The organism is Zoogloea sp., from assembly GCF_023150065.1.
Lineage (GTDB): Bacteria > Pseudomonadota > Gammaproteobacteria > Burkholderiales > Rhodocyclaceae > Zoogloea.
The window spans coordinates 168767-226320 of sequence record NZ_JAKLLN010000006.1 but is presented as its reverse complement, the minus strand read 5'-3'; the positions used below and the strand labels follow the sequence as shown (position 1 = coordinate 226320).

Here is a 57554-nt window from a genome sequence, read left to right as displayed (position 1 = left end):
GCGGTGATCACGTCGAGCAGGGTCAGCTCGGTGCCCTCCAGGCGCTTGCCCAGCACGAAGGCCAGCTCCACCTCCACCATGGGGGCGATGAAGCGCCCGGCGGGGATGTCGGCGCCGTCATGGAAGAACATGTCATCCAGCAGGGTGCCGTAGTCGGGCTCGTCGATCTGGGACGACTGCTGCATGGCGCGGGAGGTGAGGCCGATCTTGTGGCCCTTGATGACCCGGCCCTCGGCGAGCTTGAGGCCCACCCAGGTCTTCTGGACGGCGTAGGCGTCCTCGATGGTGATGTCCGGGTGCTGCAGGGACGGGGCGAGGATCTGCTCGCGGGCCTTTTCGGCGGCGTGCAGCTGGCGCGCCAGGTCGAGATGGATGTCGGTGCTCAGCATGTCGGGTTCTCCTTGTGACGCTCAGCTTTTCTTGAAGCGGGCGTGGATGTTGTTGTGCTTCCAGGTCCCGGCTTCCGAGAACTCGACGATCTCCATCGAGAGGGCCAGGCCGCGGCGGGCAAAGATGTCGGCAAAGTGGGCCTTGAGCATGGCGAAGAGTTCGTCGCCCACCTTCTGCTTCTCTTCCGCCGTGCGCCCCGCCCCCATCTTGAAGGTGAGGTGCACGAAGGCGTCGTCGGCCGAGCCATCGGCCACGCAGTAGTCGGCAAGGCAGATGGCCCGGGAGCGGATGCCGCCTTTGGGGAACACGCCGCCCTGGTCCAGGACGACCTGGTTGGTCTTTCTGAGCAGGCCGGGGATGTCGCCCTCGGCCTTCAGGTTGTCGGTGTATTCGTAGATCAGATGCGGCATCGCGCGGCTCCTGGATGGGCTCAGACCGGGAAGATCGCGTTGATCTGGCCGGTGCCGGAGCTGGGGAAGAAGGGGGTCACGACCTCGACCTTGCCCTGGTAGGCATCCCAGCCGAGGGCGCCCAGCAGCATGGCGGTGTCGTGCATGTTGCCCTCGCCGTGGCACTTGTCGGCGTACTCGGGGAGCATGGCGCAGAAGGTCTTCCAGTCGCCGTTCTTCCACATCTCCACCACGGCGTGGTCGACGGTCTCGAGGAAGGGGCTCCACATCTTGTGCAGGAACTGCTCGGACACGCCGTTCTGGGCAAAGCGGTGCGACAGGGAGCCGGAGGCCAGGAAGGCCACCTTGCCGTCGTACTGCTCCTTGACGGCCTTGGCCATGGCGGCGCCGAGCTTCACCGAATCTTCGAGGTTGTGCACCGTGCACAGGGCCGACACCGATACCACCTTGAAGTGGCGGTCGGCGTTCATGTAGCGCATGGGTACCAGGGTGCCGTACTCGGGGGCCAGGCTGGTGTCGGAGTGGGCACGGGTGCGCACACCGGCGGCGGTGGCGGCGTCGGCCAGCAGGTGGCCCAGCGCCTCGTTGCCGTCGTAGGCAAAGGGCAGGTTGCGGATGAAGTGAGGCAGCTCGTTGCTGGTGTAGATGCCCTCGAACTTCGGCGCGCAATTGACGTGGTAGCCCGAGTTGACCAGCCAGTGGGTGTCGAACACCACGATGGTGTCCACGCCCAGCTCGCGGCAGCGGCGGCCGATCTCGATGTGACCGTCGATGGCCGCCTGGCGGCAGCCCTTGTGTTCGCCTTCCATCTCCGACAGGTACATGGACGGCACGTGGGTGATCTTGGCGGCGAGGGCGAGTGTGCCCATGGTGTTCTCCTTCAAATTCCGGTGGTGTGGGTGAGTCCGCTAAAGCTAGGGGACGGCTCTCTGCCGGAGACGGGGGCCGGGCGGGTTCTCATGCGCTCGCCCTTGCCCCCTGGGTTTCGGTCAGATGCCCCAGCGGGGAATGTGGTGATCCCCGTAGGACACGGCGATGTTCTTGGCCTCGCAGAACACCTCGTAGCTGTAGTGGTTGCCCTCGCGGCCGGTGCCGGAGGCCTTGCTGCCGCCGAAGGGCTGGCGCAGGTCGCGCACGTTCTGGCTATTGACGAAGGTCATGCCCGACTCGATGGCCTTGGCCAGGCGGATGGCGCGGCCGGTGTTGTTGGTCCACAGGTAGGACGACAGGCCGTAGATGGTGTCGTTGGCGATGGCCACGGCCTCTTCCTCGGTCTTGAAGCGGATGATGCAGGGCACCGGGCCGAAGATTTCTTCCTGGGCGATGCGCATCTTGTTGTCCACGTTGGCGAAGACGGTGGGCTGCACCCAGAAGCCGTTCCTGAAGCGCTCGTCCACCACCGGGGTGCCGCCGCCGAAGACCACCTCGGCGCCCTCCTGCTTGCCCAGCTCGATGTAGTAATTGACCTTTTCCTGGTGGCCCTTGGAGATCATCGGGCCGATCACGGTGTTCGGGTCCATCGGGTCACCCACGGTGAGGCGGGCGGCGCGGGCGGCAAAGTCGGCGACGAATCTGTCGTAGATGCCGGCCTGCACGATGATCCGCGAGCCGGCGGTGCAGCGTTCGCCGTTGTTCGAGAAGATCATGAAGATGGCGGCGTCGAGGGCGCGCTCGTAGTCGGCGTCATCGAAGATGATGAAGGGCGACTTGCCGCCCAGCTCCATCGAGAACTTCTTGAGGCCGGCGGCCTTGACGATGCGGTTGCCGGTAGCGGTGGAGCCGGTGAAGGAGATCGAGCGCACGTCCGGGTGGCTGACCAGCGGCTCGCCGGCGGTATCACCAAAGCCCTGCACCACGTTGAAGACGCCCGGCGGGATGCCGGCTTCGAGGGCCAGCTCGCCCAGGCGGTGAGCGGTGAGGGGCGACAACTCGGACATCTTCATCACCGCCGTATTGCCGAAGGCCAGGCAGGGCGCGGTCTTCCAGGTGGCGGTCATGAAGGGCACGTTCCACGGGGAGATCAGCGCGCACACGCCCACCGGCTGCCACAGGGTGTAGTTGAGGTGGCCGGTGTCGGAGTCGTAGGTTTCGCCGTGCATGTGCTGGATCAGCTCGGCGAAGTAGTAGAAGTTGTCCGAGGCGCGGGGGATCAGCACGCGCTTGGTCTGGTTGGTGACCTGGCCGCAGTCGGCGGTCTCCAGGTCGGCGATCTCGGCCACGTTGGCGGCGATCAGGTCGCCGAGCTTTCTCACCAGGCGGGCGCGCTCCTTGACCGGGGTCGCGGCCCAGCCCGGAAAGGCGGCCTTGGCGGCGGCCACGGCGGCATCCACTTCGGCCTGGCCGCCGCTGGCCACCTCGGCGATCACTTCGCCGGTGGCCGGGTTGATGGTCTGGAAGGTCTTGCTGCTCTCGACCTTCTGGCCGTTGATGATGTGCTGAATCATGCTGTTCTCGCTTTCCTTATGCGTTGGCGAACCAGGTCTGGTCATCGACGATGGTGTTGATGAGGCAGCCCACGCCCTCGATCTCGGTTTCGACCACGTCGCCGGCCTTCACATCGGCCAGGCCTTCGGGGGTACCGGTCAGGATCACGTCGCCCGGGTTGAGGGTCATGAAGGACGACAGGTAGGCAATCAGCGTCGGGATGTCGAAGATCATGTCGGCGGTGGTGCCCTGCTGGGTGGTCTTGCCATTCACCCGGGTGGTCAGGGCCAGCTTCATCGGGTCGGCGATCTCGTCCCGGGTCACCAGCCAGGGGCCCAGCGGCGTGCAGGCGTCGCGGTTCTTCACCCGCAGGTTGGGCCGGTAGTAGTTTTCCAGGTAGTCGCGGATGGCGTAGTCGTTGGCCACGCTGTAGCCGGCCACGTGCTCCATGGCGTCTTCCTTGGCGATCCGGTAGCCGGTCTTGCCGATCACCACCGCCAGCTCGCACTCGTAGTGCATGTAGGTCGCATCAGCCGGGCGGCGGCTGAAGGCCTTGTGGCCGGTGATGGCGTTGGCCCCCTTGAGGAAGACCAGGGGCGTCTCGGGGGCCTTGAAGGCCAGCTCCCTGGCGTGGTCGGCGTAGTTGAGGCCGAGGGCGAAGACGGTGCCCACCTCCACCGGCGGCAGCCAGGTGAAGCGCCCTTCGGCGATCTCGCGGCCGTCGGCCAGCCGGACACGGCCGTCCGCGCCCGGGGTCACTTCGTGAATGGCGCCCTGCCAGGCGATGCGTCCGAACCTCATGCTGCGCCCTCCCCGGCTGCGATTTCAAATTCCACGGAACCCACACGATCGGCCTCGACCCGCACGCGGGAGCCGGCACGGGCCTGGGCCGCCTGCCAGATGACCCCCACCAGCAGGGTGTCGCCGCGCCGCAGGGTCATGAACTCGGACACGTCGGCGACCAGGGTCGGCACATCGCGCAGCAGGTCGGCGAGGCTGCGGGTCTGCACCAGGCTGCCATCCACATAGGTGCGCAGGCTGACCGCAGCCAGGTCGCCCACCTCGGCGGCCGGCACGACCCGGCTGCCCACCGGGCAGGCACCGTCGAAGCACTTTTCGCGGATCGCCGGGCGGTAATAGCTGGCATGGGGCAGGCTCAGGTCGGCCACCACCACGTAGCCGGCGATGGCGGCGGGCACCGCCTCCGGGGCCAGCCGGGCGGCACCCTGGCCGAACACGATACCGACCGTGGCCCCCACCTCGACGGCGGACTCGCCGGCCGGCAGGCGCACCACGGTGCCGCGGCCCACCAGGGTGCCGGCCGGCTTGATGTACAGCACGGGCGCCTTGGGTGCGCCCTTGTAAGGCGCATCGGCCAGGGCCGCCCCCATCCGTTCGAGGCTGTCCCGGTCGTTCAGGATCACGCCATATACCGCTCCGCTGATTGCGGGCTCGTGAGCTTCCACCACTCTCTCCTAGGCTGTTCGGCGCCGTCTGGGCGACGGCAGCCGATGCGGGAAAACAGTTCTGCAGTTCCGAGCGCCCTTGGCGCTTGAAGAACCGAACCAATTCACTAACATAGTAGTAATTTGATCACTACGATATTAGCAAGTCAATAGCCGGAAATGGCGAATCCATGCGTGCCCCCTGCCCAGCACGCGCCTCGGGCACCGGATCACGCAGGATGGCGATAGATCTGGAAGCGCGCCCCCCTGAAATCGACCTCGTCTTCCAGGGTCGCCCCCACCGCGAGCGCAACCCGCACCGAAGCCCGGTTGCCCTGATGGATGAAGCTGATCGGCGGACGACCGGGAAAGGCCTCGGCGGCCATCCGCTGGACGGCGCGCGCCGCCTCGCTGGCGTAGCCTCGCCCCCAATAGGCGGGATCGATGGCCCACTTGATCTCCCGCTCCGGGAAATCCGCCGGATACCAGAGCCCGGCCGTGCCTACCAGCACACCACTCGCCCTGTCCTCGAGCGCATACGGCCCGTAGCCTCGCAACAGCCAGTGCCCCGCCAGTGTGGCCGTCATGCGCCAGCTCTCACCTTCCGACAGGACCCGGCCGAGGGTGTAGCGCGTGGCGTCCGCACAGGCATAGAGCGCATGCATGGCGCGCCAGTCCTCCTCGCGGAACATTCGCAGGGACAGCCTTTCGGACGCCAGGCGGGTTGGAATGAGAAATCCGGTCATGCTCACCTCGCAATCGGCAGGCCGGCGGCCGGAAGCATCGCGGGGGTCTGCCCGCAGACACCGCCGGCCATCGGCAACGGCTTACTGGACCAGGTTCCAGTCACCCTTTCTGATCTCCAGCAGGCGGAAGGCGCTCAGGTCCAGCCCCAGGTGATCCGCGGCCGTCATGTTCACCAGACCACCGGTGCCGACGTAGCCCTTGGTGGCTTCGAGGGCATCGCGCACCTTTGCCTTGTCGGTGGTGTTGGCCTTCTTGATGGCATTGGTCACCAGCATCAGGGCATCGTAGGCATGCCCCCCGAAGGTGGACACATCGGTCTTCCACCTTTCGTTGAAGGCCTTGGTGTAGGCCATGACCACCGGCTTCTGGGGATCGCTGGCGGGCAGCTTGTCGGCCACCAGCAGGGCCGAGGCCGGCAGGCGGATGCCTTCGGCGGCCGCGCCGGCGAGCTTGATGAACTCTTCGGAGGCGACGCCGTGGGAGTGGTAGATCGGCAGCGTGATGCTCAGCTGCTTGCAGTTCTTGGTGGCGATCGCCGGCCCCTGACCAAGGCCGAAGATATACACGGCCTGCACCCCCGGGGTGTTTTTGATCTTGGTGAGTTGCGGGCTCATGTCGGTGTCCTTGGGCCCGAAGGTCTCGTTGGCAACCAGGGTGATGCCGTATTTCGCCGCCATGGCCTCGGACTCCTTGCGGCCCGATTGACCGAAACCCGAGGTCTCGGAAAACAGCGCGACCTTGGTGATGCCGCGCCGCTTCATGTCCTCGTAGATTTTCTCGGCAGCCATCCGGTCGTTGTGGGACACCTTGAAAGTGAACTTCTTGACCGGCTCGACGATCACCACGGCACCGCCCAGGGAGATGAAGGGCACGCCAGCCCGCTCGATGAGAGGCACCATCGACATGGTGGCACCGGTCGTGGTGCCGCCGATGATCGCGTCCACCTTGTCATCTTCGATCAGGCGCTTGGCAAAGCCGTTGGCCTTGTTGGCATCGCTGCCGTCGTCATAGTGGACCAGTTGCAGTGGACGGCCGATGACGCCGCCGTTCTTGTTGATGTCGTCCACGTACATCTGCAGCGTCTGCAGTTCGGGCTCGCCGAGGAAGGCCGCCGGCCCGGTCACCGACAAGACGGAGCCGATCTTGATCGGATCGGCGGCGAATGCGCCAAAGGCCCCAAGCATGAGGGCGGTTCCGGCAACGAGTTTCTTGATGCTTTTTTTCATGGATGATCTCCTCCAGGGTTTTTAGTGTGCAAACCGAGAACCTGTGATGGCTTTGGCCAGGTCCGAGCCATTGAAAACCACGGCGCTCACATGCCCAGATAGGCGGCGCGCACCTGTTCGTTGCTGATGAGTTCCTGCCCCGAGCCGGAAAGGGTGACGGAGCCGGTCTCCAGCACATAGCCGCGATCGGCGATGGCCAGGGCGGCAAAGGCGTTCTGCTCGGCCAGGATGATCGTCATGCCCTGCTCCTTCAGGGCCCTCACCACGTTGAACACCTCCTGCACCAGCAGAGGGGCCAAACCCATCGACGGCTCGTCCAGCAGCAGCAGCTTGGGCCGGCCCATCAGGGCGCGGCCGATGGCCAGCATCTGCTGCTGGCCGCCAGACAACGTGCCCGCCGGCAAGCGACGCTTTTCCTTGAGGATCGGGAACATCGCGAAGATCTTCTCCATGTCCTCCTCGACATGCCCCTTGGGCTGGGTGTAGGCGCCCAGGCGCAGGTTGTCCTCGATGGACAAGGGGCCGAACACCTGGCGCCCCTCCGGTGATTGGCAGATGCCCCGGCGCATGCGCATGTCGGAACGCAGGCGGGAGATATCCTCGCCGGCGAAATGCAGGCTGCCGGCACTCATCGGCTGCACCCCCGACAGGGTGCGCAGGAAGGTGGTCTTGCCGGCGCCGTTGGAACCCACCAGGGCCACCGTCTCACCACGGCGCACTTCCAGGTCGATGCCCTTCAGGGCCTTGATACGGCCATAGCAGCTCTCCATGCCCGCCACCTTCAGCAACACCTCGCCAACCGGCTGGCTGCCGGGCCGCAACTCGCCGGCACTGTGTGCCCCCAGGCCGACCGATTCGGGCGCCAGCGCGGCGATGCGATGGAACAGCTCGCGAAACTCCGCCTTGGCCCTGCCCCCGAACACGGGATCGTCGTTGTCGAGAAAAGCGCGGTCGATGCCGGCCCAGTCATCCGCGCTGAGGACCTGCCGGGCGAGGGGCATGACGTCCTTCTCCTCGCAGCGGATATGCGCCTTGAGGCCCTGGGTGTAGGCCCGCAGCGCGGCGGCGAAGTCACGGTTGCCCGACGCGCCCGTCGCCGAGGCGGCCAGGGCCTGGCGCAGCGCCTCGAGGTGCCCGGGCCCGCTCCGGTGCTCGGCCTGCAGGCGATCCAGGATCTCCGCCGCCGCAGCAGAGCGTTGGCGCAGCACGCGGAACAGGAAGTCGTCTTCCTTCGGGTGATGAACCCGGTCTACAAACTGCTCGATATAGTCGAACACCGAGTTGAAGAAGGCCGGATCCACCTTGCCACCGGCCTCCAGTTCATCGGCCACGAGATCCACGGTGATGGCGATGCGCCACAGGTTCTGGTGTTCTTCGGTGATGATGCGCAGAGTTTCCATGTTCTCTCCCTGTCAGGCGTGGGCGCCCAGGTAGGCGGCGATCACGTCCGGGTTGCGGCGCACTTCCTCGCCGGTGCCCTCGGTCAGCTTCTTGCCGTAGTCGAGCACCAGGATGCGGTCGGACAGGTTCATGACCATCTTCATGTCGTGCTCCACCAGCACCACGGTGATGCCCGAATCCGCCACCTTGCGGACGAGGTGGTCCACCTCGATGGTTTCCTTGGGGTTGAGGCCGGCGGCCGGCTCGTCCAGAAAGATGACCCGCGGCTTCATGGCCAGGGCCCGGGCGATCTCCAGGCGCTTGAGGGCGCCGTAGGGCATGGCGTCGGCGCGGGCATCGGCGAACTTGTCGAGCCCGACGAAGCGCATCAGCTCCAGCGCCTCTTCGCGCAGCTCGGCGTCGCGCCGCCGCAGGCCCGGAAAGCGCAGGGCGGCCTTGATCAGGTTGCGGTCGAGCCGCAGGTGGGCGCCCACCATCACGTTCTCGATGGCGCTCATGTTCATGCAGATCTGCAGGTTCTGGAAGGTGCGGGCCACCCCGCGGCGGGCCAGCTCGTCCGGGGACTTGCCGCCGATGGATTCGCCGTCGAGGCGGATCTCGCCGTGGGTGGGCTTGTAGACCCCGGTGATCAGGTTGAACAGCGTGGTCTTGCCGGCGCCGTTGGGGCCGATCACCGAATACACGATGCCGGCGTCGATGCTGAAGCTCACATCCTGCACGGCCTTCACGCCGCCGAAGTGGATGGAGAGGTCTTTGACTTCGAGCAGGCTCATGCTTGATCCCCTTTGCCCAGCTTCGCTGCCAGCGTGGGCACGAGGCCTTTGGGCAGGAAGATCATGCAGAACATCAGGATGGCGCCGAAGGCCACCGTCTCCCAGCCCTCGAAGGCGACCAGAATCTGGGGGAGCGCAGTGAGCAGCACGGCGCCGACCAGGGATCCATACACCGAGGCCATGCCACCGATCACCACCATGGTCACCAGCTCGATGGAGTGGAAGAAATCAGCCAGGTTGGGGGTCACGAAGCCCACGTAATGGGCGGTGACGCTGCCCATCAGGCTGGCAAAGACCGCTGACAGCACGAAGATGGCGACCTTGTAGCGGACCACGTTCACCCCAACCACCTGGGACGCCACCTCGGAACCATGCAGGGCCCGCAGCGCCCGTCCGAAGGGCGAATCGATGAGGTTGAGGGAGGCCCACACGCTGATCGAGAGCAGCAGCGCAATGGCCCAGTACCACTGCCTGTCGTTCGCCAGCTCGAAGCCGAACAACCCCAGCGGCAGCACCGGCATGCCGTCCGGCCCCCCGGTCCATTGCGCCTCGTTGCGGATGGCAATGCTCAGGATGATGCCCAGGCCCAGGGTGGCCATGGCCAGGTAGTGCCCCTTGAGCTTGAAGATCGGCCGCGCCACCAGGGCGGCCAACAGGCCGGCAGCGGCAGCCCCCGCCCCCATGGCCAGCAGCGGATGCCAGCCGAAGTGGGTAGGCAGCACCGCCGAGGCGTAGGCGCCGATGCCCAGAAAGCCGGCATGGCCCAGGCTGATCTGGCCGGCGAAGCCGATCAGCAGGTTGAGACCGAGGACGATCACCGCATTGATGGCCATGCGGATGGCCAGGTCGAGATAGAAGCTGTTGGGCAGCACGAAGGGCAGCACCACGAGGATGGCCATGACGATGAGCAGGCCGGCGTAGGCGTTCTTGTTCATCATCACACCCGGTCCGTCGATTTGCCGCCGAAGAGGCCGCGCGGCATGAAGAAGAGAATGAAGAGGATCAGCACGAAGGGGATCGCGTCCTTGTAGTTGGACGAGATGTAACCCGCGCCCATCGCCTCCAGCACGCCCACCAGCAGGCCGCCCACCACCGCCCCCAGGCCGTTGCCGAGGCCGCCCACCACCGCGGCCACGAAGCCCTTGAGGCCGAGCATGATGCCGACGTCGTAGGAGGTCAGCGTGATGGGCGTGACCAGGATGCCGCCCAGCGCCCCCAGGGCCGCCGACATCGCGAAGCTCATGAAGAGCACCCCGTTGGTGTTGATCCCCACCAGCTCGGCCGCCACCCGGTTGTAGGAGGTGGCGAGCATGGCCTTGCCCTGCAGCGTGCGGTTGAAGAAGTACCACAGGGCAAGCACCACCACGGCGGTGACACCGAGCACCCACAGGCTCTGGGGCAGCAGCGTGGCGCCGAGGATCTGGATCGGCTCGTCGCCCGAGAAAGCCGGCAGGCTGAAGGTGCCCTTGCCGAGCCAGACCTGAATCAGACCGCGGATGACCAGCGAGGCGCCGATGGTGATGATGATCAGGGTCACCGTCTCGGCGCCCTTGACCGGCTCGATGGCCAGCTTCTCGACCAGCACCCCGACCAGCGCCGGGACGATGATGGCGAGCAGCAGAGCCGCCGGAAGCGGCAGGCCGGCCTTCAAGAAGAACACCGCCAGCATGCCGCCCAGCATGATGAATTCGCCCTGGGCGAAATTGATCACGTTGCTGGCGTTGTAGATCAGGGTGAAGCCCAGCGCGGCCAGTGCGTAGGTCGCACCGACGGTCACCCCCGAGAGCAGGAACTGCACGAGCTGCGAGAACATCAGCCGCCTCCCTGCCTTGCGCCACGCACACGATGCGTGGTCAAAAACATGCCGGTCATCTTGCCTCCTTTGGCTTTTCGGTCCCATTCGTCCAGCGGATGCATGGCGCACGGGTCTTATTTACTAACATCGAAGCAAATTAAATCACTACGATGTTAGTGAGTCAACGGAGGCAACACTTATATTTTCTGACCGGCTCGGGAAGGCGCTTGCCGCATGGGGCGGCCCAAGCAAGAAAACCGGCCATCCATCAATGGCCGGGCGGCAGCCCGGCACAGGGAGAGACGATCCGGTGGGTGCAGGGCTCAGCCCTTCATGATCTTCACGGTCTGGATGGTCGTGTACTCCTCCAGCCCGTAACGCCCGAACTCCACGCCGATGCCCGACTGCTTGACCCCGCCGAAGGGTGCGTCGGGCTGGATGGCGCCGTGCTCGTTGATCCACACCGACCCGCACTCCAGGCGCAGCGCCAGCGCGGCCGCCCCGGCCGGATCGGAGGACCACAGGGAACCGCCGAGGCCGTTGGGGTTGTCGTTGGCCCGGGCGATCACCTCGTCGATGTCGCTGTAGCGGATCACCGGCAGCACCGGGCCGAACTGCTCCTCGTCCACCACGCGCATGCCGTCGCGCACGTCGGCCAGCACGGTGGGCGGATAGAAGTAGCCGGCGCCTTCCGGCAGCTGGCCGCCCGACAGCACGCGGGCGCCCTGGGCCCGGGCGTCCTCCACCAGGGCATGCACGTAGTCACGCTGGCGGGCGTTCTGCACCGGGCCGAGCTGGGTATCGGCCTGCAGGCCGTCGCCCACCACCGCGTCCCGGGCCAGGCGGGCCAGGGCCTGGCACAGGGGCTCGTAAAGGCTGTCGTGCACGTAAAGGCGCTTGAGGCAGGCGCAGGTCTGGCCATTGTTGTGAAAGCCCACGCCAAACAGCCGGGCCGCCAGGGCCTCGGGGTCGGCCCCGGGGGCAGCATCGGGGAGCACGATGCCGGCGTCGTTGCCGCCGAGCTCCAGGGTCAGGCGCTTGAGATTGCCGGCGGCGGCGGCCATGATGCGGCGGCCGGTGGGCGTTGAGCCGGTGAATACGATCTTGTCGATGCCGGGGTGGGTGGCCATGGCCTCACCGACACCGGCCTCGCGCTCGGCCGAGATGACGTTGAGCACGCCCGGCGGCAGCACTCCGCCGGCCAGCTCGACAAAGCGCAGGGTGGCCACCGGAGTCAGCTCGGAGGGCTTGAGCACCACCGTGTTGCCCGCCCGCAGGGCCGGCATGACGTGCCAGATGGCGATCATCAGCGGCCAGTTCCAGGGGGTGATGGAGCCCACCACGCCCAGGGGCTTGCGATGCACCTCGATGCGCGCCTGCTCGTTGTCCTGGATCACCTCGACGGGCAGCGACAGATCGGCGGTCACATGGGTCCAGGCGATCGCTCCGCCCACTTCCATACCGGCGCCGACGCCGTTGAGCCCCCCCAGGGGCTTGCCGGTCTCCCGGGTCACCAGGTCCATCAGCTCGGGCATGTGGCGCTCAAGCACGCCGGCCAGGGCATGCACGGCGGCCTGGCGGTCGGCATCGGGCGTCCGGCTCCAGGCCGGAAAGGCCGCCCGCGCAGCGGCCACGGCGCTGTCCAGGTGTGCCGTGTTGCCCGCCGGAACCCGGGCAAACACCTCGCCTGTCGCCGGGTTGACGACCCCGAAAGTGCGCTCGGCCTGCACCGGCTGACCGCCGATGCTCATCATGTAGGTCTCCATCTCTGCTCCTCTGGTCTGGTTTGATGCGTGATCAGTTATGGGTCGGGCCAGGCTGGACAACACCGCGCTTCGAGAAACGCACCAGCCCATCGGCCCCGGCAGCCACCGCCGCCGTCATGGACAGGCGGTCGTCGCGCTGGGTCCAGCTGAAGCTGGCGCCGCTGTCGGTACTCTCGATCTGGACGCCATCCAGCCCGACACCGACCACCCGGCCACCCACGGCGACCAGGTCGGTCAGGGAGCTCTTGCTCCCGGTGGCCACGGGGGCCCAGCTACGGCCGTCGTCGGTGCTGCGGTACAGGGTCCCGCGCAGCCCCGCCACCAGCAGACTGCCGTTGGCGAGGGCCGTTCCCGACCAGAAGGAGCCTTTGTAGCCCGTGTTGAGGTAACGCCAGGTGTCCCCGTGGTCGTCGCTGCGCAGGACCATTCCCCGCTCGGCAGCCACAAACAGGCTGCCCCGGGCGGAGGCAAAGAGCTTGAAGAGATTGCGGTCCGCCTTGCCGCCCTCGGGGGGCGCAGGCAGCTCGACGGGGGTCCAGGTATTGCCCCCATCCCGGGTCTTCAGGACCAGGGACCACAGGCCCACGGCGACCCCCTCCCGGGCGTCGAAGAAGTGCACAGAGAACAGCGGCCGGTCTTCCGCCGTGTCGGTGCGCTGCACCGACCAGGTCTCGCCGCCATCGGCGGTGTGCAGGATGGCGCCCCAGTGGCCGACCGCCCAGCCCTGGCGCTCATCCGCAAAGCTGACCGCAGTCAGGGTCGACGAGACGGGGACGCTGCCCGCCTGACGGAAGTGCTGGCCGTCGTCATCCGAGAGCAGGATGGTGCCGTAGTCCCCCACGGCAACGATGCGCTTGCCGGCCCGGGCGGCACCCAGCATGGGCGCCTGGGTGGCCGCCGACGAGCGCACGGCGGGCGACGGCGTCAGGGCTGTGCCCCCTCCCCCGGGCGCCTGGGCCAGGACAAGGGCCGGGCCGGCCAGGAGGCCCAGCGCCAGGGTCAGCAGCAAGGATGGCCGCGTGCGGGAGAAACGTGAAAGAGGAGTCATGATGCGCACCTTCAGTGGGCCAGGATGCCGGGCGCCCGCACCGGGCCCCGCCGGGGAAAGAGCTTCTCGAGCCACACGGCGAAGGCCGGCAGCGCGGTCATGGCCATGACCATGTTGACCATGAACATGAAAGCCAGCAGCTTGCCCATGTCGGCCTGGAACTTGAGGTCGGAGAAGGCCCAGGTAGCCACGCCCACGGCCAGGGTGATGGCGGTGAAGATGGTGGCGGTGCCCACCTCCAGGATGGAGTGCTCCAGCGCCTTGACGATGTCCTCGCCCTGGGCCATGTGGATCTGCAGGCGGTTGTAGATGTAGAAGGCGTAATCCACGCCGATGCCCACCGCCAGCACCATCACCGGCAGGGTCGCCACCGTGAGGCCGATCTCCAGCTCCTTCATGAACCAGTAGCCGATGAAGGTGCCCACCGTGAGGGGCAGGCAGCACGCGATCACGGCCCGGAAGTCGCGGTACACCAGGGCCACCAGGATGATGATGGCGCCATAGACGTAGAGCATCATGGGCATCTCGCTGTGCTCCACCTCGTCGTTCACCGCGGCCAGCACGCCGGCGTTGCCGGAGGCCAGGCGGATGCTCACCCCCTCCATGGGGTGGGCGGCCCGGAAGGCCTTGACCTTGTCGATGACGCGGCTGATGGTGGTGGCCTTGTGGTCGGTGAGGAAAAGATGCACCGCCGTCATGCTGCAGTCCTTGCGCATGAAGCCGCGCATCCGGCCGATCTCGGTGGCCAGGGCGGCGTAGTTGCCCGGGTCGATGGGGATGGCCGACATCTTCGGGTTGCCCTCGTTGTAGCCCTCGTTGTAGGTGCGCAGCTGCCCCGAGAAGGAGATCGCCGACAGCACGCCCTCGGTGTTCTGCAGGTCCCACACGAAGCGGTCCTGGTAGGCACCCAGGGCCACGTTCTCGCAGGCCCCGGCGGGCGCCTCGAAGACCACGGTGAGCCAGTCGAGGCCGGTGTCGTAGTTTTCCGAGATGGCCACCGCGTCGCGGTTGAAGCGGGCCTCGGGGCGCAGCTCGGGGGCGCCGGGCTGCAGGGTGCCGATCACCCGGTCGCTGCTCTGCCACACCGATACGCCGAACACGGCGGTGGTGATGACGATCACCACCAGGGCGTTGCGCGGCTCGGCCACCCGGGCCAGGGTGCGCAGCCAGCGGGCGCGCCGGTCTCGCTTGACCATGGCTTCCTGGGCGTAGGCCTTGGTGAAGTGGAAGTACGAGGCCGCGATGGGCAGCATGGCCAGATTGGTGGTGATCTTGAAGAACACCCCCAGGGACGCGGTGATCGCCAGCTCCCGCACCATGGGGATGGGGATCATGATCAGGGTGATGAAGGACACGAAGGCCGTCACCAGCGCCAGCACGCCCGGGATGAGCAGCCCCGAGAAGCTGGCGCGGGCCGCCTCTTCGGTGGTCTTGCCGTGGGACAGCTCGCGGACGATGAAGTTGATCTGCTGCACCCCGTGGGACACCCCGATGGCGAACACCAGGAAGGGCACCAGCACGGCCAGCGGATCAAGGCCAAAGCCCAGCAGGCGCAGGGCACCGAACTGCCACACCAGCGAGGTGAAGGAGCACACGATGGGCAGCAGGGTGAAGCGCAGGGAGTGGCAATACCAGTACACCGCCAGGGCAGTGAGCACCAGGGCCACGGCGCAGAACTCCAGCACCGAGGCGGCGCCGTCGGCGATGTCGCCGATCTGCTTGGCGAAGCCGATGATCTGGATCTCGAAGTCGGCGTCCTCGAACTTGGCGCGCAGGGCTTCGAGCTGCTGGTTGTAGGCCACGTAGTCGATCTGCTTGCCGTCCTTGTCCACCTCGGCCAGCTCGGCCACGATCATGGCGCTGGTCTGGTCGCGGGACACCAGGGTGCCGACAAAGCCGCCCTGCCCCGCCGAACGCTGGATGCCGGCGATGATCTCCGGGTTGAGCTGCGCCGGCATCACCGTGCCGGGGATCAGCGGATCGGCCCGGAAGCCCTCCTCGGTGATCTCGTTGACGAAGCTGTTGGGGGTCCACAGGGACTGCACGCCCAGGCGGTCGACGCTGGGCAGGTAGATCACGGCCTGGGTCACCTCGTACAGGCGGGTCAGGCCGGCCTGGGTCCAGATGGTGTCCTTGCGGGCCTTGACGACGATGTTGAGGCGGTTGGCCCCGAGCACGTCGTTGCGGTATTCCTTGAAGGTCTCGATGTACTCGTGGCCGGTGGGCATCTGCTTCTCGAAGCCCGCCTCCATACGCAGCTGCAGGGCAAAGTAGCCCATCACGGCGGTAAACACCGCCAGCCAGATCAGGAAGGGCGTCCGGTACCGGAAGCAGAAATCCTCCAGACCCTTGAGCGTGCGGGTCAGCAGGTGGTCCACGTCATCGACGCTGAATAGGTTGATCATGCTCTGTCATCCACTGGGGTTCGTGTTCGCGCGGGCGCCGGCTGGCCGGGAGGCTGGGTGCCCCCCGGCGGCGGTCTTCAGAAGTTGCGCGACACGTAGGCGCCGACGAAGTCGCGGTCTGCGTAGGGCTGGTCAAACACCCGCGAGCCGCTCCAGAACTTGGCGTAGTTGAGCCCGAACTGCCAGTTGGCCGGGTTCTGCATGAAGGTGACGATGAAGTTGGCCGACTTCGCCCCTTCCATGAACAGGCCCGACGAGTTGGGGGTGCGACCCGTGACGGCGTGGAAGAAATACACCTCGGGGATCACCTGCCAGCCCGGGATCAGGCTGCCGTCGTACACCCAGCTGAAGTCCAGGTTGTAGCCCGCCGAAAGCTTGTCGCCCACGGCCTGGGCGGTGCCGCCCAGATCGAACTCCTGGCCCCAGCCCCACACCCCGGCGCCGATGGGCTCGCCCTTGTAGTGCTTGCGCAGGCCCGGATACCAGGTGGCGACGCCCTCGACCATCAGGGTGGCGGTGGAGGCGTTGCCGAGCAGGCCGAGGATGCCGCCGTAGTCGCCCGGGGTCATGCTCAGGATGCCGGTGAGATGCCACTGGTACTTCTTCTCGTCCACCCAGCAGCGCCCGTTGTTGGCGGCGCAGCCATCGAGGTTGGGGTTGAGGGACACCGCGTCCTTCGGGCGGTAGGACAGCTCGGTGCCCACGGCCCAGTCGCCGACGGGCATGTTGGCGGACACGCCATACACCCGGCGGTCCTGGGCATACACCCACTCGGGCCCCTTCTCGAAGCTCAGCTGGGGCGCCTTGTCGTGGTAGGCCATGGCGTAGAAGCCCAGGTTCATCTGGGTGCCTTCGGGCTGCCAGCGCACGGCGGCGCCGTACTGGCCCGAGTCCTTGGCCTTGCGCCGGGGCAGGCCGTAGGTGCCGTCACCCCGACCCAGACCGTTCACCATCGACCAGTAGCTGCCGGTGGGCGGAAAGTAGTTGTCGTTCCACTTGGTCTGGTAATAGGCCTCGACGTTGACACCCTTGCCCAGGCCGGTGGCGAAACTGACGATGGGCGCCGGCAGGAAGACCTCCTTCAGCTGGGTGCCCGGCTGGGACAGGCGCATGATGTCCAGCGCATTGGTCTGGTTGATGCCGCCGGGCAGAAAGAGGCTCTCACCCCAGCTGATCACCTGGTTGCCAACGCGGACCCGGGCCCGCTGCTCGCCGACGGAGAACTCCTTGCTCACCCAGAAATCCAGCAGGCGGGCCTTGAAGCGCAGATCCTTCTCGGCCTCGTCCGACAGGGAGGCGGTGTAGCCGTTGGGGCCGGTGGCGGCGCTGACCGCCCCGGTCGTGTGGGTGGCGGAGAAATCCCGCAGCCAGCTCACGCGGCCCATGAACTTCCAGTCGTCGGGCATCTTGAGCAGCAGCTCGTGGGTGCCCTTGAGATAGGTGGTGAAGGCGTCGCCCTTGGCGTAGTTGATGTTGCCCTGGTCACCGACACCAGCAACGGTGGTGCAGCCGGCGGGGGCGTTCTTGCCGCTGGCCCCGGCCGCCACCAGGTTGCAGGACGGGTCCTGGGTGCGCACACCCAGGCCGAAGCTGATGGTGGAATCGAAGCTGCCCGATACACTCTCGGTCTCGAAGGTCACGGCAGCAGCAGAGCCGGCGGCACCGGCCAGGACAGCCGCGGCTGTCATCCTGAATACCTTGCGCATGGAAGGGTTCTCCTTGGGGGGTCAGGTATCCGGATCAGCGCTCGCTGATGGCCCGCAGGTTGTCGGAGGTGTAGAAGCCCTCCTTGAGCTTGGGATCGTTGGCCTCGACGAACCAGCGCATGTCCTTGCCACCGCCCAGGGGGCCCTGGTCCAGCAGGTAGCGGTTGTCGATCAGGTTGTACTGGACGAAGGACGGGTTGTCGCAGCTGCCGGTCTCATACACCGGGATGACGAAGCCTTCACGGAGCTTCCACAGCTTGCCCTGGGCGTCGTAGTCGTCGGCCACCACGATGGCCCAGCTATCCTCGTCCACATAGAAGGTGCGCTTGGGGGCGACGTGACGGACGCCCGGCTTGACGGTGGCCTCGACCACCCACACCCGGTGCTGCTCGTAGCGGCGGTTGGCGCTGTTCACGCCGGTGTCCTTGGCCACGTCGTTGAACTTGACGCTCGGGTCATACATGCCGAAGGCGTTGTAGCCGACGATCAGCTCCTTCTTGCCCACCAGCTTCCAGTCGAAGCGCTCGATGGTGCCGTTGAACATGCGCGGCTCATCCATCGTGTACTGGTTTTCAAAGCCGATCTGCGGCGCGTCGTAGGCATAGGTGGGCATGCGGCGCACGCGGCGCTGGCCCGGGAAGTAGTAGTAAACCTCGTTGGTCTTGTCGAGGTAGTTGGTGATGGCCAGGGACTGCCCCGCCAGCGCCGTGGGCGACTTGTAGGAGAAGTAGGTGAAGTACTCCACCGGCGGCAGGGACGACAGGGCCGTCGAGCCCTTCTTGCCCCAGGGGAAGTAATAGGTCTGGGTGGAGGTGGCGGCGATCCACTCGCTGGCCCCCTGGCGCGGCGACAGGGCGGTGTACAGGGTAGGCAGCTCGAAGCCCGCGCCCGCGTACTTCATCTTCACGTTCCACATCACCTCCGTACCGCTCTTGGGGAGCGGGAAGGGGATGCCCGGCACCGTGGCCTCCTTGAGGCTCCAGCCATCGGGGCCGAGCTTGGCGGTGGTGACGTTCTTCTTCGTGTTCTCGGTCACGAAATCGGGGTTGGTACAGGTACGGCGAGACGGATAGACATCCATCTTGTAGCCCTTGGCCTGCTTGATCTGCTGGATCTGGCCCGGCGACAGCTTGTCGGCGTATTTATCCACGTTGGTGGCGTCGATGCTGTAGAGGGGCTTGTCACCCTGATACTTGAAGTGGGCGGCCCGGCTCTTGCCATAGGCCCAGCCCGGCGTGGCCGCGTCGCCACCCTGCCAGGCGGGGATCGACCCATCCTTGTTGGCGCCCTTCTCGGCGCCCACGGGGGTGAGTTCCTTGCCCAGTTTTGCCGCATCGGCCTCGGTGGCCGCCTGAACACTGCCGGTGAGGGCTGACAGGGCGGCCAGCACGGCGCCCACCTTTCGCATCTTGAACATGTGAACCTCCTGTGGGGTGAGGGAGGCGGCATCCCGCCGGGCCCGGACTGCTTGATTGGTGGAATCGAGTGTAGAAATCGGGGGGTGCCGCTCGTTATCAAAAATCGGCAACTTTTCTCCCCGACGGCGGTCACTTAGCGCCGATCAAGGACATGTCGGCCCGGATCTGCCATGGCAGTTGGGGCACTGGCCGCCCTGGCCGTCAACGGCCCCTCTCCTGGCGCTCCAGGTAATCCATCAACCGGGCGCGCAGCCCCGGAACATCCTCGGGGACGGAGGCGCGGTAGCGGGCCACCTCGTCGGCGCTGTAGGGGGTGAAATCGGCGGGCAGGCTGCCGCGACCGATGTTGACCAGCACCCAGTTGAGCAGGGCCGCCGTGTCCTTGTCTCCCAGGGGCGTGTTGAGGGTGCCGGGCACCTGGGACAGGTAGGCGCGCCCCCCGGGCGCCCGCAAGAAGTGCCCCACCTGGTCGCGCATGGCCGGGATGCCATTGACCGGCGAGCCGGCCCCGTCCAGCTGGTGGCAGCCCATGCAGTACAGGCGGTAGTTCTTCTTCTCCACCTCAGTGGCCCCCAGGGTGCTGCAGGCGGCCAGGGCCAGCAGGCCACCCGCCAGACGTTGACGCAGGGACATGGAGCGCCCTCCTCAGTCGGATTCGGCCCGCCAGGCCCGCAGGGCCTTGGCGGTGGGCTTGCTGTCGCGCAGCGCCGAGAAGGTCGCTGCCGTGAAGGGCTGGTGATCGGCCGGAAGGCTGGCCCCATTGAAAGCGGCAAGCACATGATTGGCCACTGCCGCCAGTTCGTCGTCGGAGAGCTGCTGCCACGAGGGCATCACCCCGGTGTACACCACCCCCTTCGACTCCATCCTGCCGGCGAGGCCCGACATGAGGATGCCCGGCAAATACTGACGGCCGGCACCAGCGGACATGCGCTTGCCCAGCGTGCCGGCCAGGGGCGGCGCCAGCCCCAGGGCGCCGGCCCCGTCCGGCTGGTGGCAGGCCGCGCAGTGGGCGTCATAGACCGCCTTGCCATCGGCCGCGCCGGCCGACGCCGCTGCCGCAACCAGCAGGGCCAGGGCAAACCGGTGGGCGGCGCCCTGACCGGGGGCGCTCATGACTGCCCCTCCTCGAGCCCGACGATGATGGACACCGTGCAGTGATAGAGGCTGCTCTGGTTGGCCATGCACCAGTTGATGTCGTTGTGCACGCCCATGCGGTAGCCCGGCCGCTCGCGGATGTTGGTGTTGCAGCCGCAGCGGCCACAGGTGGTCCGCCCGCAGCAGTCGTTGTAGCTGACCAGGTAGTCGCGGCCGTCGGCGGGGTTGTGACAGGTGCCCACCCAGGACACGGCCGACGGCGTGGTACCCGGCGGGCAGGTGGTCATGCTGCCGCCGCAGCACGAACACAGAAAACCATCGACGCTGCAGTAACGCCAGTAATCGCAGTCGGTGTCGGTGGGCTCGGCCTTCTTGCGGCCGGCATTGCCGGCGGCCTGCACGGTGCGGTCGAAGGGCAGCACCGGCAGGGCAAAGGCCCCGGCCACCAGCATCTTGCTGACGCCCACCAGAAAGCCGCGCCGCGCCGAGCGCTGGGCCACGCCCCGGGTGCTGCGCTCGGCCAGGCTGTCAAAGAGTTTGAGGAAGTTCATGGCTCACCCCCGCTCCGGCACGGCGTCGATGACGCGGCGGTCGATGTGCTCCTGCACCGAGGCCACCCCGTGCTCGTAGGCGCTGAGCAGGCTCTCCACCTGCTCGCGGGAGTTGACCAGCCCCTTGGCGCGCACGGTGCCGCCGGCATCCAGCAGCACGCAGTAGGGCAGCTTGGCAATGCGGTAGGTCATGCCCAGGGGCTGGGACAGGACGTAGGTGAATTCCCCCAGCCGGTGCTTGGCGTGAAACTCGGCGTGCTCGGTACGATCGCCGTCCGAGGCCAGCACCACGTTCAGCCACCGGCCCTCCCGGGCCTGCACCGAGCGGATGATGGGCAGCAGCTTCTTGCACACCGGGCAGGTGGGCGACAGGAAGAACACCAGGTTGCTCCTGGCCATGGGGCCACCCACGCTCAGGGCGCGGCCGTTCCAGTCGGTCACCTCCACCACCGGGGCGGGCTCGCCCACCTTGGGGCCGTTGTCCATCATCAGCGCGCCCATGGGGGCCACGCGTTCATACAGGATGCCGATCTGCCGCGACAGGGCCAGCACGCACACGCCCAGGGCCAGCACCAGCACCCACAGGGCAACAACGGAAATCATCAGCGGATCGCTCATGAGTGAATCTCCTTGAGAAGGGGTTGATTGGCCAGCAGCTGATTGGCGCTGGCATAGAGGGCGAGCAGCACGAGGGCGATGCCGGCGACGCTGAAGTGATCGATGAGGCCGAGGGCGCGCGGCAGCTCGTCGGTGGCGCACAGGGCCACCAGGGCGGCGAGCACCCCGTTGCGGGCCACCAGCCCCGCCGAGATGCGCTGCCCGCCGGTGCCGCAGCCGCATTCGATGCGGTCGATGCCCCGGCTCAGGTTGATGAGCACCCCGGCGCTGGCCAGGCCCAGCACCGCCAGGGCCAGCCACGCCGCCCCGCCCTGGCTGGCCGGGAAGAGCAGCCCGACGCCGGCGGCCAGTTCGGAGAGCGCGAAGCCCCAGGCGAAGCCGGGTACCAGGGCGTCGGGGAGCAGGCGGTAGTTGTCCACCGCGTAGCGGAACAGCTCCATGTCGCGCAGCTTGACCAGGGCACCGAGGATCAGCACGACGCTGAGAGCCGCCGCCACGCCGCGCAGGACGACCGGGTCGATGGCAAGAGAATCGGGGCCCATGTCACTTCACCTCCATGAACATCGAAGTCTCGCCCACGCCGGTGATGTCCCGGACCTTGGGATAGCCCGGCGCCACGCGGCGGACCTGCACCGTGGCCGCCTCCAGGTTGAGGCTGTAGAGCAGGGGCTGGGCGCCCTGGCTCACCGCCAGCGACACGGCATGGTTGGAGGGCAGGCGGGCGGTGCGCTTGCGGGTCTTCAGGTCGAAGGCCCAGATCTCCTTCGAGGGGTTCTTGTGGGTGCCCTCGGCGCCCTTGTCGTGCATGTTCACGAACAGGGTGTCGCTGGCCCGGTGCAGGGCGCTGATCTGCAGGCCGCCCGGGCGCCAGGCCTGCTTGCGGTCACGGGCGTCGAGCAAGGGCCAGGGGGCGTTGAAGGCCGGCGCATCGCCGCTCAGGCGCACACCATAGACATTGCCGGTGTAGGACACGAAGTAACGCTGGTCTCCGCTGATCTCCGGGTGGATGTAGATGGGATCGGTGTCCGGGTCGAAGAACTTGCCGCTGCGCTCCCGGGACACGGCCTGCCCTGCGTCGTCGAGGGTCACGGTGAGCAGGGTGCCGTCGCCACAGATGGCGGAGAAGCGGTAGCCCTGCTCCCAGGCCTGGATGGACCAGCAGCCGGGGGTCTGGACTTCGCCCACGTGCTTCTTCGTCACCAGATCGACAATGCCCACCGAGGTGGCCGGGGTGGCGTTCTGGATGTACAGGAAGCGCCCGTCGGCACTGCTGGCCAGCATGCTGCGGTAGGAGATGCCCTGGGCGCGGCGCGGCGGGATGTCGATCTCGGCCTTCAGCTCAAGGCTCTGGGCATCATGGATCTCCACCACGTCGGTGCGCGGCCCGCGGGACAGGCGCGGGTGGTAGGTGGTGACCGCGTAGAGGCTGCGGCCGTCCCGGGACGGGAGCATGAGGGCGCCGAAGCCGGTGCCGATCATGCCCAGGAAGCGCCCGCTGGCGCCGTCCAGCACGTGGGTGCGGCCATCCACCATGTGCCCGAAGGCCGGGTCGATGACGTAGAGGCGGTTGCCGTCGGCCGGCGCCAGGCGCTCGACGGTGATTTCCTCTTCCGGTAACGGGGCTTGGGTTGGGGCTTGGGTTGGGGGTGGGCGCCCGGCCTCGCCCGCCGCGCTGCTTCCCGCAAGCGCGGCTTGCAGGATCAGGGCGATCAGGATGGTGTTCTTGTGCATCTTCCGACCTCGCTCGACTCTGTTGAGAATGCGGGGTCAGTATCTGGCGGCGCTCCCGGGAGGCTGTATCAAGAATTGGAAAAAAACGGGCGTCAGGAATGGAGCCGGCGGGTGCCCGTCTGGGACGGCAGTTCGCCGAACAGGCGGCGATAGTCCTGGGCCAGCTGGGACAGGTGCCAGAAGCCCCAGTGCGCCGCCACGTCGCCGATGGATTCGCGCAGGGGGTCGCGGGCCTTGAGGGCGCGGCGGAAGCCGTTGAGGCGGATCGCCTTGAGGTAGTGCTGGGGCGAGATGCCGAAGACCTCCTGGATGGCGTTCTGCAAGGTCCGGCGCGTCACCCCGACCTCGTCGCAGATGTCGGTGATGCTGAGGGCCGACTCGGGGTTGGCATCCAGAAAGCGCCGCACCCGGCGCACGATGCGCTCCCGGTTGGGGCACACCCCGGCAGCCTGCGCCCCCTGCCCCGCGCTGACCGTTTCGTTGAGCAGGGCATAGAACTCCTCCGCCAGCTGCTTGAGGTTGGAGGGGATCAGCAGGTATTCCGAGTTCTCGCGGCTGCTCTCGAAGGCCCGCAGCAGAAAATCGGCGAGCAGGCCCGGGTAGGCCCGATCGATGATCTTGGCGCTCTTGAGCAGGTCGTTCTCAAGCTCCCGGTGATCGATGGTCGGGTCGTCGAGATGGGCGCACAGCTCCCGCGGCGAGAACACGGCCGCCACCAGGTCGAAACTCTCGGGGGTCCGGATCTCGAACTCGGTCTTCGGGTCGAGCAGGGCCGCCGAGCGCGGCCGCATGAGCTCGCCGCAGTGATAGCCGTGATCCTCCTGGCTGAGCACGGCGCCGATGGCGAACACCCCCGGCGGCGTGCAGCCCTTCTGCAGGATCACCCGGTTGCTGGTCTCGCGGATCAGGGTCAGGGCGGGCAGCTGGATCTCGTCCATGGAGCCGGCGAAGCGCCCCGGGGAGAGCTGGTCGTAACGCTGCCCCCAGCGCTCGTAGATGAGCGCAGCGGCCTGCTGGTCCACATCGGCGTTGCGGCTCTCGCGGTACCGGACCGCGCCATGCCCGACGGCAGATTCAAGGATCAGGTTCATTTACGCTCTCCGAAAGCGGTTACGTCATGTTTAATTATTAACATATTAGTAATATGGGCGGATTCGTCAATGTGCAGCGCAACAAAGCAAGAAGCCGTCCAAGCGGAACGCGGAGCGTGCCTGATCCCTAAGGTGTTGATTTTTTGAGATCTGCGTACGGAAGCCCGGGGGGTCGGAGCACCAGGGAGGCGCCCGCTGCACCAGAAGAAGGCGGCAGGGCGGGCTGGAGAGCCCGCAAGGGGAAAAGCCAAAAAAAAACGGGTATCCACCACCAGGGCGGATACCCGATTCAAGCCGTCCCGGGAGAGGACGGAACAGGGAGGGAGATCAGACGCGTTTGAACAGGGGGCTGCGCACCTGCTGGGCGTCGGCGGCGGAAAAGAACTTTTCGGTGTAGATGTCCCGCTCGAACAGGCGCCCCTGCATCAGCGTCGAAATGCAGGCCTCGATCATGATCGGGGGGCCGCACAGGTAGGCCTTGTGGCCGCGGAAGTCATTGTCGAAGTGGGCCCGGGCGGCCTCATGCACATAGCCGCGGAAGCCGCTCCAGTCGCTGTCGGCGGGCTCCTCGGACAAGGCCGGCACATAGCTGAAGCCCGGGTGCTGCGCCGCCAGAGCCAGGAAGGCGTCGTGGTAGTACAGCTCGGCCTGGTTGCGGGCGCCGTAGACCAGGGTGATCGGCTCGGGGCTGCCGCTTTCCAGCAGGTCGAGGATCATGGAGCGCGGGCTCGACAGGCCGGAACCACCAGCCATGAACAGGGACGGCAGGCCTGCCGAGCGGCGCACGAAGAAGCGCCCGTAGGGCCCGCTGAGAGACAGGCGGTCTCCCACCCCGAGAGACTGGTGGATCCAGGTGGTGCCTGCCCCGCCGGGGACGATGCGGATGTTCAGCTCCACCTCGTTGCCCGCCGAAGGCGGGTTGGCCAGGGAGAAGGCGCGCACGCCCATGTCATTGGGCAGCTGCAGGTTCACATATTGGCCGGCCTGGAAGTCCAGGTGCTCACCGTCATCGAGGGTGATCCACACGCCCTTGATGGTGGGCGTCAGGTCTTCGATGCGGCTCACCACGCCGTGATAGTCCCGCACCGGGATGTCGCGGGCGTCGTCGTCGGTCTCGATCTCGGCCTCGATGACCAGGTCGGACTCGAGCTTTGCGCAGCAGGCCAGCACCTTGCCTTCGTCACGCTCGTAGTCCATCAGGGCGAAGTTGGAGGCGTTGCCCTGGTCCACCTCGCCATCGGTCACGGTGACCTTGCAGGTGGCGCAGTAGCCCTGGCCACAGGCGTGGGGCAGGAAGATGCCGGCGCGCAGGGCGGCGTCGAGGATGGTCTGGCCCTCCTCGACCTCGATGCTGCGGCCGAGGGGCTCGATGGTCAGCTCGTAACTCATGCTGCCGTCCTCAGTAGCCCGAGCCGGCGATGCCGTCGAGACCGGGGGTGATGAAGCGGATCAGGTCCTTGTGACCGATGCCGTTGTCCGCCAGGCTCTTGTTGCGATCGAGCACGACCGGGCGGCTGCCGTTGAGCCACTGCACCGCGCTCCAGTCGATCTGCGCCCAGTCGGGGTGATAGCTGAAGCAGTCTGTCATGTGGGTGTCGATGATCTCGCCAAACAGGGTCTCCGGCGGCAGGGCCAGCACGAAGGGCCGGGAGAACATGCGGTGACGCTCCCAGTTGATGTACAGCAGCTGGCGGCCGGCGTAGTTGTCGACAGCGTCGCTGGAGGGGAAGTCGTAGGGGGCCAGGGTTTTCAGCTGGGTCATGATCGTGCTCCTCAGTTCCGGGTGGCCTGGGCGCGCCACTTGGCAAAGTTCTTCTGGTCTTCCGAGCCGTTGAAGTCGCCGCTGGCGCGCTTGTCCATGCGCCAGTAGGCGTGCATGCGGGCGCCCGGGCGGTAGTCGTGGGCATTCACGTCGGTGCCTTCAGGCTCGCACTTGCCCTGCAGGGCGGCGTGGGACGAGATGAAGGTCTGCACGTACTTCTCGGGTTCGTCCTCGAAGATCTCCTTGCAGTGGTCGGAGCAGAAGTGGAACTTCTCGCCCTTGTACTCCGTCTCGCGGAAGCACATCTCCATCGGGTCGCCGGGCTCGTTGAACTTGATGGTGGACACGCAGACCTGGCAGTTCATGGGCTGGGTCTTGTTGTTGAAGCGGTTGCCGGCCTTCTCCTGCTCGATCCAGTACTCGTACACCGGGCGGTAGTACTTGTCGAAGGTGTTGGGGTATTTCTCGGACAGCCAGTCGAGCTCTTCCGGCTGGGGCATCCAGGTATGGAAGGGGGTGGCGTCGGGCTTCATGTAGAAGCCGATCCACGACTGGTGGGTGATGTGCTCCTTCTCCTCGATGGTCTGCTCGAAGCACTTGGGCACCTTGATGCCGTAGCGGGCCAGATCGGTGAACAGGGCGGTGCCGTTCTGCTCGAAGTAGATCTCCCAGGCTTCCTTGAAGCTCATGATCCGCTTGGGCAGCATGTAGTCCATCATCATGCCCACCGAAGCCAGCTTGCGGGTGCCGCGCCAGGTCCATTTGTCGATCCAGCGCTGCACGATGGGCAGGTTGTCCGGGTCCTGTTCGAGCATGAACTTGATGCACTCCAGGCCCAGGGTCATGTGGCGGGCCTCGTCCGACTGGGCCGAGAAGCCCACGGTCATGGCGGCCATGTCGCCGTTGTAGGCGGCACCCGAGATGAAGGGCACGAACAGGATGTTGGTCAGCACGTATTCGAAGGCGAAGCCGATGGCCACCATGAACTCGAAGGGGCCGGCGGTGATGGCGTCGTCGAAGAAGGACTTGCCGTCCGACAGGTACCACATGCGCGACTGCTGGTGGGCGAACTCGTCCAGGCCGTTGTAGAAGCGGTTGTAGTTGCTGATGGAGTGGATCTGGGTCTGGAAGTGGCGGTACTCATCCACCGACTGCATCATGCAGGCCACGCGGGGGCCGGCGCCGACCATCTGGCGGGCCACCATGCTGAAGCCGCGGGCAGCCATCAGTTCCAGCGGCGGGGTGGAGCCCAGGAAGAGCTTGAGCACGTTGATGTAGCGGGCGTCGGTAACCGACAGGTGGCCGTTGTTCTGGTTGAAGGCATCGAGAATGGCGTAGAGCTTGCGCTCCTTCTCGGCCTGGTATTTCCAGTAGGCGTCCATGGTCAGGCGGAAGGGGTCTTCCCACTTGTCCCAGTCGTGAATCTTGATGCCTTCGTAGCCCACCTGGGGGAAGACCTTGTCCATCGGCTGGAAGGTGGTGTCCCAGGCCAGATCCCGGGTCATCATGGTGTAGCGCTCCTTGAGGCCGAGCTTCTTGGCAACTTTCATGTCCATGCTGTCTCTCCTTGGGTGTCGGTTCAGCGCTGCCAGGACAGGACGAACTCGTCGTCGCTCTCGTCCAGGTGGCCGGAGATGGTGATCAGGTGGAGCTGCAGCTCCTGCAGGTCGAAGTCGCGACCCATCTTTTCTTCCACGGTGGCGCGCTTGATGACCAGGCGGCCAGGCACGTCCACCTTGACCATGGCGGGCTGATCCACCACCACGGCAGCGGGGTTGTCCTCGACGATGGCCTCGACGATGCAGCGGGTCTCTTCGTTCTTCTGAAACGCGATGAAGGCGTTGGATGTCATGGGGAGCCTCTTTACAGGGGGATGCCGGCCTTGGCGGCGCGGGCATCGAGTTGCTGGACGACCTCGTCCAGGACGGCGGCGCCCTCGGCACCGAAGCCCAGTTCGGCCACCGGGGTGAGCACCTCGATGGAGCGCTGGCGGGCCGCGCGGATCCACTCGCCCAGCAGGGCCTTGTTGGCGGGGTTGTCGGCGGCGGCAGCCTTGAGCACGGCGTCCACCCACTTCACGTTTTCGGCGTACCACTCGCGCTGAAAGCGGGTGAGCAGGGTCATCACCGGGCCGTGGGCGGCGTTGAGCCGGTCGTTGAGCTTGTCGTAGATGAGCGGAAAGAGCAGGCCCTCGAGGGCGAAGTTCTGGGCCACGAAGAGCTCGAACCAGTCATCCATGACCATCTGGTCCTCGATGTAATGCCGCAGCCCTTGCCAGGCCGGTGCCTTCAGCCAGGCCTGCTTGGCCTCGGCCAGGGCGTCGATCTCGTCCAGGGAGATGGCCAGGCGGGTGATGAACTGGGCGATGCCGAGCTGATCCATGCAGGCGTAGGCGGTGGCCTGGGAGATGGCGATGCCGTAGCTGTAGGCGGCGATGTAGGAGTTGTTGATGTTGGAACCCCAGGCCACATGGCGCAGGGGCAGCAGCACCTGATTGACCACGGCCTTGCCGTCGGCGGGGTAGCCCGCCGCGAGGCCCATCTCCTCGGCCAGGTCGAAGTCGGCGGTGGCGGTCTCCTGCATGCGGCCCCGGGCCAGGGTCCAGGCGCCGTAGAAGAACTGGCGCGGGTCCTTGAGCGCGTACCAGTCCTTCATGGTGACGCGGGTGCGGGTGGGGTCGAAGATGTCGTGGGACGGGTCCCAGGTGGGGCGGTAGTGGTAGTTCTCCACCGGCTGCAGGTCCATCGTGCCTTCCATGTAGCGGGAGGCCGGCTTGTCGGCCCCCATGCGCCGGGCCAGGTGGCCGAAGGTCTGCCGTAGGGGCTCGATGGTGATGGTGCGAAGATCCATGCTCATTGTGTTCTCCTACTCCTCGGGTGTCGGGTAGCGGGGGCCTGGGGCGGGCTCAGCGGAAGCGCTGGTGGGTGGCGTCGTGGAGGTTCCAGGCAAAGTCGCCCTCGGGGCGGGCCGATGCCGCGTCCAGCACGGTCACCCGGTTGTCGGCGCAGAAGGCCTCAAAGGCGGCGCGGGGCATGATCAGCTCCACCGCCAGCTCGGGCTCCCCCACCGAAAACTCGAACTCGACCAGGCCGCCGTCACGCTCACCGGTCACCCGCACGAACTTGCGCGTCACGTCGAACTGCTGGTCTTCCATGGCCCCGCCTCCTGGTTGCACGGCCGGCATCGAACGCGCCGGCATGGGGGCATTAGAGCAAACAGTAATATGTTAGTGAATGGACGATCAGCGCCTTGGCTTGTACTTTTCAAAGCCAGGGGTGTTTATGGCTGGATCAGCGGATCTGATCCTGGTGCTGAATGCGGAACTGGCTGGGCGTGGTGCCCACCCGCCGGGTGAAGAAGCGCGAGAAGTAGGCCGGGTCGGCAAAACCGAGCTGGTAGGACAGCTCGCCGACCGGGGTGGTGGAGAAGCGCAGCAGGCGCCGCGCCTCCTGGAGCAGGCGGTCGTGGACCACCTCTTTGGAGGGCAGGTTGGCCATGCGCCGGCACACATCGTTGAGGCGGGCCTCGGTGACGGCCAGCTGGCGGGCGTAGTCAGGCAGGGTCAGGTGATCGCGGAAGCTCACCTCGACCAGGTCGCAGAAGCTCAGGAAGATGCGCAGATCCTCGCCCCGCTCACGCTTGAGAGGCTGCGCAGGCACGTGGCTGGCGAGCAGGCGGTTGAGGCTGATGAAGAAGCACAGGCCCAGGGCCTGCACCGCCGCCGAGCGCCCTTTGCCGCGCCCGCCGAACTCCTGCTGCAGCAGCTCGGCCAACTGCACCAGGCGGGCGGCCTCGGCCTGCACTTCGCCGGCCGCCCCGCCCAGGGGCAGAAAAGCCGGCTCGCGCAGCTGGGCCTCCGGCCACTGCCCGGGCAGGGACGCGTACCAGGCCCGCACCACGTCCTGGCGCACGGTGATCACGTGGCCGTCGGTGTGCTCTTCGGAATAAAACGCGTGGGGGATGGCCGGCGGGGTGATGAAGACCAGCGGCGCCTCGGCAAAATAGGCCTGGTCGTCCAGCTGCAGGCTGATGCTGCCGCGCACCAGCAGATGTACCTGGTAGAAGCGCGAGTGGCGGTGGGCCGACGTGTTGCGCCCGAAGATCTCGGCCAGCCGGCCGAAGGTCTCGTAATGCACGTCGCACTCCGGATCCCCCTCGTAGATCCGGGTGATGTGGATGTCGGGGATGGACGGGGGGCGCTCCACGGAGCGGCCGGCAGGATCAACGGCGGACATGCCGCAAGAAGATCACTCCGATGTTAGGGAGTCAACAGGTATCATTGGGCGTTGGTCACGGGAGCCTCCGCTCCCCCATCACAGGAGCACGACACCCCATGCAGAGCAGGATTTCCTACCGCAACCTGCCCCAGCTTTTCCTGAAAGCCCGGGAGGAGCTGATCTGCCACTTCCGCCCCATCCTCAACCACTTCGGGCTCACCGAGCAGCAGTGGCGCATCCTGCGCGTGCTGAGCGAGCGCGAGCAGCTCGAACCCTGGGAGATCTGCGACATCTGCCAGATCCTCAGCCCCAGCCTGGCCGGCGTGCTGGCCCGCATGGACGACATGGGCGTGATCAGCCGCAGCCGGGTGCCCGAAGACCAGCGCCGGGTGATCGTCCGCCTGAGCCCCCGGGGCAGCGAGCTGGTGGAGGAGATCGCCCCGCTGATCCAGGCCCAGTACCGCAAGCTCGAGGAGGCCCTCGGGCGCGAGCTGATCGACGAGCTGTACACCGTGCTCGACAAGGTCATCACCGGCCCCCACGGCCCGGTGGAGCGCATCAGCCTGCCATCGGCCAGCCCGGCCCCCGGCGCCACCGAGAAGCGCAAACGCGCCCCCCGCAGCAATACGCGCGCAACGGCCAAGCCTTAAGGTTTACACTTTTCGGCCTCGGGCACCCCATTGCCCTCAACCCCCAAGAATGCGGAGTAGAACAGTGCACTACGGCGACCACAGTACCGACGCCCTCATGACCATCACCAACCGGCCCGACCTCGTCTTCGTGCGAGGCGAAGGCAGCTGGCTGTTCGACCATCAGGGCAAGTCCTACCTGGACTTCATCCAGGGCTGGGCCGTCAATTGCCTCGGCCACTGTCCGCCCCAGATCCGCGACGCCCTGGTGCGCCAGGCCGGCACCCTGCTCAACCCCAGCCCGGCCTTCTACAACGGCCCGATGATCGAGCTGGCCGGCCTCCTCACCGCCAACTCGGTGTTCGACCGGGTGTTCTTTGCCAACACCGGAGCCGAAGCCAACGAGGGCGCCATCAAGCTGGCCCGCAAGTGGGGCCAGGTGCACAAGGGCGGCGCCTACGAGATCATCACCTTCGACCACAGCTTCCACGGCCGCACCCTGGCCACCATGTCGGCCTCCGGCAAGGCCGGCTGGGACACCCTGTTCGCCCCCCAGGTGCCGGGCTTCCCCAAGGCCGGGCTCAACGACATCGAGTCGGTGAAGGCCCTGATCAACGAGCGCACCGTGGCCATCATGCTCGAACCCGTGCAGGGGGAAGGCGGCGTCATCCCCGCCAGCCCGGCCTTCCTGCAGGCCCTGCGCCAGCTCACCCGCGAACACGGCCTGCTGCTGATCGTGGACGAAGTGCAGTCCGGCATCGGCCGCACGGGCAGCCTGTTTGCCTACGAGCACGCCGGCATCGAGCCCGACATCATGACCCTGGGCAAGGGCATCGGCGGCGGCGTGCCCCTGGCCGCCCTCCTCGCCCGCGAAGAGATCTGCTGCTTCGTGCCCGGCGACCAGGGCGGCACCTACAACGGCAACCCGCTGATGAGCGCCGTGGGCGTGGCCGTGCTGCGCACCCTGCTGGCCGACGGCTTCCTGGCCGGCGTGCGCGCCCGGGGCGAATACCTGTCGAAGCGCCTGCTCGAGCTCTCCGCCCGCCACAGCCTGGGCGGCGAACGGGGCAGCGGCATGCTGCGCGCCCTGGTGCTCGACAGCGACCGCGGCCCGGCCCTGGTCAAGGCGGCCCTCGAGCAGAACCCGGTCGGCCTGCTCCTGAACTCCCCCCGCCCCAACCTGCTGCGCTTCATGCCGGCGCTCAATGTGAGCGAGGGCGAGATCGACCAGATGATCGAGATGCTGGACGCGCTGCTGGGGCAGTAAGCACCACCGGCGGACGCCGCCCGGCGTCCGCCCCAGTTCCGCCCGGAGGTCACCATGGACCAGAACACCTTCGAGAACCGCCTTCGCGACGAAGGCTTCAGCCAGACCGTGATCGTCGAACGCGAGGCCCACGGTCAGCTCGACCTGCACACCCACCCTTTCGAAGCCCTGGCCTTGATCCTGGCCGGCGAAATCCGCATCGTCGCGGACGGGGAGAGCCGGCTGTACCGGGTGGGCGGTGTCTTTCACCTGGCGGCGGAGCAGCCCCATGCGGAGAGCTACGGCCCGGAGGGTGTGCGCTATCTGGTAGGGCGACGCTGAGGCGGGAGCCTGCCCGTGGGGTCGAATTGACTCGGCCTCCCCACGCCGATGCAAGACCGGGTGATTGTGGGGCAGAAAGCAAAAACGCCCCGAAAGGGGCGTCTTTGCTTTGTATTTGGCGGAGAGGGCGGGATTCGAACCCGCGTCAGGGTATTACCCTGAACACGCTTTCCAGGCGTGCGACTTAAACCGCTCATCCACCTCTCCAAGTGGAGGCGGCACTATATACCAGAACTGAAAAAAGTCAAAGGTTATTTTCAAATGCGCTGGCCTGCCGCCTTTGGTCGGGCATGCGAACGAAGTCCACCAGGGCCTGAACCTCCAGGGGTGGGGGTGGGGTGAGGAGGCTGACCACGGCGATCACGATGAAACCCAGCGGCACACCGAAAACACCGCAGGAGATGGGGTGGATGTCGAACCAGGCATCGCCCATGCTGCCCCCAAAGAAGGGATGGGTGCGCATGATGTAGTACAGGGTGATGCCGAGCCCTGCCAGCATGCCGGCCACGGCCCCCCACTTGTTGGCGCGTTTCCAGAAGATGCCCAGCACCAGGGCAGGGAAGAAGGCCGAGGCGGCGATGGAGAAGGCCAGGCCGACCATGAAGAGGATGCTGTCCGGCCGCAGGGACGCCACCCATGCCGCCACCACCGCCACCACCAGCAACTGGGACTTGGTGATCACGAGGCGACGCTGGGTGGAGGCCTGGGGATTGACCATCTTGTAATAGAGGTCGTGGGACAGGGCATGGGAGATAGTCAGCAGCAGGCCGTCGGCCGTGGACAGGGCCGCCGCCAGCCCCCCCGCCGCCACCAGGCCCGACACCACGTAAGGCAGGCCGGCGATCTCGGGGATGATGAGCAGGATGGCGTCGCTGTTGATGGTGAGTTCGGCCAACTGCAGGATGCCGTCGCCGTTGATGTCCTCGACCTTCACCAGCCCGACCTTGCCCCAGGACGCGACCCAGCCGGGCAGGCTGCCGATGTCGGTACCGATGAGGTTGCTGTACACCTCCCACTTGGCAAACACCGCATAGGCCGGGGCCGTGACGTACAGCAGGAAGATGAAGAACAGTGACCAGAACACCGAGCGCCGGGCCTCACGCACACTGGGCGTGGTGTAGTAGCGCATCAGGATGTGGGGCAGCGCGGCGGTGCCCACCATCAGCACGAAGGTGAGGGCGATGAAGTTGTTGCGGGCGCTGTCCTTGGCGGCCTGGTCGTTGCCCGGGTGGGCTTCGGCATGGGGGGGCGGGTGGACCGAGCGGGCCAGGCTGTCCTGGCGGGCGCGCTCCCATTTGAGGCGGGCTTCGTCGGGTGTGCGCGGCAGATCCCGCAGGGTGCGCTCGGCGGCGGCGATCTCGCGGGCGGGGGCGCCCTGGGTGCGCAACTCGGTGACCCGCTCGACCTGGCCGGTACGCTCGGCGGCGAGGGATTCGGGCAGGTCGGCGATCTTGCGGGCGTACTCATCGGCCCGGTAGCGGTACTGGTTGCGGACTTCGTTCTCCCGGGGCTCGGAGAAGAGCTCCAGCTCCTTGACCCCCAGGTCACGCAGGACCTCACCATAGACGGCCTGGGGCACCGGCACGCCGGTGACCTTGTAGGAGAGGATGGTGACCGGCACCAGGTAGGCGATGATGAGGATGAGGTACTGGGCCACCTGGGTCCAGGTGACGGCGCGCATGCCCCCCAGGAAGGAGCACACCAGGATGCCGGCCAGGCCGACGAAGACGCCGATCTCGAACTCGATGCCGATGAAGCGGCTGGTGATGAGCCCGACCCCGTAGATCTGGGCCACCACATATACAAAGCTGGCGAGCACGCCGGCAAACACGCCCACGACCCGCGCGAAGTGCCCCTCGTAACGGGCGCCGAGGAAGTCGGGGATGGTGAACTGGCCGAACTTGCGCAGGAAGGGGGCCAGCAACAGGGCCACCAGCACGTAGCCCCCGGTCCATCCGGTGACGAAGGCCAGGCCGACGAAGCCGGTGTAGTACAGGGTGCCGGCCAGGCCGATGAAGGAGGCCGCGCTCATCCAGTCGGCGGCGGTGGCCATGCCGTTGAACAGGGCCGGCACCCGCCGGCCGGCCACGTAATACTCGGAGACGTCGGAGGTGCGGCTCATCACGCCGATGGCGGCGTAGATGGCGATGGTGGAGAACAGGAAGATCTGGCCGATCCAGCGCGGGCTCAGGCCGAACTGCTCGGCCACCGCCAGCAGGACCACCAGGCACACGAAACCCACCGCGTAGAAGGCGTAGTAGCGCCCGAGGCGGCGGAACAGGGCGGGCGTGGTCGTCATTGGCGCTCAGTCTTCGTCATACAGGCCATAGCGCCGTTCCAGCCGGGTCATCCAGCGGTCGTAGATCCACACGATCAGCAGAAAGATGATCAGCGCACCCTGGGCCGCCATGTAGAAACCGAGGGGCCAGCCATAGAAGCTGAAGGCGTTCAGGTCGTCGGCAAACCAGCCGGGCAGGAAGCTGGCCGCAGCCCAGGCCAGCAACAGGACCCAGGTCAGTCGCAGGGTGGCCCGCCAGTACGCCCGCTGCCTTGCGCGGATATCGCTCAATCTGTATTCCCCTCTCGACGGCTGCGAGTATAGCGCCCGCCAGGCTGCGGCCTCACAACTGGTAACGCAGCTGGAGCCGGTGCTGGAGCTTGCGGGCCTGGCGGAAGGACTCCTTGAGGAAGGCCCTTTCGAGCTCATTGAGGGCGGCGGGGGCGATCCGGTTGGGCGGACCGGCCTTCTCCTGCTGACCACGGAGGCGCAGTTGCTGGATGAAATCAAAGGCCTCCACACAGGCATCCACCTCGCGCCGCGGCCAACCGAGCAGGCTGCCGGCGGCCTGCAGGCGCCCCGCGGTGGCGGTATCGGAAATACCGAGGGCCAGGGCCAGGATGCGCGCCGCGTCCACGAAGATCCGGCTGCCGTCGCGCTTGAGATCAAGCAGGCCGCTCTCCTTGTCCACCACGAAGTCGCGGATGCGCCCCAGGGGCGGCCCACCGCGCAGGGCGTTGTCGGCCATGAAGCGCAGGAAGAGCGCGTTGTCGCCGGTGCTGGCCAGAAGCCAGCGCTGGAGCGACGCGGCCAGGCCGACATCGCCGGCGACGGCCCGGAAATCAAAGAAGATGGTGGCGTTGAGCAGGTCATCGGGCATTGCCGAACTGATCCAGCCGGCAAACTGCCCGCGCCATTCGGTCATGGACAGGCACCAGCGCGGGTTGCCCGCCATCACCTCGCCCTTGCACAGGGGAAAGCCGCAGGCATCGAGCAGGGCATTGACCCGCCGGGCGAAGGGCAGGAAGCGCTGGCGCAGGGGTTCGGTGTCGGCCTCGGTCTCGGGCACGAAGACGAGGCCGTTGTCCTGGTCGGTATCGAGGGTCTGCTCCAGCCGCCCTTCGGAACCGAAGGCCAGCCAGCACCAGGGCACCAGGGGCAGGTCGAACTCGGCCTCGGCCAGATCGACGGCACTCAGCACCACCAGGTCATTGAGAATGGCGATCCACTCGCACACGTGGCCGGCGCTCGCCCCCTCCTCCACCATGCGTCCGGCGGCCTCGCGGATCCGGCGCGCCGCGGCGGCCAGGGCATCGATGGTGCCGGCGGCGTGGATGGCCTCCACCAGGTCTTCCCCGTCGAGGCTGCGGCTGGCGTAGAGATCCCCCCGGGACACGACGCCGGCGAAGGCCCCGTCAGCGTCCACCACCACCAGATGACGCAGGTCGTGGCGCGCCAGGCTCAGGCGAGCCTGGTGGGCGCTTGCCGCCAGCGGCAGGGACACGACGCCCCCCGTCATCACACCCACCACGGCCTCCTCGAGGTCACCACCGGGCAGCACGACGCGCTCGATGACATCCCGCTGGGTGAGCACGCCAAGGGGGCGTGCGGCCTGGTCGTCGATCACCACCACGCTGCCAACCCGCTCTGCCATCATCCGGCGCAGGGCGTCGCGCACTGTCACATCGGGCAACGCCCCCACCGGAGGCCGGCGCAGCAGCCCGCCCAGGCCGGCGGTGGCAAAGGGGCGGGTGTCCATCCCGGAGGATGTCATGTCCACCTCCGCTCAGTACTTGACGCGGGCGTAGTAGGTTTTTTCCGAGGCCTGCCGGGCCTCGCCGAGGGTCCGGATGCCCATCTCCGCCAGCAACGGGATCATGCGCAGGAAGACCTCGCCGGTGACGATGGCGTCTCCCATGGCCGTGTGCCGCCCCATGATGTTCACCCCCATGCGCTCGGAGATGGCCTCCAGGCGATGGGACTCCTGGGCCGGGTGGATCACCGCCGACAGCAGCAGGGTGTCGAGCACCGGCTGGGAGAAGCGGATACCGGTGCCCTCTTCCTTGAGCTGCAGGAAGCGCATGTCGAAGGCGGCATTGTGGGCCACCAGCACGGTGTCTTCGGCAAAGGCATGGAAGGCCGGCAGCACCTTGGCCATGGGCGGCTGGCCCACCAGCATCTCGGGGGTGATGCCGTGGATCTTGGTGGAGGCCTCGGGCAGCTCCCGCAGGGGGTCGACGAGCTGGTCGAAGGACTCGGACCTGAGCAGCTTGCCATTGACGATGCGGGTGGCGCCGATCTGGATGATCTCGTCGCCCTCGGAGGGGTTGAGGCCGGTGGTCTCGGTATCGAAGACCGTGAAGGTCAGCTCGGACAGCAGGCGGTCGTCCAGGGCGTGGCTGGCCTCGGTCTGCTTGAAGAGGTCGAAATCGTAGTACTCGGGCCGGCTCTCGCCCTTGAGGAAGGTGCCCGCGTCGACCTGGTCCTGGGGCGCCGCCGACGGCAGCAGCAGGCGGAAGAAGGCCCGGTGCTGGGTTTTCTCGCGCTGCAGCCAGATCTCGCCGTCGTGGCGCTCGATGACGTCGCGCACGGTGAGGGGCGAGCTCTCGCCGGCGAAGGTCATGGGCTCCAGCTCCCAGGCCATCACGGTCTCGGTGCTCATGGCCTGGCCGGACCAGATCAGGTCGAGGTGCACCAGACGCCCGGCGGAAGTGAGGCGCAGGCGCACTTCACGCACCTCGAACTCGTCAGACAGGCGGCTGACCAGATAGCCAACGGCCTGGAGCAGCGAGAAGCTGTCCACCTTGACCCACACTTCCGGGTCCACGTCCTCGATCTTGGTGCGCAGTTCGAGCTTCTTCTCGATGCGCCGCTGGGCTGCCGCCACCAGATCGGCCCCGAGCATCTCGTCCAGGGGCCAGCGGGTCTTGAGGGAGTCGGCAAACTCGTTGGCGGTCTCGTCGAGGCGCTTACTGAGGCCCTGCACCTCGTCACGCACCACGCTCAGGAAGCGCTCCTTGAGCTCGGCGTCCAGGTCGGGGTATTCCAGCATCTCGGCCGCGGCCCGCAGGTTGGCCAGGGACGAGCGGCTGCCCTCGGTGAGGGTGTGGAGCATCTGGTCGCGCTTGGTCTCGGCCTCGAAGTTGCGGGTGATGTTGTCCAGCATCAGCACGAAGCCCGACACCGTCGGCTCGGTGTCGTCGGCCCCCGAGGACATCACTGGTGCCATGTGCACCCGCAGCAGCTGCCCGGCCCGGGTGGTGGTGACGAAGTTGGCCATGGGTTGGGCGCTCTGGCGGCGGATGCGCTCCTGGATGCTCTCCAGGGCATGCACGATCAGGCTGCGCTCGAAGACCGCGTAGATGGAGCGTCCCAGGCCGATGATCTCGCCACCGCCGGCCGCCGTGGGCGCGTCGGAGAGGGCCCGGAACTGCAGGCGGGCCCGGCTGTTGTAGAGCAGGATGCGACCGTCGAGGTTGCACACCACCACGCTCTGGTTGAGCTCGGACATGAGCGCCGCCAGCCGGTTGCGCTCCTCCTCGACGGACAGGCGGGCCTCGCGGATGCGGACCTCCACGTCTTCCTGCAGGCTGCGGCGCTGATCGGCCAGGGCGTTGACCGACTCGGCAATGCGCGTGAGCTCGGGGGAACCGCCGGGCTTGAGGCGCCGGGACGGATCGGTGCTGACAATCAGCCCGAGCTCGTCTGCCAGCAGCGAGGGGCCGAGGAGATGATCCTGGGCGAAGGACTTCATCAGCACGGCCGCGGCACCGGCGCCGACCATGGTGATCATGAAGAGGAGCCCCAGGCGCGGATTGAGGATGGGCTCGATGGCATCCCGCTCTTCCGGGCTCAGATCGCGCCACACGGCGATGCCTGCCGCCGCCATGACGCCCACCACCAGCAGGCAGGCCGTGGCAATCGCCAGTGCCTGCCGCGATTTGACGCTCACGCCGGCACGTCCAGCAGGGATTTCACCTTGGCCACCAACTCCTTGGTGGAGAAGGGCTTGGTCATGTAGGCATCCGCCCCCATCGCCAGCCCCTTGGTGACCTCGGTCTCACGGCCCTTGGCGGTGAGCATCAGGATGCGCGTGCCCTGCAGCGCGGCTTCGGCCCGGATCTCCTGGCACACCTCGTAGCCGTTCTTGCGCGGCATCATCACGTCCAGCAGGACCAGATCGGGGGTCTCGCTGCGTGCCTTGTCGAGGGCCTCCTGGCCGTCGTGGGCGATGCACACCGCGAAGCCTTCGCGCTTCATCAGGAATTCAAGTGAAATGACAATGTTCTGTTCGTCGTCGGCGATCAATATTTTTTTGGTCATTCGGTCCCCTCCCCATCCTCACCCCGGTCGAGACAGCGGCATGCAAGCCTCATCCCGGGGCGTGATTCTTCGTAGTTTATCCTGCCTCATCTTTCGTTTCTGTTGATTTGCCGCAAGGCATCAGAAACGAGAAACATGCGCCTTCACCGGCCGCGCTCTCCACCCACAGCCGACCGCCATAGTGCTCCACGATCTGGCGGCTGATCGGCAGGCCCAGACCGGTGCCCTGGGGCTTGTCGGTCATGGTGTTGCCGCCCTGCCGGAACTTCTCGAACACCACCCGCTGCTCTTCGGGGGTCAGGCCCGGGCCGTTGTCGCGCACATCCACACGCAGGCCCTCCTCCGTCCCGGCAAGGCTGACCCACACCTGCCCGCGGCCCGCATCCACGAACTTGACCGCATTGGAGAGCAGGTTGAGCATCACCTGGATCAGCCGGTCCCGGTCGGCCAGCAAGATGGGTACTTCATCGGGCAGTGCCATCTCCAGGGCGACGCCTTTGTCCTTGAAGAGCTGGCTGGTGGAGGCCGCGGCCTGCTCGACCACCTCGACCAGGCTGACCTCGCCGTTATGCCAGTCGGCGTGGCCGGATTCGATCTTGGCCATGTCCAGCACCTGGTTCACCAGGCGGGTCAGGCGCTCGGTCTCGCTGACGATGATGCCCAGGAAGCGCTTGCGCTCGGTCAGGTCGATGCGCGGATCGTCGAGCAGCATCTCGGAGAAGGCGCGGATCGAGGTGAGCGGCGTACGCAGCTCGTGGGTCACCGAGGACATGAAGTCGTCCTTCAGGCGGTCGAGCTCCTTGAGGCGCTCGTTGGCGCTGCGCAGCTCGGCGGTGGCGGCCTCGAGCTCGAGGGACTTCTGCTCCAGGCGCTTGGAGTAGGCCCGCACCTGGGAGGCCTCGTCGAGGATGTTCATCACCTCATCCAGCCCCAGGGGCTCCTCCTTGACCACCGAGGCCACCATCACCCGGGCCGAGGCGCTGCCGATGGCCCCCGCCAGGGTTGTCTCCGCAAAGTGCACCAGCCCCGCGTCGGCCGGCAGCACTTCCACCGACGCCGCCCCGCGCTTGCGGGCGTATTCGGCAAAGGCGTTGCGCGCCCGCTCCGGCCCGATGAAGCGGCCGATCAGGGGCAACAGGTCGCCGATCTGGGCGCTACCGCGCCAGAAGGCGCCGCCGGCGGGCCGGCTCTGCTTGAAGACATCGACAAACAGCGTCGCCTGGCCGGCCTCGATGGCGTTGGGGGAGCGCATCAGCGACACGCAGGCATAGGCCCCCAGGTTGGCGAGAAGGCTCCAGAACAGGCTGTGGGCGATCGGATCGAGGCCCTTCAGGCCGAAGAGCTCCTGGGGGCGCAGCAGCTCCAGGCCCAGAAAGCCGGTCTGCAGGAACTCGATGGGCAGCCAGCCGGATTTGGCGAAGGACGGCAGCAGCAGGGTATACAGCCACACCGCAAAGCCGCTCGACAGGCCGGCCAGGGCGCCGGCCCGGGTGGCACCACGCCAGTACATGCCACCGATGATGGCCGGGGCAAACTGGGCCACGGCGGCAAAGCTGATCAGGCCGATGCTGACCAGCGCATGGGCCTCGCCCGCCAGCCGGAAATACAGGTAGCCGAGGAGCAGGATGAAGATGATCGCGCTACGCCGGATCCCCAGCAGCAGGCCCGACAGATCGTCCCGTCCCTGCAGGGCCACCCAGCGGTAGCGCAGCAGCAGCGGCATGACCAGATCGTTGCAGACCATCGTGGACAGGGCGATGGTCTCGACGATGACCATGCCGGTGGCCGCCGACAGGCCGCCGATGAACACCAGCAGGGCCAGCCAGCCATGGCCCCAGGCCATGGGCAGGGTCAGCACGAAGGTGTCGGCATCCACGCCCTGGCCGGCAAAGTGCATCAGCCCGCCCAGGGCGATGGGCAGCACGAATATGTTGATCAGCAGCAGGTACAGCGGAAACAGCCAGATCGCCCGGCGCAGGTGGTTTTCATTGACGTTCTCCACCACCGCCACCTGGAACTGCCGCGGCAGGAACATCACCGCCAGCATGGACAGCAGGGTCAGGGCGAACCAGTTGCCGTAAGAGTTGCCCCCCGCCTCCATGGTCATCAGGCGCTTCAGGGCCGGGTCGAGGGCGGCGCGGGAGAACAGGTCGCCAAAGCCGTTGAAGATGCCGAAGGTGACGAACAGCCCCACCGCCATGAAGATCACCAGCTTCACCACCGACTCGAAGGCCACCGCCGCCACCATGCCCTCATGGCGCTCGGTGGCGTCCAGGTGGCGGGTGCCGAAGAGGATGGTGAAGGCCGCCATGATCAGGGCGATGTAGAGCGTGGTGTCGGCCATCCACGACACCGTGCCTACCTTGGCCGGCATGACGATGTGCGGATAGTAGGTGAGGATGGCGTAGCTGCTGGACACCGCCTTGAGTTGCAGGGCGATGTAGGGAATCACCCCGAGCACGGCGATCACCGTCACCAGCCCGCCAAGCAGGTGGCTCTTGCCATAGCGGGAGGCGATGAAGTCGGCGATGGAGGTGATGCGGTGGGTCTTGCCGATGCGCACCATCTTCAGCATCACGAACCACCACAGGGCCACCACCAGGGTCGGCCCGAGGAAGATCGGCACGAAGCCCAGCCCCGACGAGGCCGCCCGGCCGACGCTGCCGTAGTAGGTCCAGGTGGTGCAATACACCGCCAGGGACAGGGCGTAGATGGTCGGATTGGCGATGATCGAGCGGCCGGCATCGGCGCGCTTGTCGCCAAAGTAGGCCACTGCAAAGAGCAGCGCGAGATACAGGAAGGAGATGGCGACGATGACGGTGCTGGTCATGGACGCAGCTCGCCCGGGCAGGGGTCGCAACGCATCATGGTGCCCCCTAGCGCTCGATGATCCAGGCCATCAGCGCGATCACCGCCGCCCACACGCCAAATACGTAGAGATACAGGGAGGGAACGCCGAACCAGGAGCGGTCCACATCGAACACGGACAGGACCGGGTAGTTGATCACCACCCAGCCGAGCAGGAACAACGCAACGAGGCGCTGCCCCGTCAAGGTCGCCTTGATCATCTCTCCCCTCCCACTGGCTACTGCTTTATTGGTATGTGACGATTTATAAACCGAAACGACCGGCTTGGCGAGCACTCCCGGGGCATGATGGCCGCACATCCTCAAATATGCCGCCAAAAATGAAAAACCCCGCCGAAGCGGGGTTTTCCGGGGACGATGAGGTCCGGGCAGAAATTACATGCCCATGCCGCCCATGCCGCCCATACCACCCATGCCGCCCATGTCAGGCATGCCGCCGGCCGGCTTGTCTTCAGCCAGTTCAGCAACCATGCAGTCGGTGGTCAGCATCAGGCCAGCCACGGAGGCGGCGTTCTGCAGCGCGGTGCGGGTCACCTTGGTGGGGTCCAGCACGCCCATTTCGACCATGTCGCCGTACACATCGGTAGCAGCGTTGTAGCCGAAGTTGCCAGCACCTTCGGTGACCTTGTTGACCACCACGGAGGCTTCGGCGCCAGCGTTGGCAACGATTTCGCGCAGGGGCTGTTCCATGGCGCGCAGCACGATCTTGATGCCGGCGTCCTGGTCGTGGTTGTCGCCCTTCAGGCCGGTCAGGTTGGCACGGGCACGCAGCAGGGCCACGCCACCGCCGGGGACGATGCCTTCTTCAACGGCGGCACGGGTGGCGTGCAGCGCGTCTTCCACGCGGGCCTTCTTTTCCTTCATTTCGACTTCGGTGGCAGCGCCAACCTTGATCACGGCAACACCGCCGGCCAGCTTGGCCACACGTTCCTGCAGCTTTTCACGGTCGTAGTCGGAGGTGGCTTCCTCGATCTGCACGCGGATCTGCTTGACGCGGGCTTCGATGCGCTCGGCAACGCCGGCGCCGTCGATGAGGGTGGTGTTTTCCTTGCCCACTTCGATGCGCTTGGCCTGGCCCAGATCTTCCAGGGTGGCCTTCTCGAGGGTCAGGCCGACTTCTTCGGCGATCACCTGGCCGCCGGTCAGCACGGCGATATCTTCGAGCATGGCCTTGCGACGGTCGCCAAAGCCCGGGGCCTTGACGGCACAGGTCTTGAGGATGCCGCGGATGTTGTTCACCACCAGGGTGGCCAGCGCTTCGCCGTCCACGTCTTCAGCGATGATCAGCAGCGGGCGGCCAGCCTTGGCCACTTGCTCGAGCACCGGCAGCAGGTCGCGGATGTTGGAGATCTTCTTGTCGAAGAGCAGCACGAACGGGTTGTCGAGGATGGCAACCTGCTTGTCCGGGTTGTTGATGAAGTACGGGGACAGGTAGCCGCGGTCGAACTGCATGCCCTCGACGACGTCGAGTTCGTTGGCCAGGGACTTGCCGTCTTCAACGGTGATCACGCCTTCCTTGCCGACCTTTTCCATCGCGTTGGCGATGATGTCGCCGATGGAGGAATCGCTGTTGGCGGAGATGGATCCGACCTGGGCGATTTCCTTGTTGGTGGAACAGGGCTTGGACAGCTTGCGCAGCTCTTCCAGGGTGGCCACGACGGCCTTGTCGATGCCGCGCTTCAGGTCCATCGGGTTCATGCCGGCGGCGACGAACTTCATGCCTTCGCGGACGATGGACTGGGCCAGCACGGTGGCGGTGGTGGTGCCGTCACCGGCGATGTCGGAGGTCTTGGAAGCGACTTCCTTGACCATCTGGGCGCCCATGTTGGCGAACTTGTCCTTCAGCTCGATTTCCTTGGCCACGGACACACCGTCCTTGGTCACGGTCGGGGCGCCGAAGGAGCGCTCGAGCACCACGTTGCGGCCCTTGGGGCCCAGGGTCACCTTGACCGCGTCGGCCAGGACGTTGATGCCTTCGACCATGCGGGCACGGGCGGAATCGCCAAACTTGACTTCTTTAGCTGCCATTCTGTGTTTCTCCGGAATTCTTTAAAGCGGATGGGGGAAGATCAGGGAAGCAGAGGCTCAGGCCTCGACCACGCCCATGATGTCTTCTTCACGCATGACCAGCAGTTCCTGGCCGTCGACCTTGACGGTCTGGCCGGCGTACTTGCCGAACAGGACGCGGTCGCCCACCTTCACATCCATCTTGCGGACTTCGCCGTTCTCAAGGATCTTGCCGTTGCCGACAGCCAGGATCTCGCCCTGATCGGGCTTCTCGCCGGCGGAGTCGGGGATGACGATGCCGCTGGAGGTGGTGCGCTCGGCTTCAACACGCTTGACGATCACGCGATCATGCAAGGGACGGATTTTCATGTAGTGCTCTCCTACTCGGTTCAACACCGGGCAAATGTGCCCGACTCGGTAAATAGTTTGGCCGACCTGTACGCCGGCTTCGGGTGGCGGGGCTGCTGTTAGCACTCACCGCCAACGAGTGCTAATAATAGGGGCGAGCCGTGACCTTTTCAAGTGCGCCCGGATCGATTCTTTTTTGCCCCCGGCAGAGTCGGGCCTGCCTGCAGCGGGCAGCATTCCTCCCCCGGCTTTGTCAAAAACCGTACAAACATCAAAAATATCTAAATCAACACCCGCCCTTGGGTCAAACGGCATAAAATAGGTTCCGACAGACTGCAATGCACCCACAGGCCCCGAGTGCGCACGGGCGCAATGCAGATCGCCCACACCGTCTGGGCCAGGCCAGGCACCGCGCCGCGCCGCCCACTCCACCCAGGGAGAACGTCCGTCATGGCCACCACCACGCTCCGCCTGTGTCACTCCGGCATGGACAACCGGGCGCTCTACGCCTTCGAGATCTTCCTGTCGCGGGTGGGCCCGGGGGCCTGCCGGATCGCCGCGGAAGACACCGCCGACGTGGCCTTCATCGACGTGGACAACGACCTCGGCCCCTACCTGCTGGCCGGGCATCGCATGCTCTACCCCACCCGGCCGTTGATCGTCACCACCCAGGCTCCCGGCCAGCAGCCTGATCCGCTGACTGTCGAAGTCGCCAAGCCGGTCGGTCTGGCGGCCTTCTCGGCGGCCCTGGAAAAGGTCCGGGGGCTGCTGCCCGCATCCAGCTCGGAGGAGGGTATGGAGTTGCCGGATGCCGCCGACGAACGGGCCGGTACCGTCGACTCCATCCCCGACGAGAGCGCCCTCGACGCCCTGCGCGACCCGGCCCCCGACCCGGTCAGCCTGCTGCGCCGCATCGAAGCCCGGTTGGTGACGCTGCATGTCGGCTCCCTGCCCGACGCCGACCTGGATGACCCGGTATCACGGGCCGCAATCTATTACGCACCCGAACATTTCCTTCAGGGTCTGGTGGCACGCGCCATCGCCCACGCCCGGGAGATCGGCCGCCCGGTGCGCATCGACGATGCCAGCGGCGCCGCCCTGGTGCTCGACCCTCGCGACGGCCGGGCATGGACGGCGCGCAGCCCCAACGCCCTGCGCGCCCTGGCCCAGCTGCCCACCCGCGGCACCCTGCACATGGCCAGCCAGGCTCCGGACACCGCCTTCCCCGAAGGCGCGAGCCCCCGCCAGCTGGAAGGGCTCGAATGGGACCTGGCCCTGTGGGCCTCCCGCGGGCGCCTGCCCCGGGGCACCAGCCTGGAATACCCGATCCGCCTCAAGAACTGGCCCAACCTGACCCGTCTGGCGGTGCCCCCCGAAGCCATGCGGATTGCCGGCCTGTGGTCGCGCAGCAGCCTGAGCCTGCGTGACACGGTGCGCACCCTGGGCATCCCCCAGCGTTACGTCTTCGCCTTTTACAGCGCCTGCGCAGCCCTGGGGCATGTGGAGCAGATCGCCCCCCCGGCGACACCCGGCGGCCCGCGCCTCACGCCGATGCAGCCGGCGGCCATCCCCACGATGCTTCCCCCTCCCGGGCGTCTCAAGCGCCTGTTCGGCAAGATCCTCGGCCCCCGTCAGGACGACCTCGGCCCGGACTGACCGCGGAGCGCAGCGGTGAGCCACGCCAAGCTCCTCTTCGGCGGCCCGCCTGGTGCAGGCAAGACCACCGCCATCACCTCGGCCAGCGATATGCCGCCCTGCACCACCGCGGCCATCGACTACGGCGCCATCACCCTGGACGACGGCAGCACCCTCCACCTGTACGGCCCCCCCGGCCAGACGCGCTTCGACTTCAGGTGGGAGCAGCTCAGCGAAGGCGCCATTGCCCTGATCCTGCTCATCGACAACAGCCAGCCCGACGCCCTGGGGCAGCTCCACTTCCACCTCGGCGCCTTCAGCCGCTTCATCCGCAGCACCGCCGTCGCCGTCGGCATCACCCACTGCGACCTGGGCGGCGACCTGCGTCTGGGCGACTACCAGCATGAACTGGAGCACGCCGGCTTCGGCTGCGTCCCGGTCTTTGCCGTCGATCCACGCAACAGGCGTGACGTCTGCCTGCTGATCGAGGCGGCCCTCAGCGTGCTCGATGTCACACCCCAGGCCTGAACCGGGCCGACCGCAAGCTTGATGCAAGAAATCATTCAGGTCATCGACAGGATGCCTTCCTAGACTGCAGGCCTGTTCAATCCGGTCCGCATGGCATGCGCACATCCTTCCGACTGCTGCTGGCCAGCTGGCTTGTGCCGGCAGCCTGCCTGGCACAGACCAGCACCTCCCTCGGCCTTCAGGAGGCCGACGCCCTGCTCCTCGAGGCCAACCCGGCCATCCTCCAGGCCCGCGCCGCGGTCGCCGGAGCCCGGGCCGGCATCGACATGGCCGGCGCCCGCCCCAACCCCCAGCTCAGCCTGGGCATCACCAGCACCGACCCCGGCCAGCAGGGGAGCGGCAGCTTCTGGCGCCAGCCCACCGAGAACACCATCGGCATCAGTCAGCTCTTCGAACGGGGTGACAAGCGCGACATCCGCCTGCGCGCCGCCGGCCACGACCTGTCCGCCACCCGCCTCGACCTCGACAACACCATCCGCATGGCGCGCATGGAGCTGGCCAGCCGCTGGATCGACCTGCGCGCCGCCCGGGAGACCAGCCGCATCGCTGCCGAAAACGCCACTCTGGCCCAGCGGGCCGCCAGCGCCGCCGAACTGCGCGGCCGGGCCGGCGACCTCCCCGGCATGGACGTGGCCCGCTTTGCCGCCGACGCCGCCCGCGTCGCCAACGATGCAGCCCAGGCCGAGCTGGCCCTCAACCACGCCCGCATCGCCCTGGCCGAACTCCTCGGCAACCGTCTGCCGGCCGCCAGCCTGAGCACCTCCGACGACTGGCCGGGAGACGAAGCCCCCAACGCCCCCGCCGGCGAAGGTGAGCGCCCCGACGTGGCCTCAGCCCGCAGCCGCGTCGCCCAGGCCGACGCCCTGCGCGAACTCGCCCGCGCCCAGCGTACCCGCGACGTGGCCGTGGGCGCCCAGTACGAACGCACCCCGGCCAGCGGCAACAACGCCTACACCACCAACGCCATCGGCCTCAGCATCTCGGTGCCCCTGTTCATCGGCAACGACTACCGGGGCGACATCGCCCGCAGTGAGGCCGACTACCTCTCTGCCGAAGCCCAGCTCAAGGCCACCCGCAGCGCCGCCGACAGCGAGTCCGCCCGGCTGCGGGCCAGCCGCGACGCCGCCGCGGTCCGCCTCACCCGTGTCCGCGACGTAGTGCTGCCCGCCGCCGAACGGGCCGGCAAGGGCGCCGACACCGCCATCCAGAAGGGCGGCATGAGCCTCACCGACTACCTCGACACCCAACGCAACCTGCGCGCCGCCCGGATCGAAACCATCCAGGCCCGCGCCGATCTCGCCCGCGCAGCCCTGATGCTGCGCCTGGCCGGAGCCACTCCATGAAACGCCCCCTGCTCATCGCCCTGATCGCCGCCCTCATCGCCGGAAGCGCCTGGTACGCCCAGCGCCCGGCTACCCCCGACAAGCCCGAGGAGCCGGCCATCCAGCGCCCCTCCGCCGAGCCCGGGGTGCTGCGCTTCCCCACCGCCGCCCCCCAGCTGGCCCAGCTGAAGGTCGAGCGTACCGAGATCGCCCCGGTGCCCATGGACGAGCCCCTGGCCGCCCGGGTGGCCTACGACGAGAACGCCACCGCACGCGTCTTTGCCCCCATCGCCGGGCGGGTGGTGGAGATCCGTGCCAACGTGGGCGACGCCGTGAAGGCCGGCGAAGTGCTGGCCGTGCTCGATGCCCCCGAGCTGGGCACCGCCGCCGCCGACCTGGCCAAGGCCCAGGCCGACGCCCGCCAGAAACAGTCCGCCCTGGCCCGGGCCCGCAGCCTGTTCGAGGCCGAGGTCATCGCCCGCCGCGACCTGGAAACCGCCGAAGCCGAATCCCGCCAAGCCCAGGCCGAAGCCGAACGGGCCCGCCTGCGCCTCGCCAACCTGGCCCCCGGCGGCAAGGCCGACAGCGGCAGCCAGCACTACGCCCTGCGCACCCCCATCGCCGGCATCGTCGCCACCCGCCAGATCAACCCGGGCATGGAGATCCGCACCGACCGGGACGAGCCCCTCTTCGTAGTCACCGACATGAACCGCCTGTCGGTGCTGGTGGATGTGCCCGAGCGCGACCTGCCCGTCGTGACCATGGGCAAGTCGGCCAGCGTGGAAGTCTCCGCCTACCCCCACCGCAGCTTCGAGGGCAAGATCGTCCGCGTGGCCCCGACCCTCGACCCGCAGACCCGCCGCGTCCAGGCCCGGGTGGCGGTGGACAACCGGGAGGGTCTGCTCAAGCCCGAGATGTACGCCAAGGTCGGCATCCTGGCCGACGCCAAGCAGGAGCTGCCGCGCATCCCCACCACCGCCCTGCTGGTGGAGGGGGTCAAGAACTACGTTTTTGTGGAGCGTGAGCCCGGCGTCTTCGAGAAGCGCGAGGTCAGCCTCGCCGTACAGACCCGCAGCAACGCCTACGTGTGGAGCGGCGTGAAGCCCGGTGACAAGGTGGTGAGTGTCGGCGCCCTGCTGCTCAACGCCGAGCTGGCCAGCAACTCCCGCTGAGGCCGCCCCCATGTTCGACACCCTCATCACCCTCGCCCTGCGCCAGCGCGCCTTCATCCTGATCGCCGCCCTGGCCCTCCTCGGCTACGGCCTCTACGCGGTCAACCAGATCTCCATCGAGGCCTTCCCCGACGTGCAGGACGTCCAGGTCCAGGTGGTCACCCAGGCCATCGGCGTGGCGCCGGAGGAGGTGGAGCGCACCATCTCCCTGCCCATCGAACGGGAGATGAGCGGCGTGCCCGGCATGACCCAGCTGCGCTCGGTGTCCATCACCGGCCTGTCGGTGGTCACCCTCACCTTCAACGACAAGACCGGCGACTACTTTGCCCGCCAGCAGGTGCTGGAGCGCCTGCAGAACATCAGCCTGCCCCCGGGCGCCCAGCCGGTGCTCGCGCCCCTCACCACCGCCGTCGGCGAGATCTACCGCTACGTGCTCGAGGCGCCCCCCACCGCCGAACGCGAGGAGACCCGCGCCATCCAGGACTGGACGGTGCGCCCGGCCCTGCGCATGGTGCCCGGCATCGCCGACGTGGTGAGCTTTGGCGGCGCGATCCGCGAAGTCCAGGTGCGCATCGAGCCCGAGCTGCTGCGCAAGTACTCGGTAAGCCTGGACGACGTGAGCCAGGCCCTCGCCAGCGCCAGCGCCAACGGCGGCGGCGGCCTGCTGCGGCGGGGCGACGAGGCCCTGGTGATCCGCACCCTGGGCCTGTTCCAGAGCCTCGACGACGTGCGTGACGTGGTGGTGGTGGCCCGGGAAGGCAAGCCGGTGCGCATCAGCGACGTGGCCGAGGTGGCCTACGGCTTCCGCCCCCGCTCGGGCATCGTCGCCTTCAACGACCGGGACGACGTGATCGAGGGCATCGTGCAGATGACCAAGGGCGGCAACGCCGCCAAGATCGTCGAAGCCCTGCACGCCAAGGTGGATGAGGTCAATGCCCGCCTGCCGGAAGGCTACCGGATCCTCCCCATCTACCAGCGCACCGAGCTCATCGGCCACACCGTCGCCACCGTGGCGGAGAACCTGCTGGTCGGCGCGGTGCTGGTCACCGGCATCCTGCTGGCCTTCCTGCGCAACCTGCGGGCGGCCGTCATCGTGGCCGCGGTCATCCCGCTGTCCCTGCTGTTCGCCTTCATCCTGATGCACGCCATGGGCGTGTCGGCCAACCTCATCTCCCTGGGGGCGGTGGACTTCGGCGTCATCATCGACAGCGCGGTGGTGATGGTCGAAGCCCTGATGGTGCGCCTGGCCATGGAGGCCCAGAGCGAACACCACGGCATCGCCTCGCCCTACGGCCGGCGCATCCACGCCCTCAAGCAGACCTGCATCGAGCTGGGCTCGCCCATCATGTTCTCGAAGGCCATCATCATCGTCGCCTTCCTGCCCATCTTCACCTTCCAGCGGGTCGAAGGGCGCATCTTCACCCCGGTGGCCCTGACCCTGTCCTTCGCCCTGCTGGGCGGCCTGATCCTGACCCTCACCCTGGTGCCCACCCTGCTCTCCTATGCCCTCAACAAGGACATGGCGGAGAAGGAGTCCCCCTGGCTGCACAAGCTACAGGAAAGCTACCGGGACCTGCTGGTGCGGCTGCAGGCCCGCCGCCGCCTGGTGGTGGCCGCCTCGGTGGGCAGCCTAGTGGTGGCCCTGGGCCTGGCCCCGCTGCTCGGCTCCGAGTTCCTGCCCAAGCTGGACGAAGGCAACATCTGGCTCACCATCAGCCTGCCCCAGTCTTCCGGGCTGACCAACACCAAGGACATCGAGCGCAAGGTCCGCGAAGTGGTCTCCTCCTACCCCGAGGTCAAGGCGGTGATCACCCACGTGGGCCGCCCCGACGACGGCACCGACCCCAAGGGCCCCAACAACATCGAGATACTGGTGGACCTGAAACCCCGCGGCGAGTGGCGCTTCGCCACCAAGGACGCCCTGGTGGACAGCATGTCCGGGCGCCTCGAGGCCATCCCCGGCCTGCCCACCAACTTCTCCCAGGTGATCCAGGACAGCGTCGAGGAGTCCCTCTCCGGCGCCAAGGGCGAGATCGCCGTCAAGGTCTTCGGCCCCGACCTGAGCGTGCTGGAAGCCAAGGGGCGGCAGATCGCCAGCGTGCTGAATCGCATCGAGGGCTCCGCCGACGTGGCCGCCCTGCCCGTCGGCGGCCAGAGCGAGGTGGACATCCGCCTGCGCCGGGAAGCCCTGGCCCGCTACGACATCAACGTGACCGACGTAAACACCATGATCCAGACCGCCCTGGGCGGCAGCACGGTCAACGCCTTCTACGCCGGTGAGCGGCGCTACGACGTCACCCTGCGTTTCGGCCCGCAGTTCCGCGACCAGGTGGACGACATCGCCAACCTCCCCGTGGCCCTGCCCGGCGGCCACGGCAGCATCCCCCTGGGCGATCTCGCCGACGTTGAACTGCGCCAGGGCGCCTCCCGCATCCAGCGCGAGGCCGGCAGCCGCAACGTGATCGTCAAGGCCAACTTGCGTGGCCGTGACCAGGGCAGCTTCGTGGCCGAGGCCCGCGCCAAGGTTGCCGCCGAGGTGGCCCTGCCGGCCGGCTACACCATCACCTGGGGCGGCCAGTTCGAGAACCAGCAGCGCGCCATGGGCCGCCTCAAGCTCATCGTGCCCATCACCCTGGGCCTGATCTTCTCCCTGCTGTTCTGGGCCTTCCGCGACATCCGCCCGGCCCTGCTGGTGCTGTCCATGGTGCCCTTCACCCTGATCGGCGGCTTTGCCGGCCTGGGCCTGGCCGGCCTGCACCTGTCGGTGTCGGCGGCGGTGGGCTTCATCGCGGTGGCCGGCATCTCGGTGCAGAACGGCGTGATCATGGTGGAGCAGGTCATGGAGATCGCCCGTCGCGGCGCCCCCCGCACCGAGGCCATCCTCGACGGCGCAATGCTGCGCCTGCGCCCCATCGTGATGACCGCCCTGATGGCCGGCCTCGGCCTGCTGCCGGCGGCCCTGTCCCACGGCATCGGCTCCGAAACCCAGCGCCCGTTTGCGGTGGTGATCGTCGGCGGCATCGTCAGTGCGACAATCTTCACCCTGCTGCTCCTGCCCGTGCTGCTCAGCTACGGCGGCAAGGACACCCCCACGCCGGACCCGGCCCCCTGACCGCACTCACCCAGGCCCTCACCATGCGCATCCTCATCGTCGAAGACGACCCCCTGCTCGCCGACGGCCTGGCCCAGCTGCTGCGCGGTGCCGGCTTCACCGCCGACTACGTGGGCAGCGCCGAGCTGGCCGAGGCGGCGCTGGCCGCCGAGAAGTTCGATCTGCTGATCCTCGACATCGGCCTGCCGGGCATGGACGGCCTGGAACTGCTGACCCGCCTGCGGGCCCGCCACAACCCCATCCACGTGCTCATGCTCACCGCCCGGGACGCCCTCAACGAGCGGGTGCGCGGGCTCAACCTGGGGGCAGACGACTACCTCACCAAACCCTTCGCTGCCGTCGAACTGCTCGCCCGCATCAACGCCCTGGTGCGTCGCAGCCGGGGCCAGGGCAAGCTGCGCCGGGAATACGGCCCCCTGGTCCTCGACGAGGAGGCCCACCGGGCCTGGCTGGGAAACCAGCCCCTGGAGCTGCCCCAACGGGAGTGGGCGATCCTGCAGTACTTCCTCGATAATCCGGGTCGGGTGCTCAGCAAGGAGCGGATCGTCGCCGCCGTATGCACCTGGGACAAGGACATGAGCGAGAACGCCGTGGAAGTTTACGTATCACGACTGCGCACCAAGCTGGAGCCCGCCGGCCTGCGCATCCGCACCGTGCGCGGCCTGGGCTACATGCTCGAGGACCCGCCCGCGTGACCCGCAGCCTGCGCAAGGCACTGCTGCTGTGGCTGCTGCTGCCTGCCAGTCTGGTCCTGCTGACCTTCCTGCCCCTGGCCTACCACCTGGTCCATCAGCCGGCCATGGAGGCCCTCGACCAGGCCCTGGCCGATGCCAGCCTGGCCCTCGTGCCGCACCTGGAGGTCATCGACGGCGAACCGCGCTTCGTCTTCCCCGCAGCCGCCGAGCAAGTGCTGCGCACCGACCGGGTGGACGACATCTACTTCCTGGTGCTCGGCCCCAACGGCCGCTTCGTGGCCGGCGACATGGGCCTGCCCCATGACCCGCCGGACGGCGAGGAAGCCCACAGCGACCGGGTCAGCTTCAACTCCCACTTCCGCGGCCATCGCATCCGGGTCAGCGCCATCCATCGCACCATCTCCGGCGCACCCTTCATCTTCATCACCGCCGAGACCACCCGCAAGCGGGACCAGCTGCGGGTCGATCTGGCCGTGGCCCTGGCCCTGCCCCTGCTGTTCTTCGCCGGCTCCACCGGCCTCACCATCTGGTTCGGCATCCGCCACGCCCTGCTCCCCGTCGAGGACATCCGCCGCGCCCTGCACGGCATGCAGCACCAGGCCCTGACGCCGCTGGACTCGGGCTCCGCCCCGGGCGAGATCCGCCCCCTGGTGAGCGAATTCAACCAGCTCCTGGAACGCCTCGAGCAGGCCGCCAACGCCCAGCAGCGCTTCGTTGCCAACGCCGCCCACCAGCTGCGCACGCCGCTGGCCGGCATCCGCACCCAGCTCGAGCTGATCCAGCGCGACCCCGACCCCGACCAGCGCAGCGCCCGGGCCGCCCAGTGCATAGGCGCCATCGAGCGCCTCGGCCACCTGATCAACCAGATGCTGGTGCTGCTGTCCGCCGAACCCGGCGGCCGCCAGGCCGACCTGGCCGAGCACATCGACCTGCCCGAACTGGTCCGCGACCGCAGCCCTGAATGGATCCGCCTGGCCGAAAACCAGGGGCTCGACCTGGGCTTCGAGCTGGAGGACTGCCACGTGACCGGCGACCGCCTGCTGCTGGGTGAGATGATCAGCAATCTGGTCAGCAACGCCCTGATCTACACCCCGCCACCAGGAGAGGTCACCCTGCGCTGCCGCGCCGCCGGCGAGCGGGTCATCATCGAGGTGGAGGACACCGGCCCGGGCATCCCGCCCGAATTCCGCGAGCGGGTCTTCGAGCGCTTCTTCCGCCTGCCCACCGCCCGCAGCCCCGGAGGGGGCCTGGGCCTGCCCATCGTGCGCGAGATCGCCCGGGGCTTCGGCGGCCAGGTCGTCATCCTCACGCCCCCCGACGGGCGCGGAACCCTGCTCCAGGTCAGCCTGCCCCGCCACACGCCGGCTGCATGACCCGTTTCGGGCTCAAGTCCACCCGCCTGCGTCCGTGAATAGCGGGACGCCCGCCGTGCAGGCGGTGCGTCCCTCCTACTTCCCAGACCCAGACCCGTGTGGCTTGACTCCTTCTTCCTGCGCGACGGCGACCCGACGCTGCTGCTCTACGGCACCTACGACCCGGGGCTGGTGGCCCTGTCCCTGCTGATCGCGGTGCTCGGCTCGGCCATGAGCCTGCAGCTCGCCGGCATGGCCCGAGCTGCGGCCCACGCCGCCTACCGCCAGGTGGCCCTCACCACGGGCGCCGTGGCGCTGGGGGTCGCCACCTGGGCCATGCACTTCATCGGCATGCTGGCCTTCTCCCTGTGCGACGAGATCCGCTACGCCCCCACCCTCACCGTGCTGTCCATGGGGCCGGCCATGCTGGCATCCTGGGTAGCCCTGTCCCTGCTGGCCCGGGAGGAGATCCGGCCCTGGCAGCTGGCCCTGGGCGGCACCCTGGTCGGTGCCGGTATCGGCAGCATGCACTACCTGGGCATGGCGGCGATGGAGATGGACGCCCAGCTGCGCTACAACCCGGCGTGGTTCCTGGCCTCCATCCTGGTGGCGGTGGTGCTCGCCGTGCTGGCTTTGTGGATCCGCTTCGGGCTGGCCCGCAATCCGCGCTTCGGTGGCCTGCCCGGGGTGCTCGCCGGCGGGCTGGTGATGGGCTTGGCGATCGCCGGCATGCACTATGTGGCCATGGCCGCCGCCCGCTTCGTCGGGCTGCCCGACCCCAACTGCATCGGCAACCCCGACAGCAACACCCGCCTGGCCCTGGGCATTGCCACGGTCACGGTGATCACCAGCCTGGTGGTGGCGGCCGCCAACGGCTTCCTGCGCTACCGCTACCTCTACCAGCGCCTGGTGCAGGGTGAGTCGCGCCTGCGCGCCATGGTGGACACCGCCGTCGAAGGCATCATCACCATCGACGGCCGGGGCCGCATCCTGTCCTTCAACCTGGCCGCCGAACGCCTGTTTGGCTGGCAGGCCGGTGAGGTCATCGGGCGCAACGTGAACATGCTGATGCCCGAACCCGACCGCTCCCGCCACGACGGCTACCTGGCCCACCACCTGCAGACCGGCGAGGCCCGCATCATCGGCACCGGCCGCGACGTGACCGCCGTGCGCAAGGATGGAAGCCCCCTGCCGATGCGCCTGTCCATCGGCCGCGTACCCATCGCCGGCGAGGACCTGTTCGTCGGCTTTGTCTCCGACATGAGCGAGCGACAGCGCATGGAAAACGCCCTGCGTGAGCGGGAGCAACAGCTGCGCAGCCTCATCGACAACATGCCCGGCGTGTGCTTCCGCTCGTGCATGGACGAGCACTGGAGCATCCTCTTCATCAGCGACGCGGTCGAAAGGGTCACCGGCTGGCGCGCAGCCGACTTCATCGCCGGACAGATCACCTTTACCGAGCTGATCCACCCGGACGACAGCGAGATGGTGTGGAACGTGGTGGGCACGGCCCTGGCGGCCGACCGCCCCTACATGATCGAGTACCGCCTGCGCACCCGCAGCGACGAAGAGATCTGGGTCTCCGAAACCGGCAGCGGCAAGCGGGACACCCATGGCCAGCTGCAATGGATCGACGGCGTGCTGATGGACATCACCGACTCCAAACGCCGGGCTGCCGAGTTCGAAGGCCTGGCCAACGCCGTCAACCGGGCCCTGGCGGTGCTGGAGATCGACACCGACCAGCGCATCATCACCGCCAACACCCCTTTCCTCGAGCTCACCGGCTACACCCTCAAGGATCTCTGCGGCCAGCCCCACGACATGCTGTGCCCGCCCTCCGAACTGAGCAGCGACACCTATCGGCGCAAGATCGACGAAGACCTGCGCAGCGGCCAGTTCATCACCAGCGACGTGCTGCGCCTGGGCAAGGATGGCCGGCGGGTGTGGATGCACGCCACCTACAACCCGATCTTCGACGCCAACGGCGAGATCTGCAAGGTCACCATGCTGGCCCAGGACATGACCGAGCGTCGCGCCATGGAACTGGCCCTGGTGGACGCCAAGGAGCGCGCCGAACAGGCCGCCGCCGCGCGGGCCGCCTTCCTGGCCAACATGAGCCACGAAATCCGCACCCCCATGAACGCCATCCTCGGCTTCACCGAGCTGCTGATGGACACCGCCCTCGACGACGCCCAGCGCCGCCACCTGGGCACCGTGCGGGCCTCTGCCCGCTCCCTGCTCGGCCTGCTCAACGACATCCTGGACACCGCCAAGCTGGACAAGGGCGCCATGGAGCTCGAACTGGCCGACTTCTCCCTGCGCGCCGTCTGCGACCAGACCGTCGCCTCGCTGCGCCTGGGTGCCACCCGCAAGGGCCTGGACCTGCGCCTCGACTACCCCGACAGCGTCGCCGAGCACTTCACCGGCGACGCCCTGCGCATCCAGCAGGTTCTCCTCAACCTGCTCGGCAACGCCATCAAGTTCACCGAGCAGGGGCAGGTGCAGCTGCAGGTCGGCATGGATGGCGAAGACCTGCACCTGTGCATCTCGGACACCGGCATCGGCATCCCGGCAGACCGCCTGAACAGCATCTTCGCCCCCTTTGCCCAGGCCGACGCCAGTACCTCACGGCGCTTTGGCGGCACCGGCCTCGGCACCACCATCTCGCGCCAGCTGGTCGAACTGATGGGCGGCCACATCCGGCTGGAGAGCGAAGTCGGCGTGGGCAGCCGCTTCCATGTGCTCCTCCCCCTGGCGCCCGGCAAACCCCAGGACACCCCCGCTCAGGCCGAACAGGGCCTGCCGCCCCTCAGCATCCTGGTCGCCGACGACGTGGCCCAGAACAGCGAGCTGCTGACCCTGCTGCTGGGCCGTGAAGGCCACCGGATCGTCGTCGCCAACGACGGGGCGGAGGCGGTCAGCCGTTTCGGCGAGCAGGATTTCGACCTGATCCTGATGGACGTGCATATGCCCGGCATGGACGGCCTCGCCGCCGCCCGGGCCATCCGCCGGCGGGAGAGCCACGACAACCGCGCGCCCACGCCCATCATCGCCCTCACCGCCAGCGTGCTCGAAGAAGACCGGGTCGCCGCCCTCGCCGCCGGCATGAACGGCTTTGCCGTGAAGCCCATCGAGCTGCCCCGCCTCAAGGCCGAGATCGCCCGGGTATGCGGCATCGAGACCCTGCCCACGGAGACACGCCCCCGCACAGCAGGCACCCCTGCTGGCGCGGCCATCGACTGGCTCACCGGAACCCAACGCTGGGGCAGCCGGGACGCCCTGGAGAACGCCATCCGCCAGTTTCTGGCGAACCGCGCCGAACACATCGCGGCCCTCTCATCGACCACCGCCCGGGACAGCCTGCGCCCCCTCGCCCACCGCATCGCCGGCGCCGCCGCCAACCTTGCCCTGCCGGACGTAACGGCATGTGCCCGCCAGCTGGAAACCTGGGCCGCCGGTAACGAAGGCCCCGCCGACGCCGGAGCCGAGCTCGCAACGCGCCTGAGCACAGCCCTAAACGAGGCCTGGGCCGCCCTGCCGGCACCCGCTGCCGCCGACGCGCCACACGCGCTCGCGGACATCGCGCAACTGAACACGCCCCTGGCACAGCTCGCCACCCGTCTGGCCCGCGGCGAGCTCGACGACGCAGCCCTCGCGGCCGTGGTGGCGGGCCTGCCGC

Annotated in this window: 51 protein-coding genes and 1 tRNA gene (2 of these 52 running past the window's edge); 11 read left to right on the top strand and 41 right to left on the bottom strand. The window is 67.3% G+C overall.

Features of this window, described 5'->3' with window-relative positions:
- From hpaH to hpaA, 31 genes are all read right to left on the bottom strand, one after another.
- Positions 1 to 389: the beginning of a 2-oxo-hept-4-ene-1,7-dioate hydratase gene (gene hpaH / locus L6Q67_RS10075; RefSeq protein ID WP_296568642.1), read on the bottom strand. 415 nt of this gene lie to the left of the window's left edge; the window shows 389 of its 804 coding nt (coding positions 1-389); it begins with the start codon at positions 387 to 389; the stop codon falls past the left edge of the window.
- A 21-nt stretch (positions 390 to 410) separates the two neighbouring features.
- The gene (locus L6Q67_RS10070; RefSeq protein WP_296568640.1) at positions 411 to 800 is read right to left on the bottom strand and encodes a 5-carboxymethyl-2-hydroxymuconate Delta-isomerase; all 390 of its coding nucleotides are present in this window, start codon (positions 798 to 800) and stop codon (positions 411 to 413) included.
- 20 nt (positions 801 to 820) lie between these two features.
- A complete protein-coding gene (hpaD, locus tag L6Q67_RS10065; protein WP_296568638.1) occupies positions 821 to 1669 on the bottom strand; it encodes a 3,4-dihydroxyphenylacetate 2,3-dioxygenase in 849 nt (282 codons plus the stop codon).
- Between the two features lie 120 nt (positions 1670 to 1789).
- Positions 1790 to 3244: a 5-carboxymethyl-2-hydroxymuconate semialdehyde dehydrogenase gene (hpaE, locus tag L6Q67_RS10060; protein ID WP_296568636.1), complete on the bottom strand. Its 1455-nt coding sequence runs from the start codon at positions 3242 to 3244 to the stop codon at positions 1790 to 1792.
- A 16-nt stretch (positions 3245 to 3260) separates the two neighbouring features.
- On the bottom strand, positions 3261 to 4025 hold the full coding sequence (locus L6Q67_RS10055; protein ID WP_296568633.1) for a fumarylacetoacetate hydrolase family protein: 765 nt from the start codon (positions 4023 to 4025) through the stop codon (positions 3261 to 3263).
- Positions 4022 to 4690 carry a fumarylacetoacetate hydrolase family protein gene (locus L6Q67_RS10050; protein ID WP_296568631.1) on the bottom strand — a complete coding sequence of 223 codons (669 nt, stop codon included), beginning with the start codon at positions 4688 to 4690 and terminating at the stop codon, positions 4022 to 4024. The genes L6Q67_RS10055 and L6Q67_RS10050 overlap by 4 nt, the downstream gene beginning before the upstream one ends.
- 209 nt (positions 4691 to 4899) lie before the next feature.
- A complete protein-coding gene (locus L6Q67_RS10045) occupies positions 4900 to 5415 on the bottom strand; it encodes a GNAT family N-acetyltransferase (RefSeq protein WP_296568629.1) in 516 nt (171 codons plus the stop codon).
- An 81-nt stretch (positions 5416 to 5496) separates the two neighbouring features.
- A complete protein-coding gene (locus L6Q67_RS10040; RefSeq protein ID WP_296568627.1) occupies positions 5497 to 6642 on the bottom strand; it encodes an ABC transporter substrate-binding protein in 1146 nt (381 codons plus the stop codon).
- A gap of 86 nt (positions 6643 to 6728) precedes the next feature.
- Positions 6729 to 8042 carry an ATP-binding cassette domain-containing protein gene (locus tag L6Q67_RS24550; RefSeq protein WP_367171635.1) on the bottom strand — a complete coding sequence of 438 codons (1314 nt, stop codon included), beginning with the start codon at positions 8040 to 8042 and terminating at the stop codon, positions 6729 to 6731.
- A 12-nt stretch (positions 8043 to 8054) separates the two neighbouring features.
- Positions 8055 to 8816: an ABC transporter ATP-binding protein gene (locus tag L6Q67_RS10025; RefSeq protein WP_296568625.1), complete on the bottom strand. Its 762-nt coding sequence runs from the start codon at positions 8814 to 8816 to the stop codon at positions 8055 to 8057.
- Complete coding sequence (locus tag L6Q67_RS10020) at positions 8813 to 9754, bottom strand: branched-chain amino acid ABC transporter permease (protein ID WP_296568623.1); 942 nt, start codon at positions 9752 to 9754, stop codon at positions 8813 to 8815. Before L6Q67_RS10020 ends, L6Q67_RS10025 begins: the two co-directional genes overlap by 4 nt.
- Positions 9754 to 10629, bottom strand: coding sequence for a branched-chain amino acid ABC transporter permease (locus L6Q67_RS10015; RefSeq protein WP_296568621.1), 876 nt, complete (start codon positions 10627 to 10629; stop codon positions 9754 to 9756). Before L6Q67_RS10015 ends, L6Q67_RS10020 begins: the two co-directional genes overlap by 1 nt.
- Positions 10630 to 10934: 305 nt before the next feature.
- Complete coding sequence (locus L6Q67_RS10010) at positions 10935 to 12377, bottom strand: aldehyde dehydrogenase family protein (protein WP_296568620.1); 1443 nt, start codon at positions 12375 to 12377, stop codon at positions 10935 to 10937.
- Between the two features lie 31 nt (positions 12378 to 12408).
- The gene (locus L6Q67_RS10005; protein ID WP_296568618.1) at positions 12409 to 13425 is read right to left on the bottom strand and encodes a YCF48-related protein; all 1017 of its coding nucleotides are present in this window, start codon (positions 13423 to 13425) and stop codon (positions 12409 to 12411) included.
- An 11-nt stretch (positions 13426 to 13436) separates the two neighbouring features.
- Complete coding sequence (locus L6Q67_RS10000) at positions 13437 to 15830, bottom strand: efflux RND transporter permease subunit (RefSeq protein WP_296568616.1); 2394 nt, start codon at positions 15828 to 15830, stop codon at positions 13437 to 13439.
- 77 nt (positions 15831 to 15907) lie between these two features.
- Entirely contained in the window at positions 15908 to 17536 is a 1629-nt protein-coding gene (locus tag L6Q67_RS09995) for a DUF1302 domain-containing protein (RefSeq protein ID WP_296568615.1), read from the bottom strand.
- Between the two features lie 34 nt (positions 17537 to 17570).
- A complete protein-coding gene (locus tag L6Q67_RS09990; RefSeq protein ID WP_296568613.1) occupies positions 17571 to 18953 on the bottom strand; it encodes a DUF1329 domain-containing protein in 1383 nt (460 codons plus the stop codon).
- A 202-nt stretch (positions 18954 to 19155) separates the two neighbouring features.
- Positions 19156 to 19587, bottom strand: a complete 432-nt coding sequence (locus tag L6Q67_RS09985; protein WP_296568611.1) for a hypothetical protein — start codon at positions 19585 to 19587, stop codon at positions 19156 to 19158.
- A 12-nt stretch (positions 19588 to 19599) separates the two neighbouring features.
- Positions 19600 to 20067, bottom strand: coding sequence for a cytochrome c (locus L6Q67_RS09980; protein WP_296568605.1), 468 nt, complete (start codon positions 20065 to 20067; stop codon positions 19600 to 19602).
- Positions 20064 to 20600 carry a methylamine dehydrogenase light chain gene (locus L6Q67_RS09975; RefSeq protein WP_296411642.1) on the bottom strand — a complete coding sequence of 179 codons (537 nt, stop codon included), beginning with the start codon at positions 20598 to 20600 and terminating at the stop codon, positions 20064 to 20066. Before L6Q67_RS09975 ends, L6Q67_RS09980 begins: the two co-directional genes overlap by 4 nt.
- Positions 20601 to 20603: 3 nt before the next feature.
- A complete protein-coding gene (gene mauD / locus L6Q67_RS09970; protein WP_296568602.1) occupies positions 20604 to 21218 on the bottom strand; it encodes a methylamine dehydrogenase accessory protein MauD in 615 nt (204 codons plus the stop codon).
- Complete coding sequence (locus L6Q67_RS09965; protein ID WP_296568600.1) at positions 21215 to 21760, bottom strand: MauE/DoxX family redox-associated membrane protein; 546 nt, start codon at positions 21758 to 21760, stop codon at positions 21215 to 21217. The genes mauD and L6Q67_RS09965 overlap by 4 nt, the downstream gene beginning before the upstream one ends.
- Before the next feature lies 1 nt (position 21761).
- The gene (locus L6Q67_RS09960; protein WP_296568598.1) at positions 21762 to 22949 is read right to left on the bottom strand and encodes an amine dehydrogenase large subunit; all 1188 of its coding nucleotides are present in this window, start codon (positions 22947 to 22949) and stop codon (positions 21762 to 21764) included.
- A 92-nt stretch (positions 22950 to 23041) separates the two neighbouring features.
- The gene (locus tag L6Q67_RS09955; protein WP_296568596.1) at positions 23042 to 24040 is read right to left on the bottom strand and encodes a helix-turn-helix domain-containing protein; all 999 of its coding nucleotides are present in this window, start codon (positions 24038 to 24040) and stop codon (positions 23042 to 23044) included.
- A gap of 327 nt (positions 24041 to 24367) precedes the next feature.
- Positions 24368 to 25429: an NADH:ubiquinone reductase (Na(+)-transporting) subunit F gene (locus L6Q67_RS09950; protein WP_296568594.1), complete on the bottom strand. Its 1062-nt coding sequence runs from the start codon at positions 25427 to 25429 to the stop codon at positions 24368 to 24370.
- Positions 25430 to 25439: 10 nt separating this feature from the next.
- The gene (locus L6Q67_RS09945) at positions 25440 to 25802 is read right to left on the bottom strand and encodes a phenol hydroxylase subunit P4 (protein ID WP_296568592.1); all 363 of its coding nucleotides are present in this window, start codon (positions 25800 to 25802) and stop codon (positions 25440 to 25442) included.
- Positions 25803 to 25813: 11 nt separating this feature from the next.
- Positions 25814 to 27358, bottom strand: a complete 1545-nt coding sequence (locus tag L6Q67_RS09940; RefSeq protein WP_296568591.1) for a YHS domain-containing protein — start codon at positions 27356 to 27358, stop codon at positions 25814 to 25816.
- 23 nt (positions 27359 to 27381) lie between these two features.
- Positions 27382 to 27654: an MmoB/DmpM family protein gene (locus tag L6Q67_RS09935; protein ID WP_296568590.1), complete on the bottom strand. Its 273-nt coding sequence runs from the start codon at positions 27652 to 27654 to the stop codon at positions 27382 to 27384.
- Positions 27655 to 27665: 11 nt separating this feature from the next.
- A complete protein-coding gene (locus L6Q67_RS09930) occupies positions 27666 to 28658 on the bottom strand; it encodes a phenol hydroxylase (RefSeq protein WP_296568588.1) in 993 nt (330 codons plus the stop codon).
- 49 nt (positions 28659 to 28707) lie between these two features.
- On the bottom strand, positions 28708 to 28956 hold the full coding sequence (locus L6Q67_RS09925) for a phenol hydroxylase subunit (protein WP_296568586.1): 249 nt from the start codon (positions 28954 to 28956) through the stop codon (positions 28708 to 28710).
- A gap of 136 nt (positions 28957 to 29092) precedes the next feature.
- Positions 29093 to 30037, bottom strand: a complete 945-nt coding sequence (gene hpaA / locus L6Q67_RS09920; protein WP_296568584.1) for a 4-hydroxyphenylacetate catabolism regulatory protein HpaA — start codon at positions 30035 to 30037, stop codon at positions 29093 to 29095.
- A 98-nt stretch (positions 30038 to 30135) separates the two neighbouring features.
- Here hpaA and hpaR point away from each other — a divergent pair, with 98 nt between their 5' ends.
- From hpaR to L6Q67_RS09905, 3 genes are all read left to right on the top strand, one after another.
- The gene (hpaR, locus tag L6Q67_RS09915) at positions 30136 to 30669 is read left to right on the top strand and encodes a homoprotocatechuate degradation operon regulator HpaR (RefSeq protein WP_296568582.1); all 534 of its coding nucleotides are present in this window, start codon (positions 30136 to 30138) and stop codon (positions 30667 to 30669) included.
- Positions 30670 to 30733: 64 nt separating this feature from the next.
- Positions 30734 to 31915 carry an acetylornithine transaminase gene (locus L6Q67_RS09910; protein WP_296568580.1) on the top strand — a complete coding sequence of 394 codons (1182 nt, stop codon included), beginning with the start codon at positions 30734 to 30736 and terminating at the stop codon, positions 31913 to 31915.
- Positions 31916 to 31969: 54 nt separating this feature from the next.
- On the top strand, positions 31970 to 32236 hold the full coding sequence (locus tag L6Q67_RS09905) for a cupin (RefSeq protein WP_296568578.1): 267 nt from the start codon (positions 31970 to 31972) through the stop codon (positions 32234 to 32236).
- A gap of 116 nt (positions 32237 to 32352) precedes the next feature.
- Here L6Q67_RS09905 and L6Q67_RS09900 read toward each other — a convergent pair.
- The 10 genes from L6Q67_RS09900 to groES form a co-directional block, all read right to left on the bottom strand.
- Positions 32353 to 32443 (bottom strand) — tRNA-Ser (locus L6Q67_RS09900).
- Positions 32444 to 32480: 37 nt separating this feature from the next.
- Positions 32481 to 34535, bottom strand: coding sequence for a sodium:solute symporter family protein (locus L6Q67_RS09895; RefSeq protein ID WP_296568576.1), 2055 nt, complete (start codon positions 34533 to 34535; stop codon positions 32481 to 32483).
- Between the two features lie 6 nt (positions 34536 to 34541).
- Entirely contained in the window at positions 34542 to 34805 is a 264-nt protein-coding gene (locus L6Q67_RS09890) for a DUF4212 domain-containing protein (RefSeq protein WP_296568574.1), read from the bottom strand.
- Between the two features lie 52 nt (positions 34806 to 34857).
- Entirely contained in the window at positions 34858 to 36288 is a 1431-nt protein-coding gene (locus L6Q67_RS09885; RefSeq protein ID WP_296568571.1) for a DUF294 nucleotidyltransferase-like domain-containing protein, read from the bottom strand.
- Between the two features lie 12 nt (positions 36289 to 36300).
- Complete coding sequence (locus L6Q67_RS09880) at positions 36301 to 38307, bottom strand: exonuclease domain-containing protein (RefSeq protein ID WP_296568698.1); 2007 nt, start codon at positions 38305 to 38307, stop codon at positions 36301 to 36303.
- Between the two features lie 155 nt (positions 38308 to 38462).
- Complete coding sequence (locus L6Q67_RS09875) at positions 38463 to 38837, bottom strand: response regulator (protein ID WP_296568570.1); 375 nt, start codon at positions 38835 to 38837, stop codon at positions 38463 to 38465.
- 76 nt (positions 38838 to 38913) lie between these two features.
- Positions 38914 to 41667 (bottom strand): sensor histidine kinase, encoded by a 2754-nt coding sequence (locus tag L6Q67_RS09870; protein ID WP_296568568.1) that lies wholly within the window; start codon positions 41665 to 41667, stop codon positions 38914 to 38916.
- Between the two features lie 46 nt (positions 41668 to 41713).
- Entirely contained in the window at positions 41714 to 41905 is a 192-nt protein-coding gene (locus tag L6Q67_RS09865) for a hypothetical protein (protein ID WP_367171634.1), read from the bottom strand.
- A 174-nt stretch (positions 41906 to 42079) separates the two neighbouring features.
- Positions 42080 to 43732, bottom strand: a complete 1653-nt coding sequence (gene groL / locus L6Q67_RS09860; protein ID WP_296568566.1) for a chaperonin GroEL — start codon at positions 43730 to 43732, stop codon at positions 42080 to 42082.
- Between the two features lie 57 nt (positions 43733 to 43789).
- Entirely contained in the window at positions 43790 to 44080 is a 291-nt protein-coding gene (gene groES, locus L6Q67_RS09855) for a co-chaperone GroES (RefSeq protein WP_296568564.1), read from the bottom strand.
- A 429-nt stretch (positions 44081 to 44509) separates the two neighbouring features.
- Between groES and L6Q67_RS09850 the strand changes: the two genes are divergently transcribed.
- The 8 genes from L6Q67_RS09850 to L6Q67_RS09815 all read left to right on the top strand — a co-directional run.
- Positions 44510 to 45715 carry a hypothetical protein gene (locus L6Q67_RS09850; protein WP_296568563.1) on the top strand — a complete coding sequence of 402 codons (1206 nt, stop codon included), beginning with the start codon at positions 44510 to 44512 and terminating at the stop codon, positions 45713 to 45715.
- A 15-nt stretch (positions 45716 to 45730) separates the two neighbouring features.
- Positions 45731 to 46222: a hypothetical protein gene (locus L6Q67_RS09845; protein ID WP_296568560.1), complete on the top strand. Its 492-nt coding sequence runs from the start codon at positions 45731 to 45733 to the stop codon at positions 46220 to 46222.
- Between the two features lie 95 nt (positions 46223 to 46317).
- A complete protein-coding gene (locus L6Q67_RS09840) occupies positions 46318 to 47565 on the top strand; it encodes a TolC family protein (protein ID WP_296568558.1) in 1248 nt (415 codons plus the stop codon).
- Positions 47562 to 48716, top strand: coding sequence for an efflux RND transporter periplasmic adaptor subunit (locus L6Q67_RS09835; protein WP_296568556.1), 1155 nt, complete (start codon positions 47562 to 47564; stop codon positions 48714 to 48716). Before L6Q67_RS09840 ends, L6Q67_RS09835 begins: the two co-directional genes overlap by 4 nt.
- 10 nt (positions 48717 to 48726) lie before the next feature.
- The gene (locus L6Q67_RS09830; RefSeq protein ID WP_296568555.1) at positions 48727 to 51828 is read left to right on the top strand and encodes a CusA/CzcA family heavy metal efflux RND transporter; all 3102 of its coding nucleotides are present in this window, start codon (positions 48727 to 48729) and stop codon (positions 51826 to 51828) included.
- A 23-nt stretch (positions 51829 to 51851) separates the two neighbouring features.
- Positions 51852 to 52523 carry a response regulator transcription factor gene (locus L6Q67_RS09825; protein WP_296568553.1) on the top strand — a complete coding sequence of 224 codons (672 nt, stop codon included), beginning with the start codon at positions 51852 to 51854 and terminating at the stop codon, positions 52521 to 52523.
- Positions 52520 to 53896, top strand: a complete 1377-nt coding sequence (locus L6Q67_RS09820) for a sensor histidine kinase (RefSeq protein ID WP_296568552.1) — start codon at positions 52520 to 52522, stop codon at positions 53894 to 53896. The genes L6Q67_RS09825 and L6Q67_RS09820 overlap by 4 nt, the downstream gene beginning before the upstream one ends.
- 96 nt (positions 53897 to 53992) lie before the next feature.
- Positions 53993 to 57554, top strand: partial view of a PAS domain S-box protein gene (locus L6Q67_RS09815; protein ID WP_296568550.1) — the 5' portion only. The gene runs 119 nt beyond the window's last position; 3562 of the gene's 3681 nt are visible here — the first part of the coding sequence; it begins with the start codon at positions 53993 to 53995; its stop codon lies beyond the right edge, outside the window.

Coding starts and splice junctions, on each gene's coding strand:
- L6Q67_RS09875 (WP_296568570.1), bottom strand. CDS start 38,837: ATGACCAAAAAAATATTGATCGCCGACGACGAACAGAACATTGTCATT.
- hpaA (WP_296568584.1), bottom strand. CDS start 30,037: ATGTCCGCCGTTGATCCTGCCGGCCGCTCCGTGGAGCGCCCCCCGTCC.
- hpaE (WP_296568636.1), bottom strand. CDS start 3,244: ATGATTCAGCACATCATCAACGGCCAGAAGGTCGAGAGCAGCAAGACC.
- hpaR (WP_296568582.1), top strand. CDS start 30,136: ATGCAGAGCAGGATTTCCTACCGCAACCTGCCCCAGCTTTTCCTGAAA.
- L6Q67_RS09850 (WP_296568563.1), top strand. CDS start 44,510: ATGGCCACCACCACGCTCCGCCTGTGTCACTCCGGCATGGACAACCGG.
- L6Q67_RS10015 (WP_296568621.1), bottom strand. CDS start 10,629: ATGTTCTCGCAGCTCGTGCAGTTCCTGCTCTCGGGGGTGACCGTCGGT.
- L6Q67_RS09925 (WP_296568586.1), bottom strand. CDS start 28,956: ATGGAAGACCAGCAGTTCGACGTGACGCGCAAGTTCGTGCGGGTGACC.
- hpaD (WP_296568638.1), bottom strand. CDS start 1,669: ATGGGCACACTCGCCCTCGCCGCCAAGATCACCCACGTGCCGTCCATG.
- groL (WP_296568566.1), bottom strand. CDS start 43,732: ATGGCAGCTAAAGAAGTCAAGTTTGGCGATTCCGCCCGTGCCCGCATG.
- L6Q67_RS09990 (WP_296568613.1), bottom strand. CDS start 18,953: ATGTTCAAGATGCGAAAGGTGGGCGCCGTGCTGGCCGCCCTGTCAGCC.
- L6Q67_RS09870 (WP_296568568.1), bottom strand. CDS start 41,667: ATGACCAGCACCGTCATCGTCGCCATCTCCTTCCTGTATCTCGCGCTG.
- L6Q67_RS09830 (WP_296568555.1), top strand. CDS start 48,727: ATGTTCGACACCCTCATCACCCTCGCCCTGCGCCAGCGCGCCTTCATC.
- L6Q67_RS24550 (WP_367171635.1), bottom strand. CDS start 8,042: ATGGAAACTCTGCGCATCATCACCGAAGAACACCAGAACCTGTGGCGC.
- L6Q67_RS10055 (WP_296568633.1), bottom strand. CDS start 4,025: ATGAGGTTCGGACGCATCGCCTGGCAGGGCGCCATTCACGAAGTGACC.
- L6Q67_RS09905 (WP_296568578.1), top strand. CDS start 31,970: ATGGACCAGAACACCTTCGAGAACCGCCTTCGCGACGAAGGCTTCAGC.
- L6Q67_RS09930 (WP_296568588.1), bottom strand. CDS start 28,658: ATGAGCATGGATCTTCGCACCATCACCATCGAGCCCCTACGGCAGACC.
- L6Q67_RS09865 (WP_367171634.1), bottom strand. CDS start 41,905: ATGATCAAGGCGACCTTGACGGGGCAGCGCCTCGTTGCGTTGTTCCTG.
- L6Q67_RS10020 (WP_296568623.1), bottom strand. CDS start 9,754: ATGATGAACAAGAACGCCTACGCCGGCCTGCTCATCGTCATGGCCATC.
- L6Q67_RS10025 (WP_296568625.1), bottom strand. CDS start 8,816: ATGAGCCTGCTCGAAGTCAAAGACCTCTCCATCCACTTCGGCGGCGTG.
- L6Q67_RS10070 (WP_296568640.1), bottom strand. CDS start 800: ATGCCGCATCTGATCTACGAATACACCGACAACCTGAAGGCCGAGGGC.
- L6Q67_RS09835 (WP_296568556.1), top strand. CDS start 47,562: ATGAAACGCCCCCTGCTCATCGCCCTGATCGCCGCCCTCATCGCCGGA.
- L6Q67_RS09840 (WP_296568558.1), top strand. CDS start 46,318: ATGCGCACATCCTTCCGACTGCTGCTGGCCAGCTGGCTTGTGCCGGCA.
- L6Q67_RS09880 (WP_296568698.1), bottom strand. CDS start 38,307: ATGATCACCATGGTCGGCGCCGGTGCCGCGGCCGTGCTGATGAAGTCC.
- L6Q67_RS09995 (WP_296568615.1), bottom strand. CDS start 17,536: ATGCGCAAGGTATTCAGGATGACAGCCGCGGCTGTCCTGGCCGGTGCC.
- L6Q67_RS09895 (WP_296568576.1), bottom strand. CDS start 34,535: ATGACGACCACGCCCGCCCTGTTCCGCCGCCTCGGGCGCTACTACGCC.
- L6Q67_RS09935 (WP_296568590.1), bottom strand. CDS start 27,654: ATGACATCCAACGCCTTCATCGCGTTTCAGAAGAACGAAGAGACCCGC.
- L6Q67_RS09940 (WP_296568591.1), bottom strand. CDS start 27,358: ATGGACATGAAAGTTGCCAAGAAGCTCGGCCTCAAGGAGCGCTACACC.
- L6Q67_RS09960 (WP_296568598.1), bottom strand. CDS start 22,949: ATGCACAAGAACACCATCCTGATCGCCCTGATCCTGCAAGCCGCGCTT.
- L6Q67_RS09980 (WP_296568605.1), bottom strand. CDS start 20,067: ATGAGCGCCCCCGGTCAGGGCGCCGCCCACCGGTTTGCCCTGGCCCTG.
- L6Q67_RS09825 (WP_296568553.1), top strand. CDS start 51,852: ATGCGCATCCTCATCGTCGAAGACGACCCCCTGCTCGCCGACGGCCTG.
- L6Q67_RS10010 (WP_296568620.1), bottom strand. CDS start 12,377: ATGGAGACCTACATGATGAGCATCGGCGGTCAGCCGGTGCAGGCCGAG.
- L6Q67_RS09885 (WP_296568571.1), bottom strand. CDS start 36,288: ATGACATCCTCCGGGATGGACACCCGCCCCTTTGCCACCGCCGGCCTG.
- groES (WP_296568564.1), bottom strand. CDS start 44,080: ATGAAAATCCGTCCCTTGCATGATCGCGTGATCGTCAAGCGTGTTGAA.
- L6Q67_RS10040 (WP_296568627.1), bottom strand. CDS start 6,642: ATGAAAAAAAGCATCAAGAAACTCGTTGCCGGAACCGCCCTCATGCTT.
- L6Q67_RS09985 (WP_296568611.1), bottom strand. CDS start 19,587: ATGTCCCTGCGTCAACGTCTGGCGGGTGGCCTGCTGGCCCTGGCCGCC.
- L6Q67_RS10005 (WP_296568618.1), bottom strand. CDS start 13,425: ATGACTCCTCTTTCACGTTTCTCCCGCACGCGGCCATCCTTGCTGCTG.
- L6Q67_RS09950 (WP_296568594.1), bottom strand. CDS start 25,429: ATGAGTTACGAGCTGACCATCGAGCCCCTCGGCCGCAGCATCGAGGTC.
- L6Q67_RS09945 (WP_296568592.1), bottom strand. CDS start 25,802: ATGACCCAGCTGAAAACCCTGGCCCCCTACGACTTCCCCTCCAGCGAC.
- mauD (WP_296568602.1), bottom strand. CDS start 21,218: ATGAGCGATCCGCTGATGATTTCCGTTGTTGCCCTGTGGGTGCTGGTG.
- L6Q67_RS10000 (WP_296568616.1), bottom strand. CDS start 15,830: ATGATCAACCTATTCAGCGTCGATGACGTGGACCACCTGCTGACCCGC.
- L6Q67_RS10045 (WP_296568629.1), bottom strand. CDS start 5,415: ATGACCGGATTTCTCATTCCAACCCGCCTGGCGTCCGAAAGGCTGTCC.
- L6Q67_RS09955 (WP_296568596.1), bottom strand. CDS start 24,040: ATGAACCTGATCCTTGAATCTGCCGTCGGGCATGGCGCGGTCCGGTAC.
- L6Q67_RS09965 (WP_296568600.1), bottom strand. CDS start 21,760: ATGGGCCCCGATTCTCTTGCCATCGACCCGGTCGTCCTGCGCGGCGTG.
- L6Q67_RS09975 (WP_296411642.1), bottom strand. CDS start 20,600: ATGAACTTCCTCAAACTCTTTGACAGCCTGGCCGAGCGCAGCACCCGG.